Raw genomic sequence first — 57,671 nt, 5'->3', positions numbered from 1 at the left:
TCAAGAGCGCAAGGCCGAAAAGAGTCAACAATGGAATGGCCTTCAATATAGACTTTACCTCAGGAAAGCTCTCAAGCATCGATAACGCAATCGCATACTGCAGAATGCATGGAGCGAAAGACCCTGAAGTCGGAACCGGAAAGTACACAGCCAAGGTAAGCAAATCCGACAAGAAGGTAAGGATCATAGTCGATATGGATCCAACCAATGACGTGACTAGGGCAAACGAAGCAGCCGGTTCGGGATACCAGTATCTGGGACTCAGGCACAACTATCAAAGATAGGGTAATGTACAAAAAGTTTATTTGAGTTAGTCATAAGTTAATAAAAAAACAGGAACAAATGTTCCTGTTAAACAATAAACTGATTACCATTAGAAGACTTTAATGTATAAATCTGCATTGTTCCTTCACCAATAATAGAGAAGAAATGTTCTTCTTTAGTAGGGAATACTCTAGATGTAAAGACTGCATCACCATCATTTACAAAGATTTCAATAGAACTTGCATCAATGTAAATCTGTAAATGATTTAATGGATGATCAAGAATACGAGTCTGACTTTCACCTAATTCCTTATTGAATCTATTGGTCATACCTGAACGATCAATGTAGATGTGTTTTTGTGATTCATCATAGTGAATCATCAGTCCACCACTGCCATCTTGTTTTGTAAACAAGTTGAAATCAATATTTCCATGTAGTCTTAAATCAATCTCACAACATTTAGGTAATTCACGATTAAATGGATTAATCTTTTTATCTCTTAATGTTTCAAGCTGTTTAAGTGGTCTTTGAATCAATCTTCTTTTTCTTACAGTCAATTCTCTAGGTAAAGTGAGGCATCCTGACCATTCTTCATCATCAGTAGGATATGAAGCATCAGGAAGTCCCATCCAAGCAACGAGAATTGCTTTCTTTTGATCATTTATATTAGCGGCACATTCAGCTGCATAAGAATCAAATCCAAAGTCTAGAACATGGAACTGACCATCAGGTGTAAAAGTAAGTGTATCATAGTCCATATGTCCAATGATATAGCCATTATGATGTATATTGTTTCCCCTTGAAGGAATAGAAAGATGTTGAGGACAGAAAATCAGAATATCACAATCATCGATATGCTCGATAGAAGGACATTCCCACATATCTCCAAAATCTTCAAATCCGGGTACATTGAGCTGTCCAGCAAAAGTCCATTCCTTATTGTGATAAGGTGACTTATAGACAATGATACAGCCTTTCTTATCAGCTGTCTGTGCACCGATGAGAAGATAATACATCTTTTCTTTTTTACGATAAATAATCTTAGGATCCCTCTGATGTTCAGTGTAAGAAGGATGAGGACCAAAAAGTGGTTTTGAATATTTATGACTTGTACCATCATCTCTCATGTTGACAAGACAGGTATAGGAAGATCTCTTCCAGTCTTCATCACGATGATTACCAGTATAGTAAAGATAAATAGAATGATTAGTCACAAGCGCTGAACCAGAGTAGGCTCCCTTGTTGTCAAAATCCTGATCAGGATGAATACAGATACCTTTATTATCCCAATGAACAAGATCACTTGATTCAGTATGATACCAGTACTTTAGTCCATGTACTGCACCCCAAGGACACCATTGATAAAAAAGATGCCATTTATCCTTATGAAAAACAAATCCATTTGGATCATTCAGCAAACCGGTTATAGGCTGAATATGATAAGATTGTCGATATTGAGACTGCTTAATGCGTTCATGTAAATCTACAATTTCTTCTCTGTTTTTAAGTACTCTATAACGTTCTTCTTTTGTCCATTCTTTCATAACCAAGACTCCTTTTCATTTATTATGATAGAGCTTTCCTTTAAATGCAATATTTTACTTTATAGAATATTAAAAAGGTGTAAAATGGAAACAATGGGGGGATAATATGTCTGAACTTGTTTTTAGTTTAAATGCGACAATGCCCGTTTTTTTATTAATGGTATTAGGGTATTGTCTTCATAAAATCAATTGGATCGATGATGATTTTGCCGCAAAGCTCAATCGCTTTGTCTTCCGTCTACCTTTACCGATGTTGCTGTTTAATCAGCTTTCTTCTACTGACTTTTATTCATCATGGAATCCTATTTTTATTTGCTTCTGTTTTCTTGCTACATTGCTCTCAATTGGGATATGTGTTGTTATTTCTACAAGATTGGATAGCTTTCATGCAAGAGGAGAATTTATTCAGGCTTCCTATCGAAGCTCTGCTGCATTACTTGGAATAGCCTATATCCAAAACGTCTATAACAATGCCCATATGGCACCACTGATGATATTGGGTGCTGTACCGCTTTACAATGTTATGGCAGTTGTTGTCCTATCTGCCACTAATCCACTTTATGAAAAACATACGCAATCTTTATTTAAGGATTCATTAAAAGGAATTGCACGTAATCCTATCATCATTGGTATAGCAGCTGGCTTTATCTGGTCATTGTTAAAAATACCTCAGCCTACCATTATGGTGAAGACCTTAAAGCATATTGGTAACTTATCTACACCATTAGGTTTAATGGCAATGGGTGCTACCATTGATCCTACTAAAGTTAAAGGTCAACTAAAGAACAGCATCATTGCTTCATTTATTAAGCTTATAGGACTAGAATGTCTGTTCCTTCCTTTTGCAATTATGTGGGGATTTAGAAATGAACAGCTATTAGCCATCTGTATTATGTTAGGTTCAGCTACAACTGTTTCTTCTTATGTTATGGCAAAGAACATGAACCACGAAGGAACACTTTCAAGCAACACGGTTGTGTTAACAACATTACTTAGTGCTTTCACATTAACATTCTGGATATTCATATTGCGCTATTTCGCATTGATCTAAGACAGGTTTTTCCTGTCTTTTTGATTTCTTTTTAAAATGAAGTGATGACATGATAGAATAGGTGTAGATATATAGGAGGACATATTATATGTTTATTGATCATAAAATCTGGGTGGGTAATGCAGATACACCCGTTTATCTTTTACCTAAGATGGCCAATCGTCATGGTCTGATTGCTGGTGCAACTGGTACAGGTAAGACTGTTACATTAAAAGTGCTCGCAGAATCATTTAGTGATATGGGCGTACCAGTTTTCATGGCTGATGTCAAAGGTGATGTTGCTGGTCTTAGTGAACCAGGAAGCAAAAGCGAAGATATGGATAAGCGTATCGCATGCTTTAAGCTTGATGAAGCAGGCTTCTCTTTTTCTGGTTATCCTGTTACTTTATGGGATCTCTTTGGTAAAACTGGTATCCCATTAAGAACAACTATTTCTGAAATGGGTGCATTGTTGCTGGCGAGAGTGCTGGAATTAAATGAACTGCAAAGTGATGTGCTTTCTGTAGCATTCAAGATTGCAGATGATCACAATCTCTTGCTTGTCGATACAAAAGATCTTAAGGCCCTGTTAAGCTATATCAATGATAACAGCAAGTCTTTTGAAGCGGATTATGGCAAGATTTCAAGTGCGACAATCGGTGTTATTACAAGAGCTATCGTAGCATTAGAAACACAGGGCGGAGATCAGTTCTTTGGTGAAACAGCACTATCTATTGCGGACTTCCTGACACTTGGTGAAGGTGGAAAGGGCATGATTCATATTCTTGATAGTGAGAGTCTTATCAATAATGGAAAGCTTTATTCTACATTCCTGCTTTGGCTTTTATCAGAATTGTTTGAAACACTTCCTGAAGTAGGGGATATGGATAAGCCAAAGATGGTCTTCTTCTTTGATGAAGCACATCTTTTATTTAAAGGGACATCAAAGGCTCTGCTTGAAAAAATTGAACAGGTTGTCAAACTCTTCCGTTCAAAAGGAGTGGGCATCTACTTCTGTACACAAAATCCACGTGATATTCCAGATGGTGTACTTGCTCAGCTCGGCAATAAGATTCAGCATGGATTAAGAGCTTATACGCCAGCTGATCAGAAATCAGTGAAAGCTGCTGCTGAATCATTCAGAGAAAATCCTGCATTCAATTCTTATGATACAATCTTGAATCTAGGAACAGGAGAAGCCCTTGTCTCATTCCTAGATGAAAAAGGAATCCCAGAAATGGCTCAGAAAGTATCTATTCTACCACCAAGATGTAGCTTTGGAGCCATTAGTGAAGAAAAACGTACACAACTCATCAATTCATCGCTTCTTTATAGTAAATACGCGAAAAGCTATGATCCCGATTCCGCATACGAATTCCTGTCTCGTATGGGCTTAGAAGAACAAGCTAAAAAAGAGCAGGAAAAAGCTAATCAGGCTGCAGAAAAAGAAGCTATGAAAAAAGAGAAAGAAGCATTAAAAGAAAAAGAAAAAGAAGATCGTGCGAAAAAGCGTGCCGTACAATCAGTTGGCAGTACGCTTTTAGGGACACTCGGCAGAGAGGCTGGTAAGGCCGCTGGAGGCAAATTTGGAAAATTTGGCCAGCGCCTAGGCGGGAACCTCGGCGCCCAGCTAGGCCGCAGTATTCTTGGAACACTCTTTAAAAAGTAAAGGATAACGAGTAAGTTATCCTTTTTTAAAACCGAAAATTCGGTGAACTATAAATAAAACTTAAGAAAATTTAAGTTGTAGCTTAAATCCTAAATGAACGATTGACTATGTATAAACCAAAATTTATGATAAAAATGTAGTTTTAACATATAAATTGAAATGAGGGATTTGAATGAAAAAAATATCAAGAGTGATTGTAGCCTTTGCGCTTCTATTGGCGCTAAGCGTTAGCTTATTTCACACAAGCGCATCTGCGATTACAACAACAGAGCGTAACAGAAATGAAATCTATTCACAGCTTGTAGCGCGTGGACTAACAAAAGCACAGGCATGTGGAATCTTAGCTAACATTGAATATGAATCAAGCTATAACCCAAATGCTTGGTACAAGAATATAAGTTATGGTCTATGCCAGTGGCAGGGCGATAGATTAAAAGTATTCCAGGACACTTATAAGACAGAAGCACAGCGTGCTTCAATTTATAATCAGGTTTCTTATCTATTTACAGAACTTAAAGGCAATGAAAAAAACGCACATAAAAAATCAATTGTACCTTATACTAAAAACACAGCTGATGAAGCTTATAATGTTGGCTATATGTTCTGCTTAAAGTTTGAAAGACCATTGGATCAGACAACTAATCCAGTTAAGCGTGGAAATAAAGCCAAAGAATTATTTGCGATGAACTTTACAACAACAACTTCATCATCATCTGCAAAAAAAACGTCTACTGTTAAGAAAACAGTCACTACAACTGTTTCAAGGCTTAAGACATATACAACAGGACGTTATAAGACAACATCTAAATTAAAGGTTAGAACAGGTGCGACTACAAGTTCTAAATCTGTAGGTGTACTAAAAAAAGGCGCTAATGTCACAGTAAAATCAGTGAAATCAAAGAAGTGGGGAAAAATCACTTATAAGAAAAAATCAAGATACGTTTCATTAGATTATGCTAAAAAAGTTTAAGTTTAATTTAAGGAAAGCCTATTATAATAATCTTGTAGCTAAGAGGTTTGTTATATACCCTTCCCAAAAACAAAATCATATAATGGACCGATTGTTACAATTAAATTTCCCAAAATGATGTGAAACAAAAAGCACTCCGCTGGAGTGTTTTTTGTTTCTCTGGAAACATTTACTTTAAAAGGGGTTTGTGATATTCTTCTCCTATAGTTAAGGGGGTTAATATGAAAAAAGTATTAAAACTGTTTGTTATGATTATGCTTTCTTTTACATGCTTATCAATGTTTAGTGTTGATGCGCACGCAAAAGAAAAAGTGCTCACTGTCGGTTTTGATCAGGAGTGTCCTCCATTCGGTTTTGTGGATAACGATAAGAACTTTGTAGGCTTCGATATCGATTTAGCAAGAGAAGCCGCAAAGCGTTTAGGCTATAAGCTTAAGCTTCAGCCAATCGATTGGGATTCTAAGGATATGGAACTTGATAGTGGCCATATTGATTGTATCTGGAATGCCTTTACGATCAACGGACGAGAAGATAAGTACACGTGGACGAAACCTTATCTTAATAACTCACAGGTCTTTGTAGTAAGGAAAAGCGATAAGATTAAATCACATGATGATCTTAAGAACAAGATTGTAGAAGTACAGAAGGATTCAAGTGCAGAAGCAGCCTTGGAATCTGAAGAGCATCGTGAATTAGCTAAGAGCTTTAAGTCCATGATCAAGATTGGTTCTTATCAGACAGCGTTATTGGAGTTAGAACAGGGAAGTGTTGATGCTGTTGCAATGGATTATTATGTCGCAAGATATATGATCAAGGAGAAGGATACATTAACAATTGTTAATGAGAACATCTCAAAAGAACAGTACGGTATTGGCTTTAAGAAAGGCAATACGAAATTAAGAGATGAAATTCAAAAGACTGTGGATGCCATGAAGAAGGATGGTACTTTCAATAAGATATCTGATAAGTGGTTTGGTTCTGATGTCACAACAAAGAAAATGACATTGCCACAGATCATGTATCAGCTTCTTGATGGGATGATGAAGTCATTAAAGATCTTCTTCTTTACCTTGCTTTTCTCATTGCCGCTAGGATTATTTGTTGCATTGGCAAGAATGTCTAAGAATAAGGTGATTCAAAATATCACTAAGTTCTATATTTCCATCATGCGTGGTACACCGCTGATGCTACAGATGTTTGTTGTATACTTTGGACCATTCTACCTGTTTAATATGCCATCACCAGCGCGAGGATTTGCGGTTATTTTTGCCTTTGTCATTAATTATGCTGCATACTTTGGAGAGATTTTTAGAAGTGGTATTGCCTCAATGGAAAAAGGTCAATATGAAGCAGCACAGCTGCTTGGATACAGCAGTTTCCAGACATTCTTTGTTATTATTTTGCCTCAGGTCATTAAGAGAATTCTTCCATCCATCACAAATGAAGTCATTACGCTAGTTAAAGACACTTCTTTAGCATTTGCAATCGCCTATGTAGAAATGTTCTCACAGGCTAAGGTTATTGCTGCTAATCAGAAGAGCATGATGCCATTTGTTGCTGCAGCTATTTTCTATTATGTATTTAACTTTATTGTCGCAGTTCTTATGGAACACTGTGAAAAGTTAATGGACTATTATGATTAGGGGGAAACTGTATGAAAATCTTGGATATGAAACATATTAAGAAACACTTTGGCGACAATGATGTCTTAAAGGATATCAGTTTCTCTGTAGAAGAAGGGGATGTTGTCTCAATCATTGGACCTTCTGGAAGCGGAAAGTCGACATTGTTAAGAATTGCTACCTTCTTAGAAACAATGGATGATGGAGAATTATCTTATCTTGATAAACAGGTCGTAGAGTCTGTTGGTGGACATGCCATCTATAAGAAACAGCTACAAAAAGAAGCAATGCATTGCTTTGGATTGGTTTTTCAGAACTATAACTTGTTTCCACACTTTAATGTGATGAAAAACATTGTAGATGCCCCAATTCGTATTCAGAAGAGAGACAAGGAAGAAGTCTACAAGGAAGCAAGAGCACTTTTAAAGAAGATGGGACTTGAAGATAAAGAGAAAGCTTATCCTTCTGAATTGTCAGGTGGTCAAAAACAGCGTGTTTCTATTGCGAGAGCATTGGCAATGAAGCCACGTATCTTATTCTTTGATGAACCTACAAGTGCATTAGATCCAGAGTTGACACAGGAAATCTTGAAGGTTATCAAGGAACTTGCTGATGAGAAGATGACAATGGTCATCGTTACTCATGAAATGAGCTTTGCTCATGATGTTTCTACACGTATGATCTTTATGGATCAGGGGGTCATTGTAGAAGAAACAACACCTGATCAGATGTTTGCTTCAGAAAATGAACGCACAAGAGCGTTCCTTGGTAAGCATCATGAACTTGCATAATCAATCAGTTATGATACAATTTTATTGGTGATTAATATGAAATTGAAAGTCTTGCTCTTACTTTTACTCCTGTTAACAGGATGCATTGATAACACGTCTTCGTATTTAAGAGGATATTGGTATCGACGAATAAGTACAACTGAAAGTCAGTATGTGATGTTTGGAACATCTCGTACTATGACGACTGTCACAATTGATGAAAGACAAAAGAAGGGCGTCAGTGGCTCTTATGAACGTACGGGTACACAATTGAAATTGAATTATGATACAGGTAAAGAGGAAAGCTTTGAGATTGAATCGATAGATGATAATCGCATGGTTTTAAGAAATAGTGAAGAGACAAGGCTCTATGTGAAAGTTGATAAAAAGGAATTTTCACAAGAAACTGATGTGAAATTTACAGAGAAGAGGTAACTCTTCTCTTTTTTGCTTGTGAATATTTTTATTTAAAAACATCATGATTATTTGTACATTTTTTAACATACGCCATGTAAGTGCTAACAATTTAGCTTGTGAAATTTTTCAAACCCATATATAATTGATACAGACAGGGGGGTTTAATATGTCAAAAGTTATGGCTGTTAATGCCGGTAGTTCATCATTAAAATTTCAGTTATTTGAAATGCCTGAAGAGACTGTTATCTGTTCAGGTGTATTGGAAAGAATTGGATTGGAACAAGGAATTTTTTCTATCAAGTATAATGGCGAAAAGAAAGTTGTAGAAAAGCCTATCCCAGATCACAGCGTGGCTGTTGAAATGTTATTGAAGGCACTTGTAGAAGAAAAAATTGTAGAAAAGCTTACTGATATTGAAGCTGTTGGACATCGTGTAGTACAGGGTGGTCCTTACTTCAAGGATAGCGCTGTTGTAGACGAAGATGTCGTTGCAAAAGTAGAAGAATTATCAGAATTAGCACCTCTCCATAATCCTGCACATCTCGTTGGTTATCGTGCTTTTAGGGAAGCATTGCCAAATGTGGGACATGTTTTTGTCTTTGATACATCATTCCACCAGACAATGGATGAGGAACGTTTCCTTTATCCACTACCTTATGAATTCTATACAAAGTATAAAGTAAGAAAATATGGTGCTCATGGAACAAGTCACCGTTATGTTTCAGAACAGGTCAATGAATTAATGGGTAATCCACGTCATTCACGTGTGATTGTCTGCCATTTAGGAAATGGTGCATCGCTTTCTGCAGTCCAGGATGGTATCTGCATTGATACATCCATGGGATTCACACCACTGGCTGGTGTAATGATGGGTGCAAGATGTGGTGATGTTGATCCATCAATCATGCCATATTTATGCAAGAAGCTTAATAAAACACCAAGTGAAATCTTGCATATCTATAATAATGAATCAGGTATGAAGGGCGTATCTGGAATTTCTTCAGATTCCCGTGATATTGAAAATGCATTGTTCAACAAAGATGGTAAGGCTACTAAGGAACAATCTGAACGTGCATTGTTTACTTCACTGCTTTATGCTCGTATTGTTTCTAAGTATATTGGTGAATACTTTGTAGAAATGGGCGGCCTTGATGCGATCGCATTTACTGCTGGTGTAGGTGAAAATGCGGCTTATTTAAGACGTCTGATCATCGATAACTGCTCAAGAGCATTAGGGGTATTCCTAGATGAAAAAGCCAATGCAGAAAGAAAGAGTGGCAACAGATTGATTTCAAATCAGTATTCTCAAATAGATGTCTATGTAATTCCTACAAACGAAGAAGTGATGATTGCCAGAGATACAGTTAGATTATTGAATCTATAAGAGCTTAACGCGCAAGCGTTAGCTCTTTTTGTTTTTTTATTGTAGGTATGATAATATGCTAGTGGAGGTTAGTTTATGGATAAAATAATTAAAAAAATACAGGATTACTCTCAGATCCTTCTTTATAGACATGTCAATCCAGATATGGATGCATTTGGAAGCCAGCTCGGTTTCTATCATTTTATTAAGGAACATTTTCCAAGCAAGCATGTCGTCTTGATGGGCGAATTTACAAGTGCGCTTGCACCAATGTTCATCAATGAAGAAAGAGAAGAAATAAGAGATGAAAAGAGTCTTGGTATTGTATTAGATACTGCCAACAAGGAACGTATTGATGGAGATCTTTCTTTATGTGAATATGTCATTAAGATTGATCATCATATTGTAGTAGATTCATATGGAGACATTAATATTGAAGATGTATCCGCATCCTCATGTGCACAGATTGTCTCTCTTCTTTTTAAAGAAGGAGGCTTTATGCTTAATAAGGAAGCTTCACGTGCTTTATATATTGGTATCATCGGTGATTCTAACCGATTCCTTTATAGAAATACCGGTGTTAAGACTTTTGAAGCAGCTAGCTATCTGCTAGAAAGCGGTATTGATATTGAAGCTATTTATCAGGATATGTATCTTCGTGAAGAAAAGGATCTTAATGTGACAAGATTTATCTTGAATCATTATGTAAAAGAGGGACGTATTGCCTATTATGTTCTTAAAGATGAAGATCTAAAAGAATTAGAAATTACAAGAGAAGAAGGTTCTAATTATGTTAATACGCTCTCTAATATCAAAGAGTTTGATATCTGGATGGCTATTACTGAAAATATAAAAGACAATAATATCCGCGTCAGCATTCGTTCTAGAAAGACTGCCATCAATGAGGTGGCAGCACAGTTTAACGGGGGCGGTCATGCGTTGGCAAGCGGGGCTAAGCTCTCATCGTTTGATGAGCTTCCTGAACTTATAAAAGCACTGAAAAATGCGCAGGAATGTGGTTGTTAAACTGGGATTTGTCATAGGCAAAAAATAGTGATTATGGTATAATACACTAGAATGGGTGGTGAATGCAGTGAAATCCAAAATTATGATTGTAGATGATGAAGCAAGCATTAGAGAGCTTGTTCGCTTTTATTTAGATAAAGCTGGTTTTGAATGTATTGAAGCAGCTAATGGAGAAAAAGCTATTGAAATTATTGAAAACCAATATGTTGATTTAGCACTTGTGGATGTCATGATGCCAGGTATGGATGGCTTTGAACTTGTTGAAGAGATGAGACAGTATAAGGATATTCCGGTCATTATGTTAACCGCAAAATCACAGACAAAAGATAAACTCAGAGGATTTAATCTTGGCATTGATGACTATGTCACAAAGCCATTTGATCCTGAAGAGCTTTTAGCGCGTGTACGTGTAATCTTAAAACGCTATAGTATCAATACAAGCAATATTGTCACAATTGGTGATGTGGTTTTTGATGGAGATAAGTATGAAATTAGATATCAAGATGAAGCGCTGCATCTGCCATTAAAACAATTTGAACTTGTTTTTGAACTTGCGAAGAACCCTAACCAGATTTTTACAAGAGAACAGCTGATTGAAAAAATCTGGGGAATGGATTATGAAGGATTTGATCGTACTGTAGATGTACATATAAAACGAATTAGAGAAAATCTTAGAGATCTTCCAGGATTCAAGGTTGTCACAGTCAGAGGATTAGGATACAAGCTTGAGGTAGAATAATGAAATCCATTTATGGAAGACTCTATTTTGCATTTTTTATGACCATTCTTGTTTCATTCTTATTAGCAGGATTCTTTGCGATAAGAAGAACGGATGATAATACCAATCAGATTGCTTACTCTGAATTGGAACGTGCCAGCAAGCATATTGCGGATCTTATTGAACTTGTTGGTCCTAATGATCAAAAGAGTGTATTAAGTGACTACTCTCAATCCTCTGAAATGTCATTTAATATCTACAATGAAAATATCGATAAGACCTATGGTCATATGAATAAAAAATCACGATTTAGTGAAGCAGAAAAGAAAGCGATGCTTACGGTTATTAATGGGAAGAAGACCACAAATACTTCTTCTCTTGTCGCTTATGCAAAGACGTATGAAATAGAAGGAATACGCTATGTTATCAGTGTACAAAGAGACAATACGTTAAAGAAGTCTACTTTTGTGACATCCTATATTGTTTCAGGACTCATTCTTCTGCTTGTCGGCAGTGTTGTTTTCTTGATTATTTCAGACTTTATTGTGAAACCTATTTCCAATTTAACTAAGGCTACTAATGAGCTTATAAAGGGGAACTATAGAGTCAGAGTCAACTATGCTGGAGAAGATGAGATCAGCAAGCTTTATAATGCCTTTAACCAGATGGCTATTCAGCTTGCAAAACAGGAAGAGACAAGGCAACAATTTATTAGTGATGTCTCTCATGAGTTCCAGACACCATTAACTGCTATTTCAGGATTTGCGAATATTTTGAAATCAGAAAATCTTCCTGATGATCAAAGAAAGAAATATGCATCCATTATTTCAAGCAATTCGCAGCGTCTTTCTACCTTATCAAAGAATATGCTGCAGCTGACACTTCTTGAAGGAGAAGACACAAAGCTTGATATACATGAATATTCCTTGATTGATCAGTTAAATAGAGTCATTGAAACTCAGGATTATACCGCATTATCTAAGGATATTGAGATTGAATTTATTAAACCTAAAGGTGAAATCTTTGTTGAAGCAGATGAATCACGTATGGAACAGGTATGGATCAATCTTATTAATAATGCAATTAAATATACAGAAGAACACGGTGTTGTCACTGTGGAAGTAAAAAGATGGGGAAAAGATATCAGCGTATTGATTCATGATACTGGTATTGGTATGTCAGAAGAGACGATTTCTCATATCTTTGAACGTTTTTATAGAGATGATAAATCAAGAGCTGTTGAAGGAAATGGACTTGGCTTATCAATTGTTTCAAGAATTATTGCTTTGCATGGCTTTAAGATTGATGTAACTTCCGAAGAGGATGCAGGTTCAGTCTTTACTGTAAAGATGCCTCTTTCTACAAAGAGTTATGTCAATAAGCTCATTGTTAATAGAAAGGATTAAGATGAAAGAATTAGAAGAATATATTCAAAAAGGAGAAGTGATTGCCCCTGATATTGTAAAAGTGGATCATTTCTTAAATCATCAGATTAATATAAAGCTATTAAAGAAGATTGGTGAAGCCTTTAAAGAGCGTTTTCATGATGTTTCTATTGATAAGATAGTAACTATGGAAACAAGCGGTATCGCGGTTGCTGCAATTGTTTCACTATATTTTGATGATGTGCCTGTAGTCTATATTAAAAAAGAAAAGAGTGCTATTACTAGCAAGAATATGCTAGAGGAAAAAGTACACTCTTTTACTAAAAATAAGGACTATATAGCTTGTCTAGATGGACGCTATATTCAAAAGGGAGAACGTATTCTTCTTATTGATGATTTCCTAGCCAACGGTGCAGCCCTTAAGGGGATGATTTCACTAGTGGAAAAAGCTGGTGGAACATGCGTAGGTGCAGGAATCGTTATTGAAAAAGCATTTATGAATGGCAGAAAGCCATTTGAAGAGAAAGGTTATCGTATTGAAGCTCTCGCACGTATTGAAAGCGTTGAAGAGGGCATTGTTAAATTTAAGAAAGGATAGCGCACATGTATTTAAAAAGAGTAGAGCTCCAAGGGTTCAAATCGTTTGCGGATAAGAGTGTGATTGAGTTCAAGCAGGGCATCAATGGCATTGTTGGTCCAAACGGATGTGGAAAATCGAATATTACTGATGCCATTCGCTGGGTTCTTGGTGAGAAGTCTGCTAAAGCAATGCGTGGTGACGCTATGACGGATGTGATCTTTTCAGGATCCGAGGATCGTAAACCGCAAAATCTTGCGGAAGTGACTTTGGTTTTTGATAATGAAGATCATCATCTTGAATATGATGCTAACGAGGTAGAAATCACAAGACGATTGTATCGTATTGATAAAGAGGCAGAATATTTTATCAATCGCCAGCCATGTCGATTAAAGGATATTACTGACTTGATTATGGACTCTGGTTTAGGTAAAGGTTCATTATCAATCATTTCTCAAAATAGCATCAGTGCTTTTGTTTCATCTAAGCCAGAAGAAAGACGTGTTCTTTTTGAAGAGGCTGCCGGTGTAGCAAAATATAAGAAAAGAAAGAGAGAATCTGTAAACAAGCTAGAACGTACGACTCATAATCTAGAAAGAGCAGAGGATATCGTCAATGAGCTAGAAAAACAGATTGGCCCTTTAAGAAGACAAAAAGAAAAGGCTGAACGTTATTTATCTTTTAAAGAAGAACTTCAGGATATTGAAGTATCTGTTCTTGTCAAGATGATCAAAGACCATTCTTTTACTTTAAAGAAACTCAATGCATCACTTGATGAATTAACACAGATGCAAGCGACAAAAGAAAGTGGCATGGTTGTTAGAGATCATCAAAGTGAAGAGATTTCTAAAAAGATGTATGCTTTAGATCAAGAGATCAATACGTTACAAGGAAAACTTCTTGTAGCTATGAACAATGTGACAAATCTAGAGACACAGAAAGTAGAAATTGATGCCAATAGAAAACATTTATTGGAAAGTGATAACCAGAAGCATCTAGAAGAAAAGATAGACAGTCTAAAAGCCATCCTTCAGGATGTCATTAGTGAATATAATGACCGTGTAGCACGTTTAAACGTGTTAAAGGAAGAAAAGGATGCATTAACAAAAAGACAGGCTGATAATGGGAAAAAGAAGGATCAGCTTAGAAAAAGCATTGAAGATATGAATATTGCTTTACATCAATCTCGTGCGACAAGAGAAAGACTTAAGGATGAAATAGAAAATCATTCACGATACAGTCAGGGTGTTCGTGCCATTTTAAAAGCGAAAGCTTCGCTATCTGGAATTAGAGGAACCATTGGTGATCTTTGTGAAAGTGAACCGGGGTATGAGACAGCTTTAAGTGTTTCGCTTGGTGGGGCACATCAGTTTATTATTACCGATGAAGAAGATGATGCGAAAAAGGCTATCAGTTTCCTTCGTCACAATAAGGCTGGTAGAGCAACATTTATGCCTAAGAAAACAATGAAACCTAGAAGCTTAAGAGATCATAAAATGGTCGTTGAAGCGATGCCGGGATACTTAGGTGTCATGAGTGATTTTGTAAATTATCCAAGTGATATTGAAAATGTGATCTTGAATCAATTAGGACATATCATTGTGGCAGATTCTTTGGATCATGCAACGATGATTGCGAAAGATATTCATCATCGCTATAAGGTGGTTACTTGTGAAGGTGATGTCATCAATGTCGGTGGTTCATTGACAGGTGGATCATTGCATAAAGCACATTCTCCTTTTATAGCGAAAAGAGAATTAGAGAAAATTGAAGAAAAGATCAAGAATGAAGAACATTCACTTAATGAAAAACGAATTCTTTTGCATGAAAGTGAAGATCTTGGCAGAGAGTTAAGTCAGGCTCTCATGCAAAAGCAGATGTCCTATGCAAAATTGGAACTTGTGGCGACAAACAAGAAAAATGAATTAGGACTTAGAAAAAGTGAATATGAAGCATTGACACATGAGTCAGTGGAACTTGAAGACCTGTCTTCAGGATCAACGTCTTCTAAATTGATTGATGAATTAAATGAAGCCAAAAGGTTACGTGATAAACTCAAAGAAGACATTGCGACAAAGCGTGAAATTCGTATGGGGTATGTCAATGATAAAGAAGCGATTGATTCATTGTTAAAGCAGTTAAGAAGTGAGCTTAAGGATCTTGAACATGAACTTACAAATCAGAAAATCAAGAAAACAAAGCTTGAATCAGAGATTGAAAACTATCTCATGAGACTTAATGATGAATACAAGATGACCTATGAACATGCACAATCCATTTCAAGAGAAGATCTAGAAATTGATAGTGCCAAAGATCGTGTACGTGATCTTCGTCAGCGTATTGCCTCATTAGGAAATGTCAATGTGGAAGCTATTGAACAATACAATGAAGTATCTTCACGTTATGAAGAATTAAACAATAATCGACTTGAATTAATCAAGGCTCAAGATAGCCTGTTGAAGGCTATTGATGATATGGATCATATCATGATTGAAAAGTTTACTTCCACTTTTGAAGCAATTAATGTACAATTCAATGAGGTGTTTAGATATTTGTTCGGCGGGGGACATGCGTCATTACATTACAGTGATCCATCCAATATTCTTGAGACGGGTATTGAAATAGAAGCGCAGCCACCGGGCAAATCCGCAAAGCTTCATTCTTTCTCCGGAGGGGAGAATGCTTTGATTGCCTTAAGTTGTCTATTTGCGATTATTAGTGTACGACCTGTACCGCTCTGTATTCTTGATGAAGTAGAAGCTGCCTTGGATATTGCCAATGTAGAAAGATTTGCAAAGTATTTAAGACAGTTCTCTGATAAGACACAGTTTGTGGTTGTTACGCATAGAGAGGGGACTATGGCGGAATGTGATCTGTTATATGGTGCGACCATGCAGCAAAAAGGCGTTACTAAGCTAGTGAGCGTACAATTGAAAGAGGCTGTAGGCACAAATGGATAAAGGAGGAATTTTATGGGATTATTCAGCAAGATTAAAGAGACTTTTGTAGGAAAGTCTACAAAACAGAATGAGAAATATGTAGCTGGTCTTGATAAATCATCAACTTCTTTTTCAGATAAAATCAATTCATTGGCAGCACGTTATCGTGAAATCGATGATGATTATTTTGAAGAATTAGAAAACATCCTTATCATGAGTGATGTTGGCGTCAACATGGTTATGACCATTGTCGATGAAATCAAGAAAGAAGTAAGAATTGAAAATATTAAGGATCCAAAAATGATCAATGATATCATCGTAGATAAGATGTTCGTGATCTATGCAAATGATTCTTATATGACCACAAAGATCAATTATGCCAAAGAGGGACCAACTGTCATCTTGATGGTAGGTGTCAATGGAGCTGGTAAGACAACAACGATTGCTAAGCTTGCTCATAAGATGAAAGAAGAAGGCAAGAGCGTCATGGTGGCTGCTGGAGATACATTTAGAGCAGGTGCTATTGATCAGCTTGATGTATGGGCCAATAGACTTGGTATTACTTGTATCAAGGGAAAAGAAGGTGGAGATCCTTCTTCCGTTATCTTTGATGGTGTTAAACAGGCTAAAGAAGCTGGGGTTGACGTATTGATCTGTGATACAGCAGGACGTCTTCAAAATAAAGTAGGATTAATGAAAGAACTTGAGAAGATGAATCGTATCATCAAGAAGACAATTCCAGAAGGTCCTCATGAAACACTTCTTGTCATTGATGCGACAACTGGACAAAATGGTGTCAATCAGGCCGAAGAGTTTGCGAAAATTACTGATATCACAGGTATCGTTTTAACAAAGATGGATGGAACTGCAAAAGGTGGTATTGTGCTTTCTATTAAAGATAGCTTAAATATTCCAGTGAAGTTCATCGGACTTGGAGAATCTATGAATGATCTTCAGGAATTTGATCTAGAACAGTATATCTACGGATTATGTCATGATCTTATGGGGGAATGATTTTCGTGGAAGACTTATTAGAAAAAAAAGAACATGTGATTCTATTGATGGATTGTTATAAAGAGATGCTGACGGATAAGCAGAAGGAATATCTTGAACTTTATTATGAAGAAGATCTTTCGCTATCAGAAATTGCGGATGATCTAGGCGTATCAAGAAATGCAGTTTATGATAATCTAAGAAGAGCTTTAAAGAGCATGGAGCGTTATGAAGAAAAGCTTCAGCTGCTTGAAAAGCATAAAGAACGCATGGCGCTTATAGATAAAATCGAGCAGGAAAGTACAAAAGATTGTGACGAGATAGAAGAATATCTTGAAATGCTGAGAAGAATCTAGGAGGTTAATTATGGCTTTTGAATCCTTAACGGATAGACTTTCTGAAACCTTGAAAAAGGTCAGAGGTCAAGATCGATTAACAGAAGAAAATATGGACGAGATGCTTCGTGAAATACGTTTAGCGTTACTTGAAGCAGATGTCAACTTTACAGTCGTTAAAGACTTTATTAAAAATACAAAGGAAAAAGCATTAGGACAGGATGTCCTTGGCTCATTAAAGCCAGGACAGGTTGTTGTTAAGATTGTCCATGATGAATTAGTAGAATTACTTGGTACAGATGTTTCTACTGTAGATTTCTCTAAGAAGCCTACAATTGTAATGATGGTAGGTCTTCAGGGTTCAGGTAAAACAACTACAACTGGTAAGATTGCTAAGTATATTAAAGAAAAGAATCATAAGAAACCATTATTGGTTGCTGCTGATATTTATCGTCCAGCCGCTGTAGAACAGTTAAAGACTATTGGTGAACAGGTAGATGTTCCAGTATATAGTGAAGGTGTGGATGTATCTGCACAGCAGATTGTAAAGAACGCTTTAGCTAAAGCGGAAGCTGATGGCAATGATGTCATCTTGATCGATACTGCTGGTCGTCTTCAGATTGATCAGAAACTAATGGAAGAACTTAAAGAATTAAAGGGTATTGCTAATCCTGATGAAATCCTATTGGTTGTCGATTCATTGGCAGGTCAGGAAATTGCCAATGTGGCATCAAGCTTCAATGAACAGCTTGGCATTACCGGAGCAGTTCTTACAAAATTAGATGGTGACTCTCGTGGTGGGGGAGCTATCTCTATTCGTTATTTAACTCATGTACCAATCAAGTATATCGGTACTGGTGAAAAATTAGATCAGATTGAATTATTCTACCCTGATCGTATGGCAGAAAGAATCTTAGGTATGGGGGATGTTGTTTCCTTAGTAGAAAAGGTTCAGGATGTCTATGATGAAAAAGAAAGCATGAAAGCTTTCAACAAGATGAAATCAGGAACATTTGATCTTAACGATATGTTAGATCAGATGCACCAGCTTAAAAAATTAGGTCCACTTTCTGGTTTATTAAAGATGGTACCAGGTATGCCTAAATTACCTAAATTCTCTGATGAAGATTCTAATGCGAGATTAAAAGAAACTGAATCATTGATCTACTCAATGACAATGCAGGAACGTCAGCATCCAGAAATCATCAATATGAGAAGAAGAGAAAGAATTGCAAAAGGGGCTGGGAAGACTGTTGCAGATGTCAATAGACTATTAAAACAGTTTGAACAGGCTAAAAAGATGATGAAGCAGTTCTCTAATATTGATCCTATGACAGGTATGCCAACACAAAAACCACAGCATAATGGCGGTTATAATCCAAACCCTAACCGTAAGAAAGTACGTCATAAAAAGAAGAAAAAGAGATAAAAAATGAAAGTGTTAAGTAAAAGTACTTGACACTTCTTTTTTATATGTTATTATGATTGAGTCATAAAAATAAAAATTAGTTTACGGAGGATATATACATGGCAGTTAAATTAAGATTAAAAAGAATGGGACGTAAGAAATCTCCTTTCTATAGAATCGTAGCAGCTGACTCTAGAATGCCTAGAGATGGTAGATTCATTGAAGAATTAGGAACATATGATCCAAGACAGAACCCAGCTAAAGTAACTATCAAGAGAGAAAACGTTTTAGCTTGGTTAGGAAATGGTGCTCAGCCTTCTGATACAGTTAAGAACATCTTATCTAGAGAAGGAATCATTAAAGAATTCGCTGAATCTAAAAAGGCAAAATAATTATGGATTATGTAAAAACATTACAAGATATCTGTGTTGAGTTAGTCAATAACAAAGATCATCTTGAAGTCAGAGAAATGCCTTCATTAGATGAAGACACAATTGTTCTTTATGTTTATGCTGATCACAATGATATTTCAAAACTTATTGGTCGCAAAGGTGTAATGGCTAATTCTATTCGTAGAATGATGTCTGTTGCTGGACGATTAAACAATAAGCATCTGGATATCAAATTTGAATCTTATGGTGAAGAATAGGATGCGTATTTACACATCCTATTTTTTATTAATAGGAAAAGTCATTTTCATTTTCTAAAAATTTGTATATCATAAAGATAACGAGGTGTAACTATATGGAAAATAAAGTAAAAGTTGGCAAGATTGTTAATACGTTCGGTATTAAGGGAGAACTTAAGGTAAAAGCCATGACTGATTTCCCAGATGAACGTTTTGCGAAAGGTGCACATGTCTTTCTTCAGTATCATGGAGAAACACTTTCATTTGAGATAGATTCTCATCGTGTACATAAAGGATTTGATATGATTTCATTTGTCGATATGAGAGATATCAATCTCGTAGAAAAATACAAAGGTCTCATGTTATATGCCAATAAGGAAGATATCACATTAGAAGATGATGAAATCTGGGCAAGTGACCTTATTGATTGTGAAGTCTACGATAAAGGTGTACTTATCGGTACAGTCAGTGACTTCTATAATCAGGGAGTACAAGATCTTCTTGTGGTCAATCATAATGGAAAAGATATTATGATTCCTTATGTAGATGCCTTTATTAAAAATAAAGACGTAGAAAACAAAAGAATTGATGTAGAATTGATTGAGGGATTTATCAATGAAGATTGATATTCTATCCTTGTTCCCAGAGATGTTTGAAGGTTTCCTTCATACATCCATTATTAAAAGAGCTATAGAAAAAGGTGTAGTAGAAGTAGAAATTCATGATTTCCGTGAATTTGCTTTAGATCGACATAAAAGTGTTGACGATACACCATATGGCGGAGGTCAGGGTATGGTACTGATGTGCCAGCCGTTGCTTGATTGTCTTAAAACGATCACAACCGATGATTCACTAGTCATTCTTATGTCCCCACAGGGACAGACATTTTCTCAGAAGATGGCTGTAGATCTTTCAAATGAAAAACATATTATCTTTATTTGTGGTCATTATGAAGGATTCGATGAAAGAATCAGGGACTATGTGGATATGGAAGTATCCATCGGTGATTATGTTCTTACTGGTGGAGAACTTTCTAGTATGGTCATAAGTGATGCGATTATTAGATTATTGCATGGGGCAATCAGACAATCCAGCCATGAAGATGATTCATTCTCCAATGGGCTATTAGAGTATCCACAGTATACGCATCCTGCAGAATATGATGGAACACGTGTTCCAGAGGTACTGCTTTCTGGTCATCATGAAAATATTCGCAAGTGGAGATTAAAGGAATCATTAAGACGTACAATGATCAGAAGACCTGATTTATTGGAAGGTAGAACATTTACAGAAGAAGAATTAAAATTACTGGAAGAAATAAAAGAAAATTATTGATATCCGTGATAAAAGATGTTATTATACCTAAGTCGTATGACACAGAAGCTCCGCTGATGACACATCATGAACTTCCAAGACTACAATTGATATAATAGGAGGAAAATTGATCATGAACATGCAGTTAGTAGATCAGATCACAAAAAACCAGTTAAGAAGTGATATTCCAACTTTCAAACCTGGTGATACTTTAAAAGTATACGTAACTATTCAGGAAGGTAACAAATCACGTGTTCAGTTATTTGAAGGTGTTTGTATCGCAAAAAAAGGTAAAGGTATTGGTGAAACATTCACTGTTAGAAAAATTTCTTACGGTGTAGGTGTAGAAAGAGTATTCCCAATTCATTCACCAATTATTGATCATATTGAAGTAGCTAAGATCGGTAAAGTACGTAGAGCTAAATTACATTACTTACGTAACTTATCTGGTAAAGCAGCTAGAATTAAAGAATTACGTAAATAAGAAAGAATGGGGGAGATATCCTCCATTCTTTTTTTCTCTTTGAAAGTAGAGGTTTATTAATGAAAAAGAAAGTTATAGCAGTAATTGCGGTTCTTGCCCTTGTAGTACTGGTGAGATCCTGTCTATTGCCCGTGACTGTCAGCGGGACATCGATGGAATCCACATTACAGGATGGAGAATTTGCGATTATGTCTAGAGATTTTAGTGTCATTAAACGTTTTGATATAGTTGTTTTAAGCTCTGAAACACTGAAAGAGACAATTATTAAAAGGGTTATTGGCTTACCTGGAGAAACAATTGAATATAAGAACGATAAACTCTATGTCAATGGGAAATATGTGAAGGAAACGTTCTTAGATCAAAGTTTTAAGGAACAAAAGAAAAGAGAAATGGAAAGTCCACTTTTTACTAATAATTTTAAAGTCACTCTTAAAAAGGGAGAATACTATGTGTTAGGTGATAATCGACTTAACTCTGTAGATTCTCGTGCTTTAGGTACTTTTACAATAAAAGATTTTAAGGCAAGAGGTGGAATTATACTTTATCCATTCAATAAAATGGGAAGGACTGAGTAATATGGCACAAATACAATGGTATCCTGGTCATATGGCGAAAGCAGAACGAGAAATTGAAAGCAAGATCAAACTTATTGATATTGTTATTGAACTTGTAGATGCTAGAGCACCATATTCTTCAAAGAATAGGACATTTGATCGTATTATTAAAAACAAGCCAAGACTGATTGTTATGACGAAAAAAGATTTAGCAGACAATCAGGTGACTGAATTGTGGATTGATGCTTTTAAGAAACAAGGCTACGAAGCAATGACCGTCAATCTAAAAAGCTTTAATGAATATAAAAAGATTATCAATAAATGTAAGCTGGTACTTCGTGAAAAAATGGAAAAAGAACGAAGCAGAGGCTTAAAGCCAAGAGCTATTCGTGCAATGGTTATCGGTGTGCCTAATGTAGGGAAATCTACATTTATCAATCAGCTCGCTAAAAGAAAAGCAGCTGTCACTGGCAATAGACCAGGTGTCACTAAGGCACAGCAGATCATCAGGGTGGACAAAGATTTTGAACTCTTTGATACACCGGGCGTATTAGCTCCAAAATATACAGATGAACAGATTGCCAAGAACGTAGCGTTGATTGGTTCAATCAAATTAGATATTCTTCCTCGAGATGATCTATTCATCTATGCAATCTCATATTTAAATAAGTACTATCCATCAGCTCTTAAAGAGCGTTATGATTTATCATTTGATGAACAGGAAGACTGGGTACTTCCAGTATTTGAACAGATTGCTAAAGTGAGACATCTTAAGAAAGTGAGAGGAGAAACAGATTACGAAAGAGTCATGGATCTATTCTTTAAAGATCTATTTGATGGTGCTTTTGGATCTGTATCATGGGAAAGACCAAATGTGTGAAAGACTTGAATTTGAAAAGAAAGCAAGAACATTAGGCTACCATACAATCATAGGATTAGATGAAGCAGGAAGAGGTCCAATGGCTGGACCTCTTGTTGTTGGAGGTGTTATTTTTCCAGAAGATTACTATGATGAACGCATTAATGATTCAAAAAAATTAACAGAAAAGAAAAGAGAAGCATTATTTGATATTATCATAGAAAATGCTTTAGCTTATAAAATAGAAATAATTGATGTAGAAGAAGTTGATTCACTTAATGTCTATCAGGCTTCAAAAGAAGGGATGCTACGCATTATCAGAAGCATTGACAAGAAACCTGATTTCGCATTGACAGATGCTATGCCATTAGGAAATGAGCTTCCACATGAAGCAATTGTCAAAGGCGACAGCAAGTCACAATCGATTGCTGCAGCAAGCATTTTAGCCAAAGTGACAAGAGATCGACTAATGAAAGAATATGGAAAAAAATATCCAGAATACGGCTTTGAAAAGCATAAAGGATATGTCACAAAGGCACATAAAGAGGCACTTAGAAAATATGGGGTTACACCAATTCACAGAAAATCTTTTGCGCCAGTTCAAGAAGTACTTAATGAGCAATTATCTTTATTTGACTTTAATGATGTTGATTAATGTTAAAGAAGTGGTATAGTAAACATATCATTTATAAGGAGAAAGCATATGATTACATATTTATTAAGCCTATTCTTTGGAATTGTAGAAGGAATTACAGAATGGCTACCAGTAAGTTCAACAGGTCATCTGATTATTCTTGAATCATTTCTTAATATGAAAAAAATGCTCGGAGCAGACTTCTACAGCATGTTTGAAGTGGTGATCCAGTTAGGAGCAATCATGGCCGTTGTCGTTATTTTCTGGAATGAAATTTGGCCATTTAGAAATAAACAGGAAGAAGAAGGTATCAAGCGCTATGTTGATTTTGAAATCATCAATCTATGGCTAAAGATCCTTGTAGCCTGTGTACCAGCTGCCATTGTTGGTGTTCTCTTCGATGAACTCTTTGAAAAATGGTTCTATAACCCACTATGCGTCTCAATCGCATTAATTGTATTTGGTGTTGCTTTCATCGTTGTAGAAAATAAAAATAAAGATATGAAACCACGTGTTCGTTCTTTAAAAGCAATCAATGGGAAAACAGCTTTCCTTATTGGTATGTTCCAGCTTATTGCCGCAATCTTCCCTGGTACATCTCGTTCAGGTGCGACTATTGTCGGAGCCTTAATGATTGGTGTATCAAGAACAGTAGCAGCAGAATTTACATTCTTCCTTGCTATTCCAGTCATGTTTGGTGCAAGTCTATTAAAGATGGTAAAATTCGGCTTTGCCTTCACTTCAACACAGCTTATTACTTTAATTATTGGATGTGTTGTATCATTTGCGGTATCAATGGTGATCATCAAGTTCTTGATGGCCTATATCAAAAAACATGACTTCAAGGTCTTCGGATGGTATCGTATCATTCTTGGTATTCTTGTATTGCTGCTAGGAGTCATGGGTGTTATCACTACACATTAAACTGATCTATCAAGATCAGTTTTTTTATGAGAAAAAAGGCCTCTTTTTATGAATAAAGATAATAGGAGGTTACACCATGAGTTGTCTACTTTATCTTAAAATATTAGACAATAAAGAATTCGTTATCTATTATAAGAAAAGAAACTATTATTACATATGTATGCGTTATTTCTTGGTCTATCCTTTATCAGAAAAAGACTATGTCTACATTGATAATTTAGCTAAAGAAATAAGAGAAAAGAAGAATGTGAAAATGATCAAGGCTATCAAATCATGTTCTTTTTCTTTATGGAATAATAATGGAGAACATATCTATGTTGTTTCTGCTAACGATCAATTGTCTTACATGATTATTGGGGCAAGCCTTATTGGTTTATTGTTAACGCCAAAGAAACAAAGAATGTTTATAAAAGAGCTTTCTTATAAAGATGAGTGATGGTAAAAATGACATATGGAAGAAATACTTGTTTATTTTGCATTAAAGTACAACGGAGATTTTGATCTTATTTTAAAAGCTTTAGAAGAAAAGGAATATGTGGAAGAGGAAGATAAGAAGAGGATGCTTTCAAAGGTAAAAAGCAAGTACACGACTATTATCAGTGAAGATTATCCTGATCAGCTTAAAGAGATTACCTGTCCACCTTTTGTATTGTTTTATTATGGTGATTTAAAGATTCTTAATAAGAAATGTATCGGCATGATCGGTACCCGTCATCCTTCTTGTTATGGGAGAAAAGCGACACAAACATTGATTAGTCAGCTATCTCATGAAGAGATCACTATCATTTCAGGAATGGCCATTGGCATTGATGGAGAGTGTCATCGTGAAGCAATGAGGAATCATCTTCATACCTGTGCTGTTCTTGGCAGTGGGATTGATTATTGCTATCCTAAAAAACATGAAGAGATGTATCGTCAGATGAAAGAAAATGAACTTGTCATCTCTGAATATCCATTAGATATGATGCCAAGAAAAGATTGTTTTCCAAAAAGAAACAGATTGATATCCGGCCTTTCTTCAAAAGTGGTTGTCATGGAAGCACATCGAAAAAGCGGTACGATGATTACGGTAGGATTTGCGTTAGAACAGGGAAAAGATGTATTGGCAGTACCAGGAAGAATAGATGATCCACAGGGCTGCAATGAGCTTATTGCACAAGGTGCAAAGATTGTTTTGAAAGGTGAAGATATTATTGAAGAGCTATATTAATGTTGACAAATATTTGTTAAATGTTTAATAATAGGAAAGCGTAAGGAGGCGATACACATGAAAAATCTCGTCATTGTGGAATCACCATCTAAATCAAAAACTATTGCTAAATATTTAGGGGAAGATTTCATTGTTACATCTTCTAAAGGGCATATTCGCGATCTTGCAACGACAGGAAAAGGCGGTCTTGGTATTGATCTAGAAAATGATTATGCTCCTAACTACTCTATTAGTAGAGGAAAAAAAGATGTAGTGAAAGAATTAAAGAAATATGTAAAAGATGCTGACTATGTCTATCTCGCAACCGATCCCGATCGTGAGGGAGAAGCGATTTCTTGGCATTTGGCACAGGTTCTTGATATTGATATGGATCAAAATAACCGTATTGAATTCCATGAGGTTACTAAAAATGCAATTACACAGGCATTGGAACATCCAAGAAAGATTGATCAGAATCTTGTAAAATCTCAGGAAACAAGACGTGTTCTAGATCGTATCATCGGTTTTAAGCTTTCTAAATTATTACAAAGAAAGATCAAATCGAAATCAGCAGGACGTGTACAGTCAGTTGCATTAAGATTAATCTGTGAAAAAGAAGAAGAAATCAAGGCGTTCGTACCAGAAGAATATTGGAATATCACAGCGTCTTTTGAAAAAGATCATACAAAATTTGAAGCTCAGCTTACAAAACATAAGACTAAGAAATGTGAAATCAAGAATGGAGAAGAAGCACAGAAGATCTTTGATTCATTGTCAAAAGATTTTACTGTTGAATCATTAAAGAAGAGCGTTAAGAAGAGAAATTCTAAGGCGCCATTCATTACTTCTACATTACAGCAGGAAGCCTCTTCTAAACTTAACTTCAAGGCAAAGCGTACAATGTCCATTGCTCAGAAGCTTTATGAAGGTATTGATTTAGGAGAAGATACTGTCGGTCTTATTACCTACATGAGAACGGACTCCATTCGTTTAGCACCTGAGTTTGTGGCAGAAGCAAAAGACTATATTACAGAAAAATATGGTAAAGAGTACGTTGGTCGTGCTAAGGTTTCTAAGAAGACTGAAAATGTTCAGGATGCCCATGAAGGGATTCGTCCAACTAGCATCAAGAGAACACCTGAGAGTGTTAAGGAATATTTAAGTGCTGAACAGTTTAAGCTTTATTCATTAATATACGCACGTGCTATGGCATCACTTATGGCACCAGCAAAAATGGATGCGACTTCAATTGTTCTTGATAATAATGACTACAAATTCAATGCATCAGGAAGCGTAATGAAGTTTGATGGTTACTTAAGAGTCTATGGTCAATATGAAAAAGCAAGCAATGAAGTATTGCCAGCTTTAAAAGAAGAGGAAGTATTAACTTCAACTGATATTGATAAACAGCAGCATTTCACTAAACCACCAGCACGCTATACTGAAGCGAAGCTGATTAAAGAACTTGAAGAATTAGGAATTGGTCGTCCATCTACATATGCCTCAATCATTGATACTATCGTGACAAGAGACTATGTACAGATTGACAATAAGTCATTCATTCCTACTGAATCAGGCATTCTTACTAATAAGAAACTGCTTGAATATTTTGATTCTATCATCAATGTAGAATACACAGCTTACATGGAAAATGCCTTGGATGAAATTGCGAACGGACAGGATACCTATGTCAATGCTATCTCTAAGTTCGAAGAAAAGTTTGAACCACTTCTAGAAAAAGCATATGATGGCATGGAAAAGATTGAACCAAAGAAAACAGGAGAAAAATGTCCTGAATGTGGTGGAGATCTTGTCGTACGTAAAGGACGCTATGGAGAATTTGTAGCTTGTTCAAATTTCCCTGAATGTAAATACATCAAGAAGGATGAAAATGATAAGACCGGAGAACCAACTGGGGAAACATGTCCTAAGTGTGGTAGCCCTATGGTCTATAAGAGAGGACGCTATGGTATGTTTGAAGCGTGCTCAAATTATCCAAAGTGCAAGCACATTAAAGGACAGGAACCTAAGGAAACAGGAGAAAAATGTCCTAACTGTGGAAGTCCGATTGTCATTAAGCGAGGACGATTTGGGGAATTTAAGGCTTGTTCTAACTATCCTAAGTGTAAGACAATTATTAAAGATACAAAGAAAACTGACGAATAATGGACTGCTTTGCAGTTCATTTTTCTATTTTTTCATGATAATATGAAGACGGTGATAAATATGGAAAAAAGAGTAAATGTAATCGGGGCAGGACTTGCTGGGGTAGAAGCTGTTAATCAGCTTGTTCGTGCAGGTATTCCTGTTAACCTTTATGAAATGCGTCCTGTCAAAAGTACAGATGCACATAAAACAGAATTTTTTGCGGAACTTGTATGTTCCAATTCATTAAGAGCTGACGGATTAAAGAATGCGGTGGGTGTCTTAAAAGAAGAAATGACAATGAATCATTCATTGATCATTGAATATGCCAGAAAACATGCGGTACCCGCTGGTGGATCATTAGCAGTAGATCGCTTTGGCTTTAGTGAAGATATAACGAATTATATTAAGAACCATCCATTGGTTAATGTCATCAATGAAGAAGTAACTAAGATTCCTGAAGGACCTACTATCATTGCTTCAGGACCTTTGACAAGTGATGGCTTATCTAAAGAAATTGCTAAACTGTTAGGAATGGAAGAATACTTCTATTTCTATGATGCAGCAGCACCTATTGTAGAGAAGGATAGTATCAACTTTGATATTGCCTACTATAAATCACGTTATGATAAAGGGGACGCTGAATATATCAACTGTCCAATGAACAAGGAACAGTTTGATGCTTTCTATGATGCATTAATTAATGCAGAAACAGTGAAACCACATGATTATGAAGAAAAATTCTTTGAAGGATGTATGCCATTTGAAGAAATGGCCCGCAGGGGAAAACAGACATTATTGTTTGGTCCAATGAAACCAGTAGGACTTGAAAGAGATGGTGGCAAAAGAGATGAAGCAGTTGTTCAGCTTCGTCAGGATAATGCGGTTGGCAGCCTTTATAATATCGTAGGATTCCAGACTCATTTGAAATGGGGAGAACAGGATCGTATTATTCATATGATTCCAGGATTGGAAAATGCCAAGATTGTCAGATATGGAGTTATGCATCGTAACTGTTTCTTGAATTCACCAATGTTTTTAAAACCAACATATCAGTATAAAGATCGTGAAGATCTGTTCTTTGCTGGACAGATGACAGGTGTAGAAGGGTATGTAGAATCAGCACAAAGCGGAATGGTTGCCGGTATGAATATGGTAAGATATCTTAAAAATGAAGAACCAATCGTCTTCCCAAGACAGACTGTCATGGGATCATTGGCTTACTATATCACTCATGCTAGTAAGACTGACTTCCAGCCAATGAAGGCTAACTTTGGTATTTTGCCTGATCTTGAGTTTAAGGTGAAGAAGAAGGAAAAGAAGGATGCCTACGCAAAAAGAGCGATTGATAAGATGAAAGCATTTATTGAAGGTAACTATAGTGAATAAAGAAAGAGATGCATTTTTGCATTATCTTAAATATCAAAAGCGATATTCTGATTTGACTTATCAATCGTATCAAAGAGAAATAAATGATTTTATTAGCTATATGAGAAGAGAATCGCTTTCTTCTTTTAAGGAAGTAGATTATCTTTTCATTAGAAGCTATCTTGTCTACTTGAATTCAGAAGGATTATCACATGTGACAATCAATCATCGATTGAGTTCTTTAAGAAGCTTTTTCAAGTATCTTGCTAGAAACAATGACATCAAGATGAATCCTTTCTTATTAGTTAAATCATTAAAGACAGGAACCCACAATCCAGATTTTCTTTATGTAGAAGAAATGATGGGGTATCTTGACAGCATTGAAACCAAAGATGATTTGGGCGTAAGAAATAAGGCGATGCTTGAATTAATGTATGCTTCAGGATTAAGATGCGCGGAAGTTGTTAATCTTAGATTAGAGAATGTTCATCTTGATGAATCTCTTCTTCTTGTAGAAGGGAAAGGCAACAAGCAGCGATATGTACCATTTCATTCTTATGCCAAAGAATGTCTTGTAAAGTATCTTGAAACATCAAGAAGAGAATTGATGGCAGCCTATCATGAAAATCATGATTATGTCTTTGTCAACAGAAGAGGAAAGAGACTTACAAACAGAGGAGTGGAAAATGTGGTCGATCGCACAATGGCTCACTATGATCCACTAAAGAAAATTCATCCTCATACTATTCGTCATTCCTTTGCGACACATCTTTTAGATGCAGGCATGGACATCAGGGTGGTACAGGAACTCTTGGGACATTCCCACCTCTCTACAACGCAGGTCTATACGCATGTGTCAAAGAAAAAACTGCAGGAAGTGTATGAGCGTGCCTGCCCAAGAGTGGCTTTAGAAAAATTAAGCAATAATTCTCAATAAAAATTAAAATTTTCAATTGACGAGCTAGTTTAAAGATGGTAGTATACTTTTGTTGTAGACCTCTAGCTACAACCGCTCATAAAAGGTATTAAAGCAATCAGCTGCCTTGGTTGGCGAGTCTAAGAATATTTACAAAAGGAGGTACATCAATGTACGCAATTATTGAAACTGGTGGAAAACAGTTAAAAGTTGAAGCCGGAGATACTATTTTCGTAGAAAAATTAGATGTTGAAGCTGGCGAAACATATACTTTTGATAAAGTATTATTAGTTGGTGACAAGACTGTAAAGATTGGTAATCCTTATGTTGCTGGTGCTACTGTAACAGCTACTGTTGAAAAACAGGGTAAAGAAAAGAAGGTTACTGTCTACAAATATGAACCAAAGAAACATTATCATAAAAAACAGGGTCATAGACAGCCTTATACTAAGTTAACTGTTAAAGAAATCTTAGGTTAATATGATAAAGGTTCATTTTACCAGCCGTCAAAATCATGTAAGACTTACAGTAAGTGGTCATGCTGGTTCTGATGAATATGGTAAAGATCTCGTTTGCGCAGGCGTGAGCACTGCAGTGACTGGTGTGTGCAACACATTAGCAAAGTACGGTTTTTTAGACCGTGGGACAATCGAGATGCAAGAAGGTTATGTCTGTATTGAAACGGATAACGCAACACGTGATGATCAATTAATACTAGAGACTTTGATGATTACATTGGCTTGTGTAGAAGAATCAAATGGGCAATACATTCACATAAAATATGAGGAGGAATAAGACAATGTTATTCAAATTAAATTTACAGTTATTCGCTTCTAAGAAAGGTGTTAGTTCTACTAAGAACGGCCGTGATTCAGAATCTAAACGTTTAGGTGCTAAATTATCAGATGGTCAGTTCTGTACAGCTGGTTCTATTATCTATAGACAGAGAGGAACTAAAATCTTCCCAGGTACTAACGTAGGTAAAGGCGGAGACGACACTTTATTCGCAAAAGTTGACGGTGTTGTTAAATACGAAAGAGTTGGAAAGAAAAAGAAACAGGTTTCTGTATATCCAGAAGCTTAATGAAAAGGAATCCCAACAGGGGTTCTTTTTTTAGTGATAATGCAGTAAAATAATTATAAAGTAAAAGAGGTGAACAAATGAAATTTATCGATCAGGTTAATATCTATGCTGAAGCTGGAAAAGGTGGCGACGGTGTTGTTGCATTTAGACGAGAAGCCCATGTTCCAAAAGGTGGACCAGCCGGAGGAGATGGCGGAAAAGGTGGCAGCATTGTTTTTCATGCAACTAATTCCCTCACAACATTATTAGATTTAAGATATCAAAGAGAATATAAAGCTCGTGCTGGACAGAACGGTATGGCTAAAAAGATGTATGGTGCTGATGCAGCCGATCTTATTATCAAGGTTCCTGTAGGGACTGTTATTTATAATGCAGATACTGATCAGCTATTAGCTGACTTAGTGGAAGATGGACAGCATGCGACAATCTGTAGAGGTGGTCGTGGTGGTAGAGGTAATGCAAGATTTGCATCTTCTAGAAACCCTGCTCCAACAATCTGTGAACGTGGTGAACCTGGGGAAAAGATGAATCTTAAAGTCGAACTTAAGCTATTGGCTGATGTTGGATTAGTAGGATTCCCTAGTGTTGGTAAATCTACATTCCTTTCAGTTGTCACTAAGGCAAAACCTAAGATTGCAGATTATCATTTCACTACTATTGTCCCTAATTTAGGTGTTGTTCAGGTAAAGGATGGCCGTTCATTTGTTATGGCGGATCTTCCTGGTCTTATTGAAGGTGCATCTCAGGGACGTGGTCTTGGACATCAGTTCTTAAGACATATTGAAAGATGTCGTGTTATTGTTCATATCATCGATATGAGCGGTAGCGAAGGCAGAGATCCATATGAAGATTATGTTCAGATCAATAAGGAACTAGAAGAATACAATTATGGATTAATGAATCGTCCACAGATCATCGTAGCTAATAAGATGGACTTGGATGAATCAGAAGAAAATTTACGTCGTTTCCAGGAAAAAGTAGGAGAAGATGTAAAAATCTATCCAATGATTGCACCTATTCATGAAGGTTTAGATCAGATCTTATATGCTATTGCAGATACGTTGGCAACTGCTCCTGAATCTGTTATGGAAGAAGAGGAAGACAGTGTTCTTTACACATTCGAAGAAATGGATACACCTCCATTTGAAATCCATAATAGAGGAAACGGTTTATGGATTGTCACTGGTGAAAAAGTGGAAAAACTTGTACAGATGGCTTCACTTTACACAGATGATGGATTCAAGCGTTTCGCTAGACAGATGAGAAATCTTGGTGTCGATGAAGCGTTACGTATTTCAGGTGCCCAAGATGGCGATACAATTCGGATCATGGACTTTGAATTTGATTTCTATAATTAAGTATGATGATTATTCATCATACTTTTTTGTATCCATTTATGATAGAATAGACAGGAAGTCTAGGAGGATACGTATGTATAGCTATATTAAAGGATTGATTGTCGCACTTGCGAGTGATCATATTGTTATGGATAATAATGGGATAGGTTATCTTGTCTATGTACCTAATCCTTATGCTTTCACAAGAAATAAAGAAGCGACAGTTCATATTTTTCAAAGTATTACTGAAAATGATATGCGCCTTTATGGATTTGAAACAAGTGAGCAGAAGGAACTCTTTTTAAAGCTTATTAAAGTAAAAGGAATTGGACCAAAGAGTGCAGTGGCTATATTGGCAACTGGCAATGTTAATGATATTATTCAGGCTATTGAAAACAGTGATGCCAAGTTCCTTAAGAGTTTCCCAGGCATTGGACCAAAAGCAGCACAGCAGATTATTCTTGATCTAAAAGGCAAGTTCGATGGTGTTGAACGTATTGAAGCATTAAGTGGAGATGCGAAAGAATATGAAGAAGCAATTGAAGTGCTAGTTGCATTAGGATATAAACAGAAAGATGTAGAAAAAGTCATGAAGACAATCAGAAATGAAAATCTTGATACCAATGGCTTTGTGAAGAAAGCATTAGCTTTAATGACTAAATAAAGAAAGGAAAGGCATTATGGATCGTGATGTATATGATATTGATGAACATATTGAAGATGAAGAAAGTAGTCTAAGACCAATTTCTTTTGATGAATATGTTGGACAGACAGATCTAAAAGATAATTTAAGAGTCTTTGTAGGGGCGGCTAAGCTTAGAGATGAATCACTTGATCATGTCCTTCTCTACGGCCCTCCAGGACTAGGTAAAACGACAATGGCGATGATCATTGCCAATGAGATGGGGTCGCATATTAAAATTACAACAGCTCCAGCTATTGAGAAGACAGGTGATCTTGTCGCTATTCTTACATCATTAAATCCTGGTGATGTATTGTTTATCGATGAGATTCATCGATTAAATAAGGTTGTAGAAGAAATTCTTTATCCGGCAATGGAAGACTATTGTGTAGATGTTGTCATCGGAAAAGAAAATACAACCCGTTCAGTACGTATTGATCTTCCACCATTCACATTAGTAGGTGCGACAACGAGGGCGGGAGACATCTCCGCACCGTTAAGAGACCGTTTCGGGATCGTCGCAAAGCTCGATTATTATAGTCAGGATGAACTGACACAGATCATTTCAAGAACAAGCGGTGTCTATGGAATGAACATGGATGAAGAAGCAAAAGTCGAGTTAGCTAAGCGATCGAGAGGGACACCACGTATTGCCAATAGGCTATTTAGACGTGTCAGAGATTTTGCTCAGTATTTTGGAGATGACATCATTACCCAAGACAGAACCAAAGAAGCCCTCAATCGTTTAAAAGTTGACCAGCTTGGATTGGATGACGTCGATCGCCGTTACCTGTTAGGTATCATCAATCGATTCCAGGGAGGACCGGTTGGTCTTGAAGCCTTAGCAGCAAGTATCGGGGAAGAATCTGTTACATTGGAAGATGTTTATGAACCATATCTTTTACAAAAAGGTCTAATAAAAAGAACACATCGTGGAAGAATCGCAACGCAGGCTGCCTATGATCACTTTCATATACCAAGAGATTTTGATGAATAATCAGAATCTCTTTTTATGTTTATGAAGAAATTAAAATTTATTGCCTTCATTCTCTTGAGTATCGTATCAATGATCTATTCCTATAGACAGCCTGCTAAAATGGATCAGACTCAAGAAAAGGCTCTCTATATTACCTTAGAAGGAGCATTTAAAAAGACAGGGGACTTTGCGATTAAGGAAGGAATGACAATGAAGGATGTGATCAAGGAAGTAGGAATCAAGAAGAATGCCAACATTGATGCATTGCCATTAGAACGCAGTGTAACGGCAGAACAGACAATCTATCTGCCTTATAAAAGAAATGGTCTTATTTCCTTGAATCATGGAACAAAAGAAGACTTTAAGAAACTTTCAGGAGTAGGAGAGAAGATGGCTCAAAGAATTATTGATTATCGTAAAAAGAATCGCTTTAATTGGATTGAGGATTTAATGAATGTTCCTGGCATTGGAGAAAAGCGATTCTTGAACTACCGTGATTATATATGTTTATAAGATATCATCTCTTTTATTATGCTCTCTTTCTTATTCTTGTCATACTTGTAAAAGATTCATGGGTCTTCTTGATCTTCTTGATTCCTTATCTTTATTTCTTTTATAAGAAAACCTCATGCATGTCTATAATAGTGGTTGTCATCTTGTCATTTATAATGTTAAGACCAGAAAATAAGATCTATCTGCCACATTATATAAAAGGACATGTTGTGGATTGTCGAGGAAAATATTATCTTCTTAAAAGTGATTATGGGAAAGTAAAACTTTACTGTGATCATAAGCTTACCTACAATGATGAAATCATTGCCCGCATTCATCCTCTTGCTATTCGTTCTCCAGATAATGATCATGGCTTTGATGAACGACTTTATCTTAAATCTCAAAAGATCGTAGGAAAAGCAAGTGTAGATGCGATTGTATCGATTAAACATCATTTTTCTTTTGCGAACATATTAGAAAAAAGCTTCTCTTCATCTGCGACCATAAGAAGTTATCAGCGCATGTTTTTATTAGGATATAAGGACGAAGGTATTTCAGAAGACTACAAGGAGATGACAAGCTTATCCATCGTTCATCTGTTTGCACTTTCTGGGATGCATATGAGCGTATTGTTTACTTTTCTCACAAGAATTCTTTCCTACCTTTTATCTAAGAAGAAAAGTGAAAACGTCGCTAAGGTACTCATGGGTCTTTATGTATTTTCAATACCTTACAACATCTCCTTATATCGTGCCTATCTGACACTGGTAGGTAATGGGGCATTAAAGAAGTACTTCAATAAGCTAGATGTACTTTCTTTATTGGTGATCATCAATCTTCTTTATAATCCCTATATCCTTTATTCCACATCTTTTCTTTTTTCCTATTCCATTTACTTTGTGATTCTGATGACGCAATCATTATCTATTCGTACTTTGTATATCTATTTATCTACATTGCCCATTGTGATTATGATGAATCATTCTATTAATGTGTTTTCTTTTTTATTGGCACTACTATTAGAACCCTTTGTAAAACTGTTTTATATTTCAACACTCTTATCAATACTTTTTCCTTTTCTTTCTCTTTTCTATAAAGCAATCATTATTGTCTTTCAAAGCATCCTTCATTTTTGTCATGCTTTTCCTGTTACCTTAGTCTATGAACACCCTTCCTTGTTTTTTATAGTCATGTTCTACTATCTTTATTTTTCTTATCTTTATCATCAAAACCGTAATGACAAAAGACATTTTTTAGCATTTTTATGTGCACTTCTTTTTATATCTCATATTCATTCTGTCTATAAGATCTATGGGGAAGTAGGAATGATCAATGTGGGACAAGGGGACTGCAGCTATATTATTCTTCCATTCAATCAAGGGAATATCTTGATTGATACGGGTGGGAACAAAGATTATGATCTTGCGGTTTCTACGATCATTCCTTTCTTAAAAAGCAAGGGAGTTGATCATCTTGATTATGTCTATGTTTCCCATCATGACTATGATCACTATGGTGCATTAAAAAGTCTAAAGGAACATTTTCCAATTTATCATGTCATAGATCATTATGAAAAAGAAAGACAGATCGGTGATCTTAATATACGCATGTTAAAGACAAGTAAAAGTGAAGATAAGAATGATAATTCATTAGTTATGTATTGTCACTATCATCAATTACATTATTTATTTACTGGAGATATCTCTTCACATAAAGAAGAAGAGCTCTATCAGGAATATGGCAAGCTTAAGGTTGATGTATTAAAGGTATCTCATCACGGAAGTCCAAACTCTTCAGGCGTAAAGCTGTTTGAAATGATCCATCCCCGTATTGCCTTTATTGGAGTAGGGAAACACAATCGCTACGGACATCCTGGTAGAGTGGTCATCAATAGACTAAAGGAGAGAGGCATTATGATTTTAAGAACCGACAAGGATGGAAACTTCTGCATTCGACATTATGGAAATGACTATTTTGTTTATCGCTAATGGATTGTCCTCATATAAGAAAAACGATATAATAAATCCTGGTGATGAAAGATGAACATTGTAATACATGGTGTAGAAAGACTTCTGATGGAAAAGAAGCTCGACGAATTAAAAAAGAAGTATCATTGCTCAGTAGAAGAGATGAATCTCATGAGCTACTACATGGGTGAAACACCTATGTCTCAGGTTTTGGAAGATGCCAAGACACCACCTTTTTTAACAGAATATAAGATGGTTATTATGAAAGAACCATTGTTTCTTACGTCCAAGAAACAAAAGACGGTCAATGAGAATGATGTAGCGATGTTCATTGACTACATTTCACATGATAATCCCACAACAGTATTTGTGATTTATCATGATGAAGGGAATTTTGATGAACGTAAGAAGGTCATGAAGACATTAAGAAAACATGCACAGTTTTTTGAAATGAATCATGTATCATTTAATCAGCTTTATAAGTCTACAAGAGAAGCTATTCGTTCAAGAGGATGCAAGATTGAAGATGAAGCTTTGACATTATTATTAAATCGAATAGGAGAAGATCTCTATGAGATCTCTCATCAGGTAGATAAGCTTTGTCTTTATACTAAAGATATTAAAGTAGAAGATATCAATAAGCTAGTAGCAGCACCGTTAGAAGAGGATGTCTTCGCTTTAACAAATGCGATATTAAAACATGATTTAAATAAGACCATGATGATCTATAAAGACTTAATGGTAACCAATCATGAACCTATTGCACTTATTGGGTTAATCGCTAATTCATTACGTAATCTTTATCAGGTAAAACTTCTTTCTCGAAAAGGATATCAGGATAAAGAAATAGCACGTATGTGTGGATTAAATCCAAGAGCTATTTATCCTATCAGAAAGAATGGGGAAGGTTTCGAAATCAATGAGCTTCTAGAAAAGCTCAATGCCCTTTCTGAATTGGATATTAAGATCAAGACTGGCTTAATAGATAAACAGCGAGGTCTTGAATTATTTTTATTGAATATGGAGTCATAGAAACATGCTGTCATTAAAAGAACTATATAAGATTGGAGTTGGTCCTTCTTCTTCACATACAATGGGACCACAGACTATCGCAAAGATTATCAAGGAAGAATTTCCTCAGGCTACCCATTTTCATGTGGATCTGCATGGATCGTTGGCACTGACAGGAAAAGGACATCTTACTGATCATATTATTGAAAAGACCCTTTCTCCTAAGCCTTGTACATTTTCATTTAAGGCGGATGCCTTGCCTTATCATCCCAATGGGATGATTGTTCATGTGTATCATGGAGAAGAATGCATCAAGAAAGTAGAAGTCTATTCCATTGGAGGAGGGGATGTCTACTTTAAAGGTGATATGGAAAAGGTGCATAAGCATGTCTATCCGCATAAGAATATGCAGGAAATACTTTCATATTGTGACGAAAAAGGCATTTCTCTTTATGATTATGTTATTGAATTTGATGAAGAAGATATACAGGATTACCTTATTAAAGTATTAGAAACGATGTTTGAATGTGTCCAAAGCGGACTACATAAAAGTGGTGTACTACAAGGAAAGCTACAGATCAAACGCGTTGCTAAAGATATGTACAATCAGGCACTCAATACACACAATCCTATGCAAAGAGGAAGATTGTTTGTATCAAGCTACGCCTATGCGGTTGCAGAAGAGAATGCGGATGGCAATACAATTGTTACCGCACCGACATGTGGTGCTAGCGGTGTGGTACCAGCAGTGCTCTATTATGCTTATAAGGAACTTAATATGAGCAAGAAAGATCTTGTGAAGGCTCTAGCAATCGGTGGATTGTTTGGCAATTCGGTAAAGATGAATGCGACAGTATCAGGAGCAGATGGTGGCTGTCAGGCGGAAGTGGGCACAGCGTGTGCGATGGCTTCTGCAATGATGGCATGGATCATGGAACTCAATAATGAGCTCATTGACTATGCGGCAGAAATGGGGCTAGAACACAATCTAGGCTTGACCTGCGATCCTGTCGGAGGCTATGTGCAGATTCCTTGTATTGAACGTAATGCCTTTGCTGCGATGCGCGCGGTGGATGCTGCAATGCTGGCAAGCCAGCTAGGATATGTGAGAAAGAACAAGATTTCCTTTGATGCGGTTGTACGGGTTATGAAGGAAACGGGAAGTGACTTGAATGTAGCCTATAAAGAAACATCGCTTGGAGGATTAGCGAAGGAGATGAACATACATGCAGACTAGCTCCCTGTATGTTCATATTCCTTTTTGTGATCGTATTTGCAGCTATTGTGATTTTGCGAAAGTCTTTTATCGAGAAGATCTTGTCGATCACTATCTTGATCGACTAGAAGAAGAGTTAAAAGAACTACCTGCTACAAAGATGAAAACAATCTATATTGGTGGCGGAACGCCAAGTGCTCTTCAGCTTCATCAATTAGAAAGATTGTTTCAGATGCTTTCAAGCTTCTATGATGAAAAAACAATCGAATATTGCATAGAAGCAAACCCAGAGTCTTTGACTCATGAAAAAATCGATCTGATGATTGCTTATCATATCAACAGGTTAAGCTTAGGTGTACAGTCCTTTAATGAAGAACTGCTTAAGAAGATTGAACGTGTTCATAATAAGGATATGGTAGAAGATGTTATCTTTTATGCCTGCGGCAAAGGGTTAACTAATCTTTCTATCGATTTAATGTATGGACTTCCAACACAGAGCAAAGAGGATATTCTTTATGATCTAGAAGTCGCAAGCCATCTCCCTCTTCAGCATATTTCCTACTACTCATTAATATTAGAAGAAGGAACAAAATTAAATAATGAGCATTATGAAGGATTAAGTGAAGATGAAGATGCCTACTATTCAGATCTTATTGTCAATGAATTAGAAAAGATGGGCTATCATCAATATGAAGTCTCCAATTATGCTAAAGGAGATCATGAATCAGAACATAATAAAGTATACTGGCATTATGAAAACTATTATGGTGTAGGCAGTGGTGCATCGGGAAAGATCGATAACACATTAATTGATCATAGTAGAGCACTGTTTCAATATATTAAAGGGAAAGATACAAGAAGCTATACGACATTAAGTGAAGAAGATACGATGTTCAATCATGTCATGATGTCATTAAGACTACTTGAGGGATTGGATCTTTGTGATTTCTATGAACGCTATCATAAACATGTAGAAGAAGTCTATGGCAAAGCTATTGAGAAGAACAAGGATCATCTTGTGATAGAGAATAATCATCTTCATTGTACAAAACAATCTTTAAAGATATTAAATACTATATTATTGGACTTCCTGGATTAATCCAGGGGTCTTTTTTATGGCAGATAATATTTAGCACTAAAATGTTGACACTGCTAAAAAAACAGGTATAATGAACTTAGCAATTGAATTAGAAGAGTGCTAAAGAGGTGAGAAAGATGCTTACGGCAAGACAATTACTGATATTCAAATATATTGTAGAAGAGTTCATTGCGACAGGTGAGCCAGTTGGAAGTAAGCTTCTTATGACAAAGTATCAATTACCTTACTCGAGTGCCACAATCAGAAATGAAATGAACTTTCTTGAAAAGCAGCACTACCTTGATAAGACGCATACGTCTTCAGGAAGAGTGCCATCCAAGAAGGGCTATCACTTCTATGTGGAAACACTGCTTCAGCCGGATGTGGATGAAACAGTAAAGAATCAGGTATCTACCTTGTTTGCGGATACCAACCGCTCGCTAAATGAAATTATTCAGCAATGTTGCGAAATGTTAAGTCAGCTGACTCATTTAACAACAGTGGCGCTAGGACCTAATTCTAGCTACGAACGTTTTCAGAATGTTACACTTATTCCTTTAGGGAGAAAGAGTGCAACGGCGATTATCGTTACGGATAAGGGACATGTCGAAAACAGAACATTCCCAGTGCGTGATGAGAATATGATGGATGACTTAAGCGCCTGCGTTGATGTCATCAATGAAACGTTAAGAGGAGTTCCCATTAACAATGTTATTGAGAAATTAGAAAATGATGTGAAGCCAATTCTTAATGTGAAAGTGAAGGAACATGAAGTATTGTTCAATGCCTTCTTAGAAGCATTCATGAAGTTTGCTAAAAACAACATCTACTTCTCAGGAAAAGATAACATGCTTTATCAGCCTGAGTACAATGATGTCAATAAGCTAAGAAAGCTTGTCACTGCTTTTGAAAATTCACAGACATGGAATCTTCTTGAGCCATTGACTCAAGAAGAAGGTGTAACAATCAGGATTGGAAATGAAACACCATTTGATGACTTAAATGATGTGTCTGTCATTTCTGCATCATTTGATACGGGAAGCCGCTCGAAGGGCTCTATCTCGGTGATTGGACCAACGCGTATGCCATATGAAAAGGTTGTATCACTAGTAGAGTACATTAGTAAGAATATTGAAAGTCTCATCTTAGATGAGCAAAGAAAAAATGATGAGAGGTAAAACTATGGCAGAAGAAAAGAAAGTCAATGAGACAGAAATGGAAGAAGAAACTGTTGAAGAAACAGTGGATACTCCAGAAGAAAAAGAAGCTGATCCTGAGGCTGAAATCAAGGCCTTAAGTGAAGAAGCAAATAAGTGGAAAACTGAATACTATAAAGTATTTGCAGATATGGAAAATACAAAAAAGAGAATGAACACTGAATTTGAAAATCAGAAAAAGTTCATGATGCAGTCCTTTGTAGAAGAGTTATTGCCAGTCATTGATAACTTTGAAAGATCATTAGCTGCAGAAGCAGGAGATGAAAATCTTAAGAACTTCCTTAAAGGATATCAGATGATCCATGATCAGTTATTAATGATTCTAGAAAAGAATGGTGTAAAAGCCATTGAAGCTGAAGGTAAACCATTTGATCCAAACTTCCATCAGGCAGTAATGACTGAAGAAGTTGAAGGAATGGAACCAAATATGGTTGTAGAAGAACTTCAGAAAGGTTATATGTTAAAAGATCGTGTTGTAAGAGCAACACTTGTGAAAGTAAGTCAGTAATAGGAGGATAAGACTATGAGTAAAATTATCGGTATTGATTTAGGTACTACAAATTCATGCGTTTCTGTAATGGAAAACGGAGAAGCAAAAGTAATTGCAAATGCAGAAGGGGCTAGAACTACACCTTCAGTTGTTGCATTCAAGAACGGAGAAATTATTGTTGGTGAAGCAGCTAAGAGACAGGCTGTCACTAACCCAGAAACAGTGTCTTCAATCAAGAGACATATGGGTACTTCTTATAAAGAACATGTAAATGGTAAAGATTATACACCAGAAGAAATTTCAGCTATGATTCTTCAGAACTTAAAGAAAACAGCTGAATCTTACTTAGGTGAAACAGTTACTAAAGCAGTTATCACTGTTCCTGCATACTTCAATGATGCACAGCGTCAGGCTACTAAAGATGCTGGTAAGATTGCTGGTTTAGATGTAGAACGTATTATCAACGAACCAACTGCAGCAGCATTAGCATTTGGTATTGATAAAATTGAAAAAGAACAGAAAGTTCTTGTATATGACTTAGGTGGAGGAACATTCGACGTTTCTATCCTAGACTTAGCAGACGGTACTTTCGAAGTATTAGCAACTGCTGGTAACAACCACTTAGGTGGGGATGACTTTGATAAAGCTGTAATGGATTGGATGGTATCAGAATTCAAGAAAGAACAGGGTATCGATCTTTCTTCTGATAACATGGCTATGCAGCGTGTTAAAGATGCAGCTGAAAAAGCTAAAAAAGATTTATCTGGTATGATGCAGACTCAGATTTCATTACCATTCATCTCAGCTGGTGCAAATGGTCCAGTACATTTAGATATGACATTAACTAGAGCTAAATTTGATGAATTAACTTCAAGCTTAGTTTCAGCAACTGAAGGACCTGTAAGACAGGCATTATCTGATGCTGGTATGCAGCCATCAGAAATTGATGAAGTATTATTAGTAGGTGGTTCTACTCGTATCATCGCTGTACAGGAATCAGTTAAGAGATTATTAGGAAAAGAACCTAACAAGTCAGTTAACCCTGATGAAGTTGTATCTATGGGTGCTTCTATCCAGGGTGGTGTCATCGCTGGTGATGTTAAAGACGTATTATTACTAGATGTTACTCCATTATCATTAGGTATCGAAACTATGGGTGGTGTAATGACTGTATTAATCGAAAGAAATACAACTATCCCAACTACTAAATCACAGATCTTCTCAACTGCAGCAGATAATCAGCCAGCTGTTGATATCAACGTATTACAGGGTGAAAGATCTATGGCTAAAGATAACAAGCAGTTAGGTTTATTCAAGTTAGATGGTATTGAACCAGCTCCACGAGGTGTTCCTCAGATTGAAGTCACTTTCAACATCGACGTAAACGGTATTGTTAACGTTAAAGCAAAAGATATGAAGACAAACAAAGAACAGTCTATCACTATTCAGAACTCAACTGGTTTAAGTGATGAAGAAATCGATAGAATGGTAAAAGAAGCTGAAGCTAACAAGGCTGAAGATGAAAAGATGAAGAAAGATATCGAAACTAAGAACAAAGCTGAACAGATGATCAATGAAATTGATAAATCATTGGCTACTCAGGGAGATAAGATTTCTGCAGACCAGAAAGCTCAGGCTGAATCATTAAGAGATGAATTAAAGAAAGCTTTAGATGCTAACGATATGGCTACTCTTGAATCTCGTATGAATGAATTAGAACAGATGGCTCAGCAGATGGCAGCATATCAGTATCAGAATGCACAGGGCGGTGCTACTCAGGATGCAGGTGCTACAAATGCCAACAATAACAATGATGATGTTGTAGATGCTGATTTCACTGAAAAGAACTAAAAATATAAGCCAAGGGGGACCTTGGCTTTCTACTATATTATAAGGAGGTTCAATGATGGCAGATAAAAGAGATTATTATGAAGTGCTTGGTATAGATAAGAGTGCTGATGCAACTACCATCAAACGTGCATATCGTAAACTTGCCAAAAAATATCATCCAGATGTCAATAAGGCACCGGATGCTGAAGAAAAATTTAAAGAAGTACAGGAAGCTTACGATGTCCTTTCCGATGCAAATAAGAAAGCAGCCTACGATCGTTATGGACATGCTGCCTTTGATCAAAATGGCGGAGGCGCTGGCGGATTCGGTGGTGGATTTGGCGGATTCGGTGGCTTCGATGATGTCGATCTAGGTGATATCTTCGGTTCATTCTTTGGCGGAGGTCAAAGAAGACAAAGACCAACTGGTCCTCGTCAAGGTGAAGATCGCTTTATGCAGCTTGAAATTGATTTCATGGATGCCATTAAAGGTAAAAAGACAGAAATCAGAATCAATTTCGATGAACCATGTAAAACATGTCATGGTTCAGGTGCAGCTTCTCCACAGGATGTAGAAACATGTTCTCGCTGTGGTGGTAGCGGTACAGTCAGAATGCAGCAGCGTTCACCATTTGGTACAGTCGTAAGAGAAGCTGCCTGTCCAGATTGTAATGGTACAGGTAAGAAAATTAAGAAGATCTGTCCTGATTGTAAAGGAAAAGGATATAACAATAAGAACATCACTGTAGAATTAACAATTCCAGCAGGTATCAATACTCATCAGCAGTTAAGAGTACCAGGAAAAGGTGGAAGAGGAATCAACGGTGGACCTAATGGTGACTTATATGTAGAAATCTATGTAAGACCACATAAACACTTTGTAAGACAGGGAGATAATATCGCAATTGAAGTACCGATTTCTCCTGCTGATGCCGCATTAGGATGCAAGGTGGATGTCCCAACTGTTTATGGTGATGTCAGCATGACTATTCCAGAAGGAACACAGCCAGGTGCTACATTAAGATTAAAAGGTAAAGGTGTTAAATCATTAAGAGGAAATACTTACGGTGATGAGTATGTCACTGTTAAAGTTAAGGTTCCAACTAAGCTCACTAAACAAGAAAAGGAACTTTACAAGAAATTACAGGATGCCTCTAAGAAATCTAGCATCTTTGATCAGTTCAAAAAATCATTTAAATTATAAAAAGAAGGCTTAGGCCTTCTTTTTTGTGCTTATATATAGAAAAAAGGATATGCACTGCATATCCTTGCTTCTATTATCTAGCGTTTTTTCTAAGTGTTCTTAATTCTCTAGCTGTAAGTTTTACTTTAGTTGGCTTACCATCAATAATGATAGTTGCTTTCTGTAAGTTAACGTTCCATCTTCTTCTAGTAGCGTTTAATGCATGAGAACGATTGTTACCTGTCATAGGTCCTTTACCACTTAACTGACTTTTTCTTGACATTTTCTTCACCACCTCTTAAGCTTTCACATACCTTGACATAATACCATTGCAATTTAGAAATTGCAACTACTTTTGCGAAAAAAATCATAATTTAAATAGAAATGAGAGTATTCAAATTATAAAATAATCTTATCTTTGTTGCCTTTTTAATAGCCATACTTTATAATAAAAACGCATATTATGTTAGAAAAAATATTTTAAATATCAAACATAATGGTAGAGGAGGATAATTATGATTCAAAAATCAACAGAACTTGGACATATTGAATTATCTAATGATGTTATTGCAACTATTTGTGGTGGAGCTGCCACTGAATGTTACGGGGTAGTTGGAATGGCTAGCCAGAAGATGATCGATGGGATCTATGATCTTCTTAAGAAAGAAAACTATTCAAAAGGTATAAAAGTTGAAAATGGTGAAACAGGTGCCATTATTTCACTATATGTAATTGTCGGATACGGCGTAAAGATTTCTGAAATCGTATATGAAGTTCAGAAAAAAGTAAAATACGTTCTTGAAAAAACATTGGACATTAATATTGAAGCAGTTAATGTTTATGTACAAAGTATCAGAGTCATGGATTAATGGAGGAAGTTATGAAAATCATTGACGGAAAAATGTTTAGACAGATGATTGTCACTGGGGCAACTGTTCTCCATAACAATCATCCTGAAATTGACGCGTTAAATGTATTCCCAGTACCTGATGGCGATACTGGTACTAATATGTCATTAACTTTTACAAGTGGAGCAACTGAAGTTGAACGTCTACAGAGTGAAAGAGTTGATGAAATTGCAAAAACATTATCTAAAGGATTATTAATGGGAGCAAGAGGTAACTCAGGTGTTATCCTTTCTCAGATCTTTAGAGGTGTTTCTAAATCCTTAAAAGGAAAAGAAACTGCTAATGCCAACGATTTAGCAGATGCTTTCATGCAAGGATCAAAAGTGGCTTATAAGGCCGTAATGAAACCTACTGAAGGAACTATTCTTACAGTCATCAGAGAATCTGCAGAAGCGGCTAAGGCTTATGTAACAGAAGATATGGAAATCGAAGATTATTTCTCATACTTCGTTAAAGCAGCTAATGAATCATTGGATCGTACACCAGAATTATTGCCAGTTTTAAAAGAAGTTGGCGTAGTCGATTCAGGTGGAGCAGGGCTATTATTAGTATTGACTGGTTTCATGTCAGCATTAGCTGGTGAAGAAATTGAACGTGTTGATATTAATGAAGAAGAAGTTAAAAATCAGCAGGCTCTTGAAAGAGCTGAAAAAGCTGGCATCAAGGCTAACTTTGGCTATAGAACAGAATTTATGCTTGATATCGCTGAAGGAAAAGAAAGTGCCTTTAATGCAGAAAACTTCCAGAATGAATTAGAAAGAATTCCAGGAGAACGTATTACAATCGTTCAGGATGGCAATATCGTAAGAGCTAAGCTTTATACTAAAAAGCCAGGTAATGCCTTAAATATTGCTCAGCGTTTTGGTGAATTCTTAACAGTAGATATTGAAAACCCTAATGCTAAAGATGTAGAAAAGAAAGAGATTGTCGAAGAAGTTCCTGAAAAGGACATTGCGGTCATCTCAGTAGCTGCAGGAAGCGGTATTAAAGCAACATTCGAAGAATTGCACTGTGATCATGTCGTATCAGGTGGACAGACAATGAACCCTGCTACAGAAGATCTTGTTAAAGCAATCAGAGGTGTACATGCTAAACATGTTATCGTATTGCCTAATAACTCTAATATCGTTATGACAGCTCAGCAGGCTGCTACTGTCTTAGAAGACGAAATCGATGTGATCGTTATTCCTACTAAGACAATTCCTCAGGGATTGTCAGCTTGTATCATGTTTAACCCAGAAGCATCATTAGAAGATAATGTTTCAGAAATGAAAGATGCTATGGAAAACGTGAAAACAGGACAGGTTACATTCGCAGTAAGAGATACAAACATTGATGGTGTAGAAGTAACAGCTAACCAGTATATGGCTCTTTGCAATAAGACAATTACTGCCTGTGTACCAGAAAAGATGGATGCTTTAAAGAAATCATTAGAAGGATTAGTCGATGACGATTCAGAAATCATCACATTAATCTGTGGTGAAGATGTCACTGACGAAGAAAAAGAAGAAGCACAAGCATATATTGAAGAAACATATGAAGATGCTGAATTAGAAATGATCGATGGTCTTCAGCCAGTTTATTCATTTATTATTGGTGTAGAATAATATAAACCCCCTAATAGACAGATGTCTATTAAGGGGTTTTTTATTCAATCAATAAGGATAACAGTTTAATAGAATACTCATAAGAAAAGAGATCATCACTATCTTTTAGATTAATATGAAAGAGATCTTTCATCTTAGAAAAACGATAGAACAACGTTGACTTATGAATAAATAACGCTTTAGCTGTTTCAGGAGCATTCCGATTACATTTCAAATAAGTCGTCAAGGTCTTAAGATATTCTGTCTTCTTCTTTTTATCATACCTATTAATTTGATGGCAGGATGAATAGAAGCTTTCATTTCATCTTGACGATTACTCAAATAGAAAATATGAGTAAAATAGAATTCACTGTAGTTATAGGTAACATTCTCATCATATCTAATTAAATTGTATTTCAGCTGTTCAATAGATTGAGAGGCATAGATATTGGCATGAAGAAGATTAGTGAAGCTATAGCTGATAGCAGCTTTCATAAGATTCATCTTCAAGAAAGAATCAAAGCGTGTCTTTATTGAAGAGAGATACTTATTGTAGTCATTAGAAGAAACTAAGGTAATAAAATAATTCCCATCAATATTGGTAAGAGCATTTCTAAATATTGAGTTCAATTGAATCCAGTAATAGTTAGAAGGAAGACGCTTGTGTCTTACATCTACAAATCCACTGACAATAAAGAAATACTTTGTTTGTGGCTTCATCTTCAATTCAATTATCGCCTGTTTAATTTCTTCTTGTGTATCAAAGTGAGAAGATAATAGATTCTTAAAGAAGATATCATGCTGAAGGGCAAAAGGATTTTGATAGATATCATCTTTTTGTAATTGAACAGAGATCATCTAACCCATTTCCAGCATGCAATACACTAAATAAGGCCTGCTTGCTTTGCATAATACGGTCATATTTACTTAAAAGATCAGAGATTGTATTGTAGAGATCAAAAAGATCTATGTTTTCTTTTATATACAGCACTTCTTCTTTTAGAGGAAGTGCTGTATTGACATAGACTGTTACAAAATGAGCGGTAGCTCATTATCCATTGTCTTCTCTCTTGCGGTAGGACCCATTACCTTGATTGGGGGAGGAAAGCTCATAAAAAAAGTGGGAACAAGCGTTCTTATTATTGTTGGCAGTATCTGGTTTGGTCTAGGAATGATCATTTCAGGTTTTTCTAACAGCAAAATAATGCTGATGGGGGATTTGGCTTATCCTGTGGATTAGCAATGGGACTTACCTATGGCTGTGTTGTCAGCAATTGTTGCGTGAAGTTCTTCCCAGATAAAAGAGGTCTTGTAGGTGGTATTACAACAGCCTCTTATGGATTAAGTTCGGTCATTGTTCCTCTGATTGCCAATCGTATCATAGCGAATGCCGGTGTTCCTAATGCCTTCAAGATATTAGGTCTTGGCATTATCATTAAAGATGGGGCGATGGCTGTTTCCATCTTGGCTTTATTCAACACGGGAGGAAGAATCATTGGTGGCTTCATCTCTGATCGTATTGGTCAGCTTAATATGCTGATGAGTTCAGTAGCTGGTCTTTTCTTATTAATGATTTCTAAAGCCCATCAAATTATTCCATTTTATGATATGGCTAATATCATGATATTAAGTTCACTTTCTCGTTTCATCCAGTTCTTGGTTGTCCCATTAAGTGTCATTGTTTTCTACTTTAATCTTAATAAAGAAGAAGTACTCTCTGCTACAAAGAACTTTGCAACTGATGTCATTATTCCTGTAGCTGCCATCATCTTCTCATTATTCTTAGTCATCAAGTTTGACTGGGTTTCACAATTTAGTATTGTTTCAACAGATGGAACATCTGTCTTAAATATTGCTGCGATTGTTGCAGTAGTGATCAGCTATATCATCTTGCCAGTGGTATTGCTGATATGGAAAAATACACGTAAAGCATAAAGAAAAGCTGTGGATTAGAATCTTTCGATTTCTTCCACAGCTTTATATTTTTCTTCTTCGTAGTATTCATCAAGGAAACTGTATGTTTCACCATCTTTTTTCCAGTTCATCACACAGTCAAGATTGACATTATGCATCGCAATGAAGATATTCTGCGCTACTTTTGGATTTTTCTTTTCCATGCGCTTGATAAGTGTCTTCATTTCTTTACGTTTGCTTGTACCATCATCAATAAGTGAGCAGCCTTCAGTAAAGCGGCAGGCACAGTTGATGAATGTCAAGTCATTAGCATTTCTCCAATTGATGATTGCTTCTTCTCTGACCTTAAATAAAGGACGAATAACTTCTAATCCATCATAGTGATCACTATGAAGCTTAGGCATCATAGTCTTGATTTCTGAACCATAGAACATTGACAATAATGTCGTTTCAATAACATCATCAAAATGATGACCAAGGGCAATCTTATTGCAGCCAATAGATTGCGCATGCTTATAAAGATAGCCACGTCTCATCTTGGCACAGAAGTAACAAGGCTGTTTAAATGCACCACCGGAAACAGAATCAAAGATATCTGTTTCAAAGACTTCTAGTGGAATGCCCATAAGCTTGGCATTATCTTCGATGATTCCTCTGTTGTATTCATTATATCCAGGATCCATGCAGACGAAATGGGCTTCAAAGTGAACCTTTCCATGTCTTTGAATTTCCTGAATACATTTCGCTAAAAGCATTGAATCTTTTCCACCGCTGATGCAGACCATGATCTTATCGCCTTCCTGAATCAGTTCATATTCAGTGACAGCTTTACAGAAAGGTCTCCAGATGGCTTTACGATATGTTTTGATAATACTTCTTTCTATTTCTTTAATCTTATCCATTTTCAAATATATCCTTATAACAAATTGTAAATGCTTTAAAGAAAGCATCAAGTTCTTCTTCTGTCGTCATATAAGAAAGACTTAATCTTAATGATGTACTAGCAAGCTTCTTATCTTTAGTTAAAGCAAAGACAATCTTGCTTGGTGCATTTGTAGGACAACATGAAGTCTTTGTAGAAAGATAGATTTCATGTTGCTCAAGCATCTCACTAAAAGCTTCAGCACGTACTGATTTGACAGAAAAATTGACGACATACGCATCTGAATAGCGCGTATTGTTAATATGAATCATTTCATAAGAAGATAGGAACTCTAAAATCTTGGTCTGTAGCTTCTTGACATAGACTTCTCTTTCTTTTTGATGAGTCATTGCCAAATCTAATGCAACATCACATGCAACAACATTGGCAAGCATCGGTGTCCCACTACGATAGATGGAAGTGCTCTTTCCGCCATCCATCTGGATCTTTAAGCCGATGTTCTTCTTTTTGACAAGAACACCAGTACCATTGATGCCACCAAATTTATGAGGAGTAAAGGTGATGAGATCGACATCATCATAGTTGATATCAACTTTCCCAATAGCCTGAGAAGCATCTACATGAAAATAAAGCTGAGGATAATTCTTCAAGAATGAAGCTAATCCTTCAATATCCTGTCTAATGCCAAGCTCACTATCTACTGCCGCAATGGCTACGAGGATGGTATCATCTCTGATCATCCATTCTAGTTCATCACGATCAATACGTCCATCTTGATCGACGGGAGCTAGTTCTACTTCAAATCCCATTTCCTGCATGCGCATAGCACTAGAAACAAGTGAGTTATGTTCCATAGAACCAATGATAATATGTTTTCCTTTATTTCTGTATCTCTCGCAAATTCCTTTAATCGCAAGGTTGTTGGATTCAGTTGCGCCTGAAGTAAAAATCAATTCATCCCTTGTCACATTGAAATAGTTCGCAATGTGATCAGCGCTCTTATTTAAAAGATCCTCTGCTTCACGTCCCAGCTTGTGAATAGAATTAGGATTTGCATAGATGTTTTTAGTGACTTCATAGAAACGATCTAGAACCTGTTGTTCTACTGGAGCGTTTGCACAATAATCTAAATAAACCAAATTCATCCCCTCTTTCTTACAAACACTATAATTATATGAATTCATGAAAATATGTCAATAAATCAAACTAAATAAGTGATATAAGCAAAGCGAGAAAGGTAATGGCGGGGATTCCAAGAAGAACACGGATAAGTTCCTGTCCATTTCTTTGATGATGACATCTTCCTGTTGCCTCTTTATGCATATATCTTCTATAGACCCATCGATATATTTTATTGATAAGAAGATCATCAAGAATAAAATCATCGTAGAGTTCAGCACAAATAAAAATAGAAAGCATACGAAATACAATGGTAAAGAAAGAATGCTCATTGAGTCCTGATAAGATGAAAATAAGACAAGTACAAACAAAAGTGAATATCATAAAAACATAGCCCAATGTCTTATTGAAATCACTGCTTTCAGGATAATCAATTTCACCTAGTTCATGCAAAGAAACATGCTTTGCAAGAGAAGGGAAGAAACGATAGATTGAAAAATATTGTACTGTAGATAAAAGCAGCTGAATGCTGATAAAAAGAATTGTTTTCATATAATCACCTATCAATAGTGTAGGTATATTTTTCAATCTTGTCAAAATAATATATAATAGTTGAAAAAGGAGGTGTGCATATGGATGAATTGAAGAAACTTACAACAAGTGAAAAGAGAAAATCTCTTTTTTTAGAAATGGGCATTTCTACCTTGCAGGATGTCGTGATGCACCTTCCTTATAGATATGATGAAATAGAAGAATGCTTTGAGGATGATAAAGTTATCGCAGAAGGAACTGTGCTAGAAAATGCGAAAGTGTTCTTCAAGGGAAGACTATCTAGATTAAGTGTTAAGGTTCTTATCAAGAATGAAGAATATACTGTGACGATCTTCAATAGACACTTTTTACGACAGCATCTTTCTTTAGGAAAGATTGTCACTATCATTGGGAAAAAAGAAGGTCATCGCATTACCGCAAGTCAGCTTTTATTAAAGGGGCTGGATGAACAAAAAGGAATGCATTCTGTCTATTCTTTAAAAGAAGGAATGACGGATAAGATGTTTTCTGGATATGTAAAGAAGGCTTTATCGCTTATCGGTGATAAACTAGAAGACTTCGTACCACTTGACTATAAAAGAAAATATGGCTTTAAAGATAAATATGCATCTCTTATGAAAGTCCATTTCCCTAAGAACAAGGAAGAAATGATAGAGGGGATGAAGCATCTTAAATATGAAGAGTTCCTCAAGTTTCAATTGACGATGCAGTATATTAAATTAGAAAGAGAACAAGAAGCAGGCATTGCCAAGATATTCTCACATCAGGAGATGAATGCATTTATTAAGACATTGCCATTTAAGCTCACTATCGACCAGCAGAAAGCTTGTCTAGAAATCTTTGCGGACATTGAAAAGCCAGCCATGATGTATCGCTTTTTACAGGGAGATGTAGGAAGTGGAAAGACGGTTGTAAGTTCACTTGCTTTATATGCAAACTACTTGTCACATTACCAGGGAGCATTGATGGCACCAACGGAAGTGCTTGCCACTCAGCATTATGAGACATTGAAGTCTTTCTTTAAAAATACAGATCTTTCATTGGCGCTTCTTGTTGGATCACTTTCTATAAAGGAAAAAGAAGATATTTATGAAAAGCTCGAACAAGGGGAAATAGATATAATTGTTGGGACACATGCGCTTTTTCAAGAAAAGGTCAATTATAAGAACTTAGGATTAGTCATCACTGATGAACAGCATCGTTTTGGTGTAAGACAAAGACAGGCTTTAAAGAATAAAGGAAAGAATGTGGATTTTCTGTTAATGTCAGCAACACCAATTCCGCGTACATTGGCTTTAGCTATCTTTGGAGATATGGATGTATCAGAAATTCATTCTATGCCAGCAGGAAGACTGCCGGTGAAGACGAAGTATTTTAAAGGCAACAGCATGAAGCCTTTTCTTTCTCATCTGATTTCTTATCTTAATGAAGGAGGACAGGTCTACGTCATTACATCCATGATTGAAGATAATGAAGATTATCCTTTAAAAAGTGCAACTCAGGTCTATGACGCAATGAGTCGTTATTTTAAAGGTCATTATCAGGTAGGATTATTGCATGGAAACATGAAAGAAGAAGAAAAAAGACAGGTCATGAATGATTTTCATGATCGAAAGATCCAAATTCTTGTTTCTACTACCGTGGTAGAGGTAGGCATTGATGTAAAGAATGCAAATATGATGATCATCTATGATGCTGAGCGTTTTGGCTTGTCATCAATTCATCAGTTAAGAGGTCGTGTTGGCAGGGGAGGCGAACAGTCTTATTGTTACCTGTTGTCAAATGCGACAAATAAGGAAGCGATTGATCGTCTTCAGTTTATGGAAAATCATACGGATGGCTATGAGATTTCACAGTATGATCTAGAAATCAGAGGTCCAGGGGAAGTATTGGGTCAAAGACAAAGTGGGGTTAACCAGTTTGTTTTAGGTGATGCAATCAAGGACTTTGATCTATTGAGAATGGCAAGAAACGATGCAATCGAGATGATTGAAAGCTATTATAAGTATAATGAATATAGTGAATATCTTTCAGTCATAAAACAAAATATAAAAACAGGTAATGAATATGTGGATTAACTGTGGTATAATCGCCAATGAGGTGAATGCAAATGAAATTAGCTATTGATGCTATGTCAGGTGACTTAGGGTGTGCACCTGTCATTGAAGCTTGTGAAGGTTTTGCAAAAGATCACAAGGATGTAGAACTCTTTGTGACAGGAAAAAAAGAAGAATTAGAAGCATTGCGTGTTTTTGATAATATTACAATTGTAGATGCCAGAGATGTTGTTAAGATGACAGACAGTCCTCTTGGTGTAAGAAGACAGAAAGAGTCATCAATGGTAAAGGCATTGATGATGGCACGTAATAACGAAGTAGATGGGGTTGTCTCATGTGGATCAACAGGTGCCTTCTATACAGGTGCGATGCTCTTTGTAAAAAGAATTGCGGGTGTTGAAAAATCATGTCTTATGGCCACATTGCCTACTTTAAATAAAAGAGGAACTTGTCTTCTAGATGTAGGTGCCAACTCAGAAAACACTGCTGAACAGTTGAAGCAGTTTGGTCTTATGGGTTCTTTATATAGTGAACTTGTAAGAGGTGTTAATAAGCCTAAGGTTGCCTTATTGAACATTGGTGCAGAAGACCATAAGGGCGATGAAATGCATCAGGAAGCCTATAAGCTTCTTAAAGATTCATCACTTAACTTCGTTGGCAATATTGAAGGTAGAGAATTATTAGATGGTGATGTAGATGTTGTCGTAACAGATGGATTTAGTGGCAATATCGCATTAAAATCAATGGAAGGTACAGCTCTTACAGTCATGAAGATTGTCAAGAATGGTTTGCTTTCTTCTACATTAAGCAAGATTGGGGCACTTCTTGCAAAAGGTTCATTAAAATCAAGTCTATCAGAATTTGATTATAAATCAGTAGGGGGAGCCCTAATGATGGGATTCACTAAAGCTATCGTAAAAGCGCATGGTGGATCTGATGCTAAAGCATTTAGAAGTGCGATGGAACTTGCCTATACAATGGTAGAAAATGATGTTGTAGAAAAGATGAAAGAGGGATTGGAGTAAGTGAAAATATTAGATTTCTTGCAAAAAGAAGGTATTCCTTTTAAGCGTTTATCTCTTTATAAGGAAGCTTTCACACATTCATCCTATGCTAATGAAGCTTCAAGAAACATTCGTGATTATGAACGTTTAGAGTTCATGGGTGATGCTGTCTTACAGCTTTATGTTTCTGATTATATCTTTAACAAGTTTCCTTCTTATCCAGAAGGATCACTAACAACATTGCGTAGTAAGCTTGTAAGAGAAGAATCATTATCTCGTTTTGCGGTTGAACTTGGACTAGATGACCTTCTTCTTCTTGGTGTAGGAGAAGAACGTACTGGTGGAAGAAAACGTTCAAGTGTTCTATGTGATATCTTTGAATCATTTGTGGGTGCTGTCTATCTTGATTGTGGTAAAGATGAAGTTATCAAGATATTAGAGAGAACTGTCTTTAAGCATGTTAAAGATCTTGATGATTATGATGATATCAGAGACTACAAGACAAGACTTCAGGAACTTATTCAGGCTGATGAAAGAAAATCTGTAGAATATCGTCTTGTCAGTGCAACAGGACCAGCCAATGCACCAATCTTTGAAATTGAAGCAATGACTGAAGAAACTGTTCTTGGTAGAGGAAAAGGAACAAGCAAAAAGCGAGCAGAACAGCATGCAGCTAAGGATGCATTAGAAAAACTTGCTAAACATAAAAGAAAATAAGAGCCAATAACTTTCGTTATTGACTCTTTTTTTAATTATTAATGTCCACTTGGAACTCTCTTGCCAAGAAGAAGACGTTCAGTTGTAAGATCAGCACGAAGCAGATTAATAAAGATTATAAATAATGGAATATCCGCAAATAATAAAACTTTTGTATGGAACTTAAGTCCAAGAAGCGAACAAAAGGCAGCACCTAAACAGAAAGAAACAACCATTCCGCCATGTCTTGTCCATTTTTTAAGATAAGTCTTTTCATATGGCTTTCTCATCCATCTTGTAAAGAAGCTGCCAGTCTGTCTTACATGATTAGTAATAAAGATGGTAGCCATTCCGATGCCTTCAGCACTTCTGAATGTGTTAAATTGCATTGCACATAAGAAGTTGATGGTAATAGAATATATCAAGGCCGGTGTATGAATAGGCGCAATAGCCAATGTCGTAATGACAAGCATATCTAAAAATACTAAAATGGTATCCCATCTTAATAGACGTTTCTTGCTGATAAGCCAGGCTGCCTGTTCAGAAATAATTGTACCGATAAAATAAGCACCAATTGATAAAAAGATGGACAATGCACTACTGAAATTCCTTGTTCCAATGGCAATGCCAAGAAGAGCAATATTAACAGTCTGAGCATTGGCAAATGAACCACCTTTTACTGAAATTGTAAATCCCCCATAAAATCCTGCAACAAAAATCAGTAATAAGAATACATAATATTTTTCACATTCTAAATATTTTTTTTCATCCATAATATATATCACCGCGTTCATTATAGTTTTGTTTTGGTAAAAAATAAAGTTATATTTTCATGTAAACGCTTTACCGCTTGATTAAATTTCATATTTGTGTTTAATAGTTATTATTAAACTAAAGGAGAAGTAGCTATGGATCAGATGTTCTGGACATGTGAGATGTGTGGACATAAAAATAGAATAGGTGAAACATTCTGCTCGCAGTGTGGTCATAAGGCGACAAACTTTGAAATATCTGAAGCTTTAAAACACGCTGGCGTGAAAGAAGAATCGGAGAGTGATTTTACACGAATCATGAAGAGAGCAGATCTTCCTCTTGAAGATAAGCACGAACAAGTTCCTTATAGAAGACGTGCACAAGAAGCAGAAATATCTGATTCTGTAAGGAAGTTAAGTGAGGAACTTAATCATAAGAGACATTATCCTATTGTAGATAAAGCCACAAAGATCTTGCAGATTATAAGTGTTATTTGTTTATTGTTCTCTGTTGTCATGTATATAGTCAATGGCTACTACAATGGCATCGGAAAGATTGCTCATAATATTTATTCATCGATATGGCATTTGTTTGTTAATACGTACAATTATTTCTTTAATATTCAGTTTAACAATAATATGGTTGTACGCTTCTTCGCATTGATCTTCAAGAATCTTTCTAAGATGATTGAAATTATCATTAAAAATATTACCAACTTAACAAAGTCACTGTAGGAGGTACTTATGTTTTCATTGTTTTATAATTTAGCTAAAATCATCAATTTCATTAATGCTTCGGCAGTGATTGCCTTGCTTGTCATGATTATTGTTTCATTGTTTAAGCCAGTCAAGCTACCTAATTATGATGATATCTACGACTATGTCAAAAGATGCTTTATGGTATCACTTATTTTCATGTTTGCATCATGGCTTGTCGTTTCAGCACAGGATGAAACATCCATATTCAAGATGTATTCCACAATTGCCGGTGGATTTAGAGATATGGGAATGTTCTGGTTTGTAGTAGCTATCACGTATATGATTACACCTTTTGTGATCTCTATTGCTGGAAATGGAAGAGAAGAATTAAGAAAACCATTTAATCTCTTTAGAAACCATGCCTTTATCATGGGTGCAATTTGTGCGCTTATTTCGTTCTTATTAAAGATTGATTAATCTCTCTCATGAGAGATTTTTTTATAAAGTTCCCGACAGAAAACCCACGTGCCTTTAGACCGTGGGATGAATGACGGTTAGAATATATATTTTACTAGAATAAATATCAGTAAAATATATGGTATAATATACATACAGGAAATCCTATTTCCGAGTCTTTAGAAAGGAGAAAGCTGTATGCATCTTACCGTAAAACAACAAGTAAAGCGTCTTTCAAAGGAAGATTACAGAACTATAAGAGAACTGTGCCATATAGCAAAGAATCTTGCCAATGAAGCCATTTACAATGTAAGACAGTATTACTTTTCTGAGGGCGAGTTTTTAAAATACGAAAAGAATTACACTCTTTTAAAGAACAGCCCTAACTACAAAGCGTTAAACTCTAACATGGCACAGCAGATCCTGAAAGAGGTTG

63 protein-coding genes and 1 other annotated feature (1 of these 64 running past the window's edge) are annotated in these 57,671 nt (G+C 36.1%); of the genes, 55 read left to right on the top strand and 8 right to left on the bottom strand.

Annotated elements, in window-relative coordinates:
• Positions 1–284, top strand: partial view of a hypothetical protein gene (locus T513_RS0103480; protein WP_031588946.1) — the 3' portion only. The gene continues 277 nt to the left of window position 1, outside the view; 284 of the gene's 561 nt are visible here — the last part of the coding sequence; the start codon falls outside the window, past its left edge; it ends in the stop codon at positions 282–284.
• Between the two features lie 67 nt (positions 285–351).
• Here the strand turns inward: T513_RS0103480 and T513_RS0103475 are convergent, their stop codons facing one another.
• The gene (locus tag T513_RS0103475; protein WP_031588945.1) at positions 352–1,809 is read right to left on the bottom strand and encodes a sucrose-6-phosphate hydrolase; all 1,458 of its coding nucleotides are present in this window, start codon (positions 1,807–1,809) and stop codon (positions 352–354) included.
• A gap of 106 nt (positions 1,810–1,915) precedes the next feature.
• Between T513_RS0103475 and T513_RS0103470 the strand changes: the two genes are divergently transcribed.
• The 44 genes from T513_RS0103470 to dnaJ all read left to right on the top strand — a co-directional run bounded on the left by T513_RS0103470 (position 1,916) and on the right by dnaJ (position 44,630).
• Positions 1,916–2,860, top strand: a complete 945-nt coding sequence (locus tag T513_RS0103470) for an AEC family transporter (RefSeq protein ID WP_031588943.1) — start codon at positions 1,916–1,918, stop codon at positions 2,858–2,860.
• An 88-nt stretch (positions 2,861–2,948) separates the two neighbouring features.
• Positions 2,949–4,508, top strand: coding sequence for a helicase HerA-like domain-containing protein (locus T513_RS0103465; protein WP_031588941.1), 1,560 nt, complete (start codon positions 2,949–2,951; stop codon positions 4,506–4,508).
• A 172-nt stretch (positions 4,509–4,680) separates the two neighbouring features.
• Positions 4,681–5,478: a phage tail tip lysozyme gene (locus T513_RS0103460; protein WP_031588940.1), complete on the top strand. Its 798-nt coding sequence runs from the start codon at positions 4,681–4,683 to the stop codon at positions 5,476–5,478.
• A 221-nt stretch (positions 5,479–5,699) separates the two neighbouring features.
• Entirely contained in the window at positions 5,700–7,121 is a 1,422-nt protein-coding gene (locus T513_RS11920; RefSeq protein ID WP_080692666.1) for an ABC transporter permease subunit, read from the top strand.
• A gap of 11 nt (positions 7,122–7,132) precedes the next feature.
• Positions 7,133–7,891, top strand: coding sequence for an amino acid ABC transporter ATP-binding protein (locus T513_RS0103450; RefSeq protein WP_029070681.1), 759 nt, complete (start codon positions 7,133–7,135; stop codon positions 7,889–7,891).
• A gap of 36 nt (positions 7,892–7,927) precedes the next feature.
• On the top strand, positions 7,928–8,305 hold the full coding sequence (locus T513_RS0103445; protein ID WP_029070680.1) for a hypothetical protein: 378 nt from the start codon (positions 7,928–7,930) through the stop codon (positions 8,303–8,305).
• 148 nt (positions 8,306–8,453) lie between these two features.
• On the top strand, positions 8,454–9,671 hold the full coding sequence (locus T513_RS0103440; protein ID WP_029072202.1) for an acetate/propionate family kinase: 1,218 nt from the start codon (positions 8,454–8,456) through the stop codon (positions 9,669–9,671).
• A 75-nt stretch (positions 9,672–9,746) separates the two neighbouring features.
• The gene (locus T513_RS0103435) at positions 9,747–10,676 is read left to right on the top strand and encodes a DHH family phosphoesterase (RefSeq protein ID WP_031588939.1); all 930 of its coding nucleotides are present in this window, start codon (positions 9,747–9,749) and stop codon (positions 10,674–10,676) included.
• 67 nt (positions 10,677–10,743) lie between these two features.
• Positions 10,744–11,415, top strand: a complete 672-nt coding sequence (locus tag T513_RS0103430; RefSeq protein ID WP_029070677.1) for a response regulator transcription factor — start codon at positions 10,744–10,746, stop codon at positions 11,413–11,415.
• Positions 11,415–12,800 carry a sensor histidine kinase gene (locus tag T513_RS0103425; RefSeq protein ID WP_031588938.1) on the top strand — a complete coding sequence of 462 codons (1,386 nt, stop codon included), beginning with the start codon at positions 11,415–11,417 and terminating at the stop codon, positions 12,798–12,800. Before T513_RS0103430 ends, T513_RS0103425 begins: the two co-directional genes overlap by 1 nt.
• Before the next feature lies 1 nt (position 12,801).
• Positions 12,802–13,377, top strand: a complete 576-nt coding sequence (locus T513_RS0103420) for a xanthine phosphoribosyltransferase (RefSeq protein ID WP_029070675.1) — start codon at positions 12,802–12,804, stop codon at positions 13,375–13,377.
• A 5-nt stretch (positions 13,378–13,382) separates the two neighbouring features.
• Positions 13,383–16,316: an AAA family ATPase gene (locus tag T513_RS0103415; RefSeq protein WP_029072207.1), complete on the top strand. Its 2,934-nt coding sequence runs from the start codon at positions 13,383–13,385 to the stop codon at positions 16,314–16,316.
• A 12-nt stretch (positions 16,317–16,328) separates the two neighbouring features.
• Positions 16,329–17,309 (top strand): signal recognition particle-docking protein FtsY, encoded by a 981-nt coding sequence (gene ftsY, locus T513_RS0103410; RefSeq protein WP_029070673.1) that lies wholly within the window; start codon positions 16,329–16,331, stop codon positions 17,307–17,309.
• A 5-nt stretch (positions 17,310–17,314) separates the two neighbouring features.
• Positions 17,315–17,644, top strand: coding sequence for a YlxM family DNA-binding protein (gene ylxM, locus T513_RS0103405; protein ID WP_029070672.1), 330 nt, complete (start codon positions 17,315–17,317; stop codon positions 17,642–17,644).
• A gap of 10 nt (positions 17,645–17,654) precedes the next feature.
• Positions 17,655–19,052 (top strand): signal recognition particle protein, encoded by a 1,398-nt coding sequence (gene ffh, locus T513_RS0103400; RefSeq protein ID WP_029070671.1) that lies wholly within the window; start codon positions 17,655–17,657, stop codon positions 19,050–19,052.
• 98 nt (positions 19,053–19,150) lie between these two features.
• On the top strand, positions 19,151–19,423 hold the full coding sequence (rpsP, locus tag T513_RS0103395) for a 30S ribosomal protein S16 (protein ID WP_029070670.1): 273 nt from the start codon (positions 19,151–19,153) through the stop codon (positions 19,421–19,423).
• A 2-nt stretch (positions 19,424–19,425) separates the two neighbouring features.
• Positions 19,426–19,680, top strand: coding sequence for a KH domain-containing protein (locus tag T513_RS0103390; RefSeq protein WP_029070669.1), 255 nt, complete (start codon positions 19,426–19,428; stop codon positions 19,678–19,680).
• Positions 19,681–19,775: 95 nt separating this feature from the next.
• Positions 19,776–20,285, top strand: a complete 510-nt coding sequence (gene rimM, locus T513_RS0103385) for a ribosome maturation factor RimM (protein WP_029070668.1) — start codon at positions 19,776–19,778, stop codon at positions 20,283–20,285.
• Positions 20,275–20,994: a tRNA (guanosine(37)-N1)-methyltransferase TrmD gene (gene trmD, locus T513_RS0103380; RefSeq protein ID WP_029070667.1), complete on the top strand. Its 720-nt coding sequence runs from the start codon at positions 20,275–20,277 to the stop codon at positions 20,992–20,994. Before rimM ends, trmD begins: the two co-directional genes overlap by 11 nt.
• A gap of 112 nt (positions 20,995–21,106) precedes the next feature.
• Positions 21,107–21,457 carry a 50S ribosomal protein L19 gene (gene rplS, locus T513_RS0103375; RefSeq protein ID WP_029072208.1) on the top strand — a complete coding sequence of 117 codons (351 nt, stop codon included), beginning with the start codon at positions 21,107–21,109 and terminating at the stop codon, positions 21,455–21,457.
• 59 nt (positions 21,458–21,516) lie between these two features.
• A complete protein-coding gene (gene lepB / locus T513_RS0103370) occupies positions 21,517–22,032 on the top strand; it encodes a signal peptidase I (protein WP_029070665.1) in 516 nt (171 codons plus the stop codon).
• Between the two features lies 1 nt (position 22,033).
• Complete coding sequence (ylqF, locus tag T513_RS0103365; RefSeq protein WP_031588937.1) at positions 22,034–22,891, top strand: ribosome biogenesis GTPase YlqF; 858 nt, start codon at positions 22,034–22,036, stop codon at positions 22,889–22,891.
• Positions 22,884–23,525, top strand: coding sequence for a ribonuclease HII (locus T513_RS0103360; protein WP_051550614.1), 642 nt, complete (start codon positions 22,884–22,886; stop codon positions 23,523–23,525). The genes ylqF and T513_RS0103360 overlap by 8 nt, the downstream gene beginning before the upstream one ends.
• A gap of 48 nt (positions 23,526–23,573) precedes the next feature.
• On the top strand, positions 23,574–24,428 hold the full coding sequence (locus T513_RS0103355; protein WP_029070663.1) for an undecaprenyl-diphosphate phosphatase: 855 nt from the start codon (positions 23,574–23,576) through the stop codon (positions 24,426–24,428).
• Between the two features lie 76 nt (positions 24,429–24,504).
• Positions 24,505–24,864 (top strand): hypothetical protein, encoded by a 360-nt coding sequence (locus T513_RS0103350; protein WP_029070662.1) that lies wholly within the window; start codon positions 24,505–24,507, stop codon positions 24,862–24,864.
• A gap of 15 nt (positions 24,865–24,879) precedes the next feature.
• The gene (gene dprA / locus T513_RS0103345) at positions 24,880–25,638 is read left to right on the top strand and encodes a DNA-processing protein DprA (protein WP_031588934.1); all 759 of its coding nucleotides are present in this window, start codon (positions 24,880–24,882) and stop codon (positions 25,636–25,638) included.
• Between the two features lie 57 nt (positions 25,639–25,695).
• Entirely contained in the window at positions 25,696–27,783 is a 2,088-nt protein-coding gene (topA, locus tag T513_RS0103340; RefSeq protein ID WP_031588933.1) for a type I DNA topoisomerase, read from the top strand.
• 60 nt (positions 27,784–27,843) lie between these two features.
• On the top strand, positions 27,844–29,151 hold the full coding sequence (gene trmFO / locus T513_RS0103335) for a methylenetetrahydrofolate--tRNA-(uracil(54)-C(5))-methyltransferase (FADH(2)-oxidizing) TrmFO (protein ID WP_031588932.1): 1,308 nt from the start codon (positions 27,844–27,846) through the stop codon (positions 29,149–29,151).
• The gene (locus T513_RS0103330; RefSeq protein WP_029070658.1) at positions 29,144–30,067 is read left to right on the top strand and encodes a tyrosine-type recombinase/integrase; all 924 of its coding nucleotides are present in this window, start codon (positions 29,144–29,146) and stop codon (positions 30,065–30,067) included. The genes trmFO and T513_RS0103330 overlap by 8 nt, the downstream gene beginning before the upstream one ends.
• A 60-nt stretch (positions 30,068–30,127) precedes the next feature.
• Positions 30,128–30,198, top strand: a sequence feature (ribosomal protein L21 leader region).
• A gap of 18 nt (positions 30,199–30,216) precedes the next feature.
• The gene (gene rplU / locus T513_RS0103325; protein ID WP_029070657.1) at positions 30,217–30,525 is read left to right on the top strand and encodes a 50S ribosomal protein L21; all 309 of its coding nucleotides are present in this window, start codon (positions 30,217–30,219) and stop codon (positions 30,523–30,525) included.
• Position 30,526: 1 nt separating this feature from the next.
• On the top strand, positions 30,527–30,841 hold the full coding sequence (locus tag T513_RS0103320; protein WP_029070656.1) for a ribosomal-processing cysteine protease Prp: 315 nt from the start codon (positions 30,527–30,529) through the stop codon (positions 30,839–30,841).
• A gap of 4 nt (positions 30,842–30,845) precedes the next feature.
• Positions 30,846–31,130: a 50S ribosomal protein L27 gene (gene rpmA / locus T513_RS0103315; protein WP_029070655.1), complete on the top strand. Its 285-nt coding sequence runs from the start codon at positions 30,846–30,848 to the stop codon at positions 31,128–31,130.
• A 77-nt stretch (positions 31,131–31,207) separates the two neighbouring features.
• Complete coding sequence (obgE, locus tag T513_RS0103310; RefSeq protein WP_029070654.1) at positions 31,208–32,488, top strand: GTPase ObgE; 1,281 nt, start codon at positions 31,208–31,210, stop codon at positions 32,486–32,488.
• 73 nt (positions 32,489–32,561) lie between these two features.
• On the top strand, positions 32,562–33,131 hold the full coding sequence (gene ruvA, locus T513_RS0103305; protein ID WP_031588929.1) for a Holliday junction branch migration protein RuvA: 570 nt from the start codon (positions 32,562–32,564) through the stop codon (positions 33,129–33,131).
• Between the two features lie 16 nt (positions 33,132–33,147).
• The gene (gene ruvB, locus T513_RS0103300) at positions 33,148–34,146 is read left to right on the top strand and encodes a Holliday junction branch migration DNA helicase RuvB (RefSeq protein WP_029070652.1); all 999 of its coding nucleotides are present in this window, start codon (positions 33,148–33,150) and stop codon (positions 34,144–34,146) included.
• 15 nt (positions 34,147–34,161) lie between these two features.
• Positions 34,162–34,638: a ComEA family DNA-binding protein gene (locus T513_RS0103295; RefSeq protein ID WP_238551730.1), complete on the top strand. Its 477-nt coding sequence runs from the start codon at positions 34,162–34,164 to the stop codon at positions 34,636–34,638.
• Between the two features lie 119 nt (positions 34,639–34,757).
• A complete protein-coding gene (locus T513_RS0103290) occupies positions 34,758–36,605 on the top strand; it encodes a ComEC/Rec2 family competence protein (protein WP_162176417.1) in 1,848 nt (615 codons plus the stop codon).
• Between the two features lie 51 nt (positions 36,606–36,656).
• Positions 36,657–37,616 (top strand): DNA polymerase III subunit delta, encoded by a 960-nt coding sequence (holA, locus tag T513_RS0103285; protein ID WP_031588925.1) that lies wholly within the window; start codon positions 36,657–36,659, stop codon positions 37,614–37,616.
• Between the two features lie 4 nt (positions 37,617–37,620).
• A complete protein-coding gene (locus T513_RS0103280; RefSeq protein WP_031588924.1) occupies positions 37,621–38,832 on the top strand; it encodes an L-serine ammonia-lyase, iron-sulfur-dependent, subunit alpha in 1,212 nt (403 codons plus the stop codon).
• Complete coding sequence (gene hemW, locus T513_RS0103275) at positions 38,822–39,910, top strand: radical SAM family heme chaperone HemW (RefSeq protein WP_031588922.1); 1,089 nt, start codon at positions 38,822–38,824, stop codon at positions 39,908–39,910. Before T513_RS0103280 ends, hemW begins: the two co-directional genes overlap by 11 nt.
• A gap of 116 nt (positions 39,911–40,026) precedes the next feature.
• Positions 40,027–41,067 (top strand): heat-inducible transcriptional repressor HrcA, encoded by a 1,041-nt coding sequence (gene hrcA / locus T513_RS0103270; RefSeq protein WP_029070646.1) that lies wholly within the window; start codon positions 40,027–40,029, stop codon positions 41,065–41,067.
• A 4-nt stretch (positions 41,068–41,071) separates the two neighbouring features.
• Positions 41,072–41,614, top strand: a complete 543-nt coding sequence (gene grpE / locus T513_RS0103265) for a nucleotide exchange factor GrpE (RefSeq protein ID WP_236700957.1) — start codon at positions 41,072–41,074, stop codon at positions 41,612–41,614.
• A gap of 15 nt (positions 41,615–41,629) precedes the next feature.
• Positions 41,630–43,447 carry a molecular chaperone DnaK gene (dnaK, locus tag T513_RS0103260; RefSeq protein ID WP_029070644.1) on the top strand — a complete coding sequence of 606 codons (1,818 nt, stop codon included), beginning with the start codon at positions 41,630–41,632 and terminating at the stop codon, positions 43,445–43,447.
• A 55-nt stretch (positions 43,448–43,502) separates the two neighbouring features.
• Positions 43,503–44,630 (top strand): molecular chaperone DnaJ, encoded by a 1,128-nt coding sequence (gene dnaJ / locus T513_RS0103255; RefSeq protein ID WP_031588921.1) that lies wholly within the window; start codon positions 43,503–43,505, stop codon positions 44,628–44,630.
• 73 nt (positions 44,631–44,703) lie between these two features.
• On the opposite strand, the gene rpmB is transcribed toward dnaJ, so the two are convergent.
• Entirely contained in the window at positions 44,704–44,892 is a 189-nt protein-coding gene (gene rpmB, locus T513_RS0103250) for a 50S ribosomal protein L28 (RefSeq protein ID WP_029070642.1), read from the bottom strand.
• A 232-nt stretch (positions 44,893–45,124) separates the two neighbouring features.
• On the opposite strand from rpmB, the gene T513_RS0103245 reads away from it, so the two are divergent.
• Positions 45,125–45,478 carry an Asp23/Gls24 family envelope stress response protein gene (locus T513_RS0103245; protein WP_029070641.1) on the top strand — a complete coding sequence of 118 codons (354 nt, stop codon included), beginning with the start codon at positions 45,125–45,127 and terminating at the stop codon, positions 45,476–45,478.
• An 11-nt stretch (positions 45,479–45,489) separates the two neighbouring features.
• On the top strand, positions 45,490–47,124 hold the full coding sequence (locus T513_RS0103240; RefSeq protein WP_031588919.1) for a DAK2 domain-containing protein: 1,635 nt from the start codon (positions 45,490–45,492) through the stop codon (positions 47,122–47,124).
• Positions 47,125–47,164: 40 nt separating this feature from the next.
• Here T513_RS0103240 and T513_RS11915 read toward each other — a convergent pair whose 3' ends face one another.
• Both T513_RS11915 and T513_RS11680 read right to left on the bottom strand, forming a co-directional pair.
• On the bottom strand, positions 47,165–47,338 hold the full coding sequence (locus T513_RS11915; protein WP_162176416.1) for a helix-turn-helix domain-containing protein: 174 nt from the start codon (positions 47,336–47,338) through the stop codon (positions 47,165–47,167).
• 8 nt (positions 47,339–47,346) lie between these two features.
• Positions 47,347–47,961 (bottom strand): hypothetical protein, encoded by a 615-nt coding sequence (locus T513_RS11680; protein WP_031588917.1) that lies wholly within the window; start codon positions 47,959–47,961, stop codon positions 47,347–47,349.
• 178 nt (positions 47,962–48,139) lie between these two features.
• Here T513_RS11680 and T513_RS0103230 point away from each other — a divergent pair, with 178 nt between their 5' ends.
• Together T513_RS0103230 and T513_RS0103225 are read left to right on the top strand one after the other, a co-directional pair.
• Positions 48,140–48,343, top strand: a complete 204-nt coding sequence (locus T513_RS0103230) for a hypothetical protein (protein WP_031588916.1) — start codon at positions 48,140–48,142, stop codon at positions 48,341–48,343.
• 2 nt (positions 48,344–48,345) lie between these two features.
• Entirely contained in the window at positions 48,346–49,038 is a 693-nt protein-coding gene (locus T513_RS0103225; RefSeq protein WP_031588914.1) for an MFS transporter, read from the top strand.
• A gap of 14 nt (positions 49,039–49,052) precedes the next feature.
• Here the strand turns inward: T513_RS0103225 and T513_RS0103220 are convergent, their stop codons facing one another.
• From T513_RS0103220 to T513_RS0103210, 3 genes are all read right to left on the bottom strand, one after another.
• Positions 49,053–49,919, bottom strand: coding sequence for a tRNA 2-thiocytidine biosynthesis TtcA family protein (locus T513_RS0103220; RefSeq protein ID WP_035876536.1), 867 nt, complete (start codon positions 49,917–49,919; stop codon positions 49,053–49,055).
• Positions 49,912–51,039, bottom strand: coding sequence for a cysteine desulfurase family protein (locus tag T513_RS0103215; protein ID WP_031588911.1), 1,128 nt, complete (start codon positions 51,037–51,039; stop codon positions 49,912–49,914). The genes T513_RS0103220 and T513_RS0103215 overlap by 8 nt, the downstream gene beginning before the upstream one ends.
• 67 nt (positions 51,040–51,106) lie before the next feature.
• Positions 51,107–51,571: a hypothetical protein gene (locus T513_RS0103210; protein ID WP_031588910.1), complete on the bottom strand. Its 465-nt coding sequence runs from the start codon at positions 51,569–51,571 to the stop codon at positions 51,107–51,109.
• A gap of 80 nt (positions 51,572–51,651) precedes the next feature.
• On the opposite strand from T513_RS0103210, the gene recG reads away from it, so the two are divergent.
• Genes recG through rnc form a run of 3 tightly spaced genes read left to right on the top strand, consistent with a single transcriptional unit; the run spans position 51,652 to position 55,349 of the window.
• On the top strand, positions 51,652–53,649 hold the full coding sequence (gene recG / locus T513_RS0103205) for an ATP-dependent DNA helicase RecG (RefSeq protein ID WP_031588909.1): 1,998 nt from the start codon (positions 51,652–51,654) through the stop codon (positions 53,647–53,649).
• A gap of 32 nt (positions 53,650–53,681) precedes the next feature.
• Positions 53,682–54,653 (top strand): phosphate acyltransferase PlsX, encoded by a 972-nt coding sequence (gene plsX, locus T513_RS0103200; protein WP_029070634.1) that lies wholly within the window; start codon positions 53,682–53,684, stop codon positions 54,651–54,653.
• Positions 54,654–55,349, top strand: a complete 696-nt coding sequence (rnc, locus tag T513_RS0103195; RefSeq protein WP_029070633.1) for a ribonuclease III — start codon at positions 54,654–54,656, stop codon at positions 55,347–55,349.
• 38 nt (positions 55,350–55,387) lie between these two features.
• On the opposite strand, the gene T513_RS0103190 is transcribed toward rnc, so the two are convergent.
• On the bottom strand, positions 55,388–56,101 hold the full coding sequence (locus T513_RS0103190; protein ID WP_035876533.1) for a YoaK family protein: 714 nt from the start codon (positions 56,099–56,101) through the stop codon (positions 55,388–55,390).
• 135 nt (positions 56,102–56,236) lie between these two features.
• On the opposite strand from T513_RS0103190, the gene T513_RS0103185 reads away from it, so the two are divergent.
• The 3 genes from T513_RS0103185 to T513_RS0103175 form a co-directional block, all read left to right on the top strand.
• Positions 56,237–56,815 carry a zinc ribbon domain-containing protein gene (locus T513_RS0103185; protein ID WP_031588905.1) on the top strand — a complete coding sequence of 193 codons (579 nt, stop codon included), beginning with the start codon at positions 56,237–56,239 and terminating at the stop codon, positions 56,813–56,815.
• A 9-nt stretch (positions 56,816–56,824) separates the two neighbouring features.
• The gene (locus tag T513_RS0103180; RefSeq protein ID WP_029070630.1) at positions 56,825–57,256 is read left to right on the top strand and encodes a hypothetical protein; all 432 of its coding nucleotides are present in this window, start codon (positions 56,825–56,827) and stop codon (positions 57,254–57,256) included.
• Between the two features lie 177 nt (positions 57,257–57,433).
• Positions 57,434–57,671, top strand: a 238-nt coding sequence (locus T513_RS0103175; protein ID WP_029071313.1) for a hypothetical protein, incomplete at its 3' end; no start/stop codon positions are given.

Origin of the sequence: Kandleria vitulina DSM 20405 (assembly GCF_000702065.1) — a bacterium.
Classification (GTDB): domain Bacteria; phylum Bacillota_I; class Bacilli_A; order Erysipelotrichales; family Coprobacillaceae; genus Kandleria; species Kandleria vitulina.
This window is presented reverse-complemented; position numbering and strand designations above follow the sequence as displayed.

Coding starts and splice junctions, on each gene's coding strand:
- dnaJ (WP_031588921.1), top strand. CDS start 43,503: ATGGCAGATAAAAGAGATTATTATGAAGTGCTTGGTATAGATAAGAGT.
- dprA (WP_031588934.1), top strand. CDS start 24,880: ATGGAAGAAATACTTGTTTATTTTGCATTAAAGTACAACGGAGATTTT.
- grpE (WP_236700957.1), top strand. CDS start 41,072: ATGGCAGAAGAAAAGAAAGTCAATGAGACAGAAATGGAAGAAGAAACT.
- T513_RS0103390 (WP_029070669.1), top strand. CDS start 19,426: ATGGATTATGTAAAAACATTACAAGATATCTGTGTTGAGTTAGTCAAT.
- T513_RS0103230 (WP_031588916.1), top strand. CDS start 48,140: ATGAGCGGTAGCTCATTATCCATTGTCTTCTCTCTTGCGGTAGGACCC.
- T513_RS0103450 (WP_029070681.1), top strand. CDS start 7,133: ATGAAAATCTTGGATATGAAACATATTAAGAAACACTTTGGCGACAAT.
- holA (WP_031588925.1), top strand. CDS start 36,657: ATGAACATTGTAATACATGGTGTAGAAAGACTTCTGATGGAAAAGAAG.
- T513_RS0103190 (WP_035876533.1), bottom strand. CDS start 56,101: ATGGATGAAAAAAAATATTTAGAATGTGAAAAATATTATGTATTCTTA.
- rpmB (WP_029070642.1), bottom strand. CDS start 44,892: ATGTCAAGAAAAAGTCAGTTAAGTGGTAAAGGACCTATGACAGGTAAC.
- ylqF (WP_031588937.1), top strand. CDS start 22,034: ATGGCACAAATACAATGGTATCCTGGTCATATGGCGAAAGCAGAACGA.
- obgE (WP_029070654.1), top strand. CDS start 31,208: ATGAAATTTATCGATCAGGTTAATATCTATGCTGAAGCTGGAAAAGGT.
- trmFO (WP_031588932.1), top strand. CDS start 27,844: ATGGAAAAAAGAGTAAATGTAATCGGGGCAGGACTTGCTGGGGTAGAA.
- hemW (WP_031588922.1), top strand. CDS start 38,822: ATGCAGACTAGCTCCCTGTATGTTCATATTCCTTTTTGTGATCGTATT.
- lepB (WP_029070665.1), top strand. CDS start 21,517: ATGAAAAAGAAAGTTATAGCAGTAATTGCGGTTCTTGCCCTTGTAGTA.
- rimM (WP_029070668.1), top strand. CDS start 19,776: ATGGAAAATAAAGTAAAAGTTGGCAAGATTGTTAATACGTTCGGTATT.
- T513_RS11920 (WP_080692666.1), top strand. CDS start 5,700: ATGAAAAAAGTATTAAAACTGTTTGTTATGATTATGCTTTCTTTTACA.
- T513_RS0103465 (WP_031588941.1), top strand. CDS start 2,949: ATGTTTATTGATCATAAAATCTGGGTGGGTAATGCAGATACACCCGTT.
- T513_RS0103180 (WP_029070630.1), top strand. CDS start 56,825: ATGTTTTCATTGTTTTATAATTTAGCTAAAATCATCAATTTCATTAAT.
- T513_RS0103475 (WP_031588945.1), bottom strand. CDS start 1,809: ATGAAAGAATGGACAAAAGAAGAACGTTATAGAGTACTTAAAAACAGA.
- T513_RS0103360 (WP_051550614.1), top strand. CDS start 22,884: ATGTGTGAAAGACTTGAATTTGAAAAGAAAGCAAGAACATTAGGCTAC.
- dnaK (WP_029070644.1), top strand. CDS start 41,630: ATGAGTAAAATTATCGGTATTGATTTAGGTACTACAAATTCATGCGTT.
- T513_RS0103240 (WP_031588919.1), top strand. CDS start 45,490: ATGAAAATCATTGACGGAAAAATGTTTAGACAGATGATTGTCACTGGG.
- T513_RS0103420 (WP_029070675.1), top strand. CDS start 12,802: ATGAAAGAATTAGAAGAATATATTCAAAAAGGAGAAGTGATTGCCCCT.
- topA (WP_031588933.1), top strand. CDS start 25,696: ATGAAAAATCTCGTCATTGTGGAATCACCATCTAAATCAAAAACTATT.
- plsX (WP_029070634.1), top strand. CDS start 53,682: ATGAAATTAGCTATTGATGCTATGTCAGGTGACTTAGGGTGTGCACCT.
- T513_RS11680 (WP_031588917.1), bottom strand. CDS start 47,961: ATGATCTCTGTTCAATTACAAAAAGATGATATCTATCAAAATCCTTTT.
- ffh (WP_029070671.1), top strand. CDS start 17,655: ATGGCTTTTGAATCCTTAACGGATAGACTTTCTGAAACCTTGAAAAAG.
- T513_RS0103440 (WP_029072202.1), top strand. CDS start 8,454: ATGTCAAAAGTTATGGCTGTTAATGCCGGTAGTTCATCATTAAAATTT.
- ruvA (WP_031588929.1), top strand. CDS start 32,562: ATGTATAGCTATATTAAAGGATTGATTGTCGCACTTGCGAGTGATCAT.
- T513_RS0103290 (WP_162176417.1), top strand. CDS start 34,758: ATGTCTATAATAGTGGTTGTCATCTTGTCATTTATAATGTTAAGACCA.
- rplS (WP_029072208.1), top strand. CDS start 21,107: ATGAACATGCAGTTAGTAGATCAGATCACAAAAAACCAGTTAAGAAGT.
- T513_RS0103355 (WP_029070663.1), top strand. CDS start 23,574: ATGATTACATATTTATTAAGCCTATTCTTTGGAATTGTAGAAGGAATT.
- T513_RS0103245 (WP_029070641.1), top strand. CDS start 45,125: ATGATTCAAAAATCAACAGAACTTGGACATATTGAATTATCTAATGAT.
- ftsY (WP_029070673.1), top strand. CDS start 16,329: ATGGGATTATTCAGCAAGATTAAAGAGACTTTTGTAGGAAAGTCTACA.
- T513_RS0103225 (WP_031588914.1), top strand. CDS start 48,346: ATGGGACTTACCTATGGCTGTGTTGTCAGCAATTGTTGCGTGAAGTTC.
- T513_RS0103415 (WP_029072207.1), top strand. CDS start 13,383: ATGTATTTAAAAAGAGTAGAGCTCCAAGGGTTCAAATCGTTTGCGGAT.
- ruvB (WP_029070652.1), top strand. CDS start 33,148: ATGGATCGTGATGTATATGATATTGATGAACATATTGAAGATGAAGAA.
- T513_RS0103435 (WP_031588939.1), top strand. CDS start 9,747: ATGGATAAAATAATTAAAAAAATACAGGATTACTCTCAGATCCTTCTT.
- T513_RS0103295 (WP_238551730.1), top strand. CDS start 34,162: ATGTTTATGAAGAAATTAAAATTTATTGCCTTCATTCTCTTGAGTATC.
- T513_RS0103470 (WP_031588943.1), top strand. CDS start 1,916: ATGTCTGAACTTGTTTTTAGTTTAAATGCGACAATGCCCGTTTTTTTA.
- T513_RS0103460 (WP_031588940.1), top strand. CDS start 4,681: ATGAAAAAAATATCAAGAGTGATTGTAGCCTTTGCGCTTCTATTGGCG.
- trmD (WP_029070667.1), top strand. CDS start 20,275: ATGAAGATTGATATTCTATCCTTGTTCCCAGAGATGTTTGAAGGTTTC.
- rpsP (WP_029070670.1), top strand. CDS start 19,151: ATGGCAGTTAAATTAAGATTAAAAAGAATGGGACGTAAGAAATCTCCT.
- T513_RS0103280 (WP_031588924.1), top strand. CDS start 37,621: ATGCTGTCATTAAAAGAACTATATAAGATTGGAGTTGGTCCTTCTTCT.
- rpmA (WP_029070655.1), top strand. CDS start 30,846: ATGTTATTCAAATTAAATTTACAGTTATTCGCTTCTAAGAAAGGTGTT.
- T513_RS0103425 (WP_031588938.1), top strand. CDS start 11,415: ATGAAATCCATTTATGGAAGACTCTATTTTGCATTTTTTATGACCATT.
- T513_RS0103320 (WP_029070656.1), top strand. CDS start 30,527: ATGATAAAGGTTCATTTTACCAGCCGTCAAAATCATGTAAGACTTACA.
- T513_RS0103220 (WP_035876536.1), bottom strand. CDS start 49,919: ATGGATAAGATTAAAGAAATAGAAAGAAGTATTATCAAAACATATCGT.
- T513_RS0103445 (WP_029070680.1), top strand. CDS start 7,928: ATGAAATTGAAAGTCTTGCTCTTACTTTTACTCCTGTTAACAGGATGC.
- hrcA (WP_029070646.1), top strand. CDS start 40,027: ATGCTTACGGCAAGACAATTACTGATATTCAAATATATTGTAGAAGAG.
- T513_RS0103350 (WP_029070662.1), top strand. CDS start 24,505: ATGAGTTGTCTACTTTATCTTAAAATATTAGACAATAAAGAATTCGTT.
- rplU (WP_029070657.1), top strand. CDS start 30,217: ATGTACGCAATTATTGAAACTGGTGGAAAACAGTTAAAAGTTGAAGCC.
- T513_RS0103210 (WP_031588910.1), bottom strand. CDS start 51,571: ATGAAAACAATTCTTTTTATCAGCATTCAGCTGCTTTTATCTACAGTA.
- T513_RS0103185 (WP_031588905.1), top strand. CDS start 56,237: ATGGATCAGATGTTCTGGACATGTGAGATGTGTGGACATAAAAATAGA.
- recG (WP_031588909.1), top strand. CDS start 51,652: ATGGATGAATTGAAGAAACTTACAACAAGTGAAAAGAGAAAATCTCTT.